This window comes from Phyllobacterium sp. P30BS-XVII (genome assembly GCF_014138335.1).
Classification (GTDB): Bacteria; Pseudomonadota; Alphaproteobacteria; order Rhizobiales; family Rhizobiaceae; genus Phyllobacterium; species Phyllobacterium meliloti.
Window position 1 is genome coordinate 284,400 of sequence record NZ_JACGXO010000001.1, and the last position, 57,671, is coordinate 342,070.

At 56.0% G+C, this 57,671-nt stretch carries 50 protein-coding genes and 1 pseudogene (2 of these 51 cut by a window edge); 31 read left to right on the forward strand and 20 right to left on the reverse strand.

What is annotated here, in order from left to right:
* The 7 genes from FHW17_RS01410 to FHW17_RS01440 all read left to right on the forward strand — a co-directional run.
* Positions 1–496: the 3' portion of a hypothetical protein gene (locus FHW17_RS01410; RefSeq protein ID WP_112528114.1), read on the forward strand. The gene continues 11 nt to the left of window position 1, outside the view; the window shows 496 of its 507 coding nt (coding positions 12–507); its start codon lies off the left edge, out of view; it ends in the stop codon at positions 494–496.
* A gap of 17 nt (positions 497–513) precedes the next feature.
* On the forward strand, positions 514–690 hold the full coding sequence (locus FHW17_RS01415) for a hypothetical protein (protein ID WP_162700209.1): 177 nt from the start codon (positions 514–516) through the stop codon (positions 688–690).
* A gap of 327 nt (positions 691–1,017) precedes the next feature.
* Positions 1,018–2,049 carry a sulfate ABC transporter substrate-binding protein gene (locus FHW17_RS01420; RefSeq protein WP_091878848.1) on the forward strand — a complete coding sequence of 344 codons (1,032 nt, stop codon included), beginning with the start codon at positions 1,018–1,020 and terminating at the stop codon, positions 2,047–2,049.
* 4 nt (positions 2,050–2,053) lie between these two features.
* Positions 2,054–2,914, forward strand: coding sequence for a sulfate ABC transporter permease subunit CysT (gene cysT, locus FHW17_RS01425; RefSeq protein WP_112528112.1), 861 nt, complete (start codon positions 2,054–2,056; stop codon positions 2,912–2,914).
* Positions 2,904–3,788, forward strand: coding sequence for a sulfate ABC transporter permease subunit CysW (cysW, locus tag FHW17_RS01430; protein ID WP_112528110.1), 885 nt, complete (start codon positions 2,904–2,906; stop codon positions 3,786–3,788). The genes cysT and cysW overlap by 11 nt, the downstream gene beginning before the upstream one ends.
* Positions 3,789–3,799: 11 nt before the next feature.
* Positions 3,800–4,837 carry a sulfate/molybdate ABC transporter ATP-binding protein gene (locus FHW17_RS01435; protein ID WP_113095130.1) on the forward strand — a complete coding sequence of 346 codons (1,038 nt, stop codon included), beginning with the start codon at positions 3,800–3,802 and terminating at the stop codon, positions 4,835–4,837.
* 355 nt (positions 4,838–5,192) lie between these two features.
* Positions 5,193–13,796 (forward strand): glucoamylase family protein, encoded by an 8,604-nt coding sequence (locus tag FHW17_RS01440; protein ID WP_182509058.1) that lies wholly within the window; start codon positions 5,193–5,195, stop codon positions 13,794–13,796.
* Between the two features lie 29 nt (positions 13,797–13,825).
* Here the strand turns inward: FHW17_RS01440 and FHW17_RS01445 are convergent, their stop codons facing one another.
* From FHW17_RS01445 to FHW17_RS01460, 4 genes are read right to left on the reverse strand one after another with little or no spacing between them, the layout of a single operon-like run.
* Complete coding sequence (locus FHW17_RS01445) at positions 13,826–14,677, reverse strand: metal ABC transporter permease (protein WP_112528104.1); 852 nt, start codon at positions 14,675–14,677, stop codon at positions 13,826–13,828.
* Positions 14,674–15,534: a metal ABC transporter permease gene (locus FHW17_RS01450; protein ID WP_112528102.1), complete on the reverse strand. Its 861-nt coding sequence runs from the start codon at positions 15,532–15,534 to the stop codon at positions 14,674–14,676. Before FHW17_RS01450 ends, FHW17_RS01445 begins: the two co-directional genes overlap by 4 nt.
* On the reverse strand, positions 15,531–16,430 hold the full coding sequence (locus tag FHW17_RS01455; protein ID WP_182509059.1) for a manganese/iron ABC transporter ATP-binding protein: 900 nt from the start codon (positions 16,428–16,430) through the stop codon (positions 15,531–15,533). The genes FHW17_RS01450 and FHW17_RS01455 overlap by 4 nt, the downstream gene beginning before the upstream one ends.
* Complete coding sequence (locus tag FHW17_RS01460) at positions 16,427–17,320, reverse strand: metal ABC transporter substrate-binding protein (RefSeq protein WP_182509060.1); 894 nt, start codon at positions 17,318–17,320, stop codon at positions 16,427–16,429. The genes FHW17_RS01455 and FHW17_RS01460 overlap by 4 nt, the downstream gene beginning before the upstream one ends.
* A gap of 236 nt (positions 17,321–17,556) precedes the next feature.
* Between FHW17_RS01460 and FHW17_RS01465 the strand changes: the two genes are divergently transcribed.
* From FHW17_RS01465 to FHW17_RS01475, 3 genes are all read left to right on the forward strand, one after another.
* Complete coding sequence (locus FHW17_RS01465) at positions 17,557–17,991, forward strand: Fur family transcriptional regulator (RefSeq protein WP_091878862.1); 435 nt, start codon at positions 17,557–17,559, stop codon at positions 17,989–17,991.
* A 30-nt stretch (positions 17,992–18,021) separates the two neighbouring features.
* The gene (locus FHW17_RS01470) at positions 18,022–18,933 is read left to right on the forward strand and encodes an agmatinase (RefSeq protein WP_182509061.1); all 912 of its coding nucleotides are present in this window, start codon (positions 18,022–18,024) and stop codon (positions 18,931–18,933) included.
* A gap of 162 nt (positions 18,934–19,095) precedes the next feature.
* Positions 19,096–19,479: a cupin domain-containing protein gene (locus tag FHW17_RS01475; RefSeq protein ID WP_112528096.1), complete on the forward strand. Its 384-nt coding sequence runs from the start codon at positions 19,096–19,098 to the stop codon at positions 19,477–19,479.
* A gap of 3 nt (positions 19,480–19,482) precedes the next feature.
* Here the strand turns inward: FHW17_RS01475 and FHW17_RS01480 are convergent, their stop codons facing one another.
* The gene (locus tag FHW17_RS01480) at positions 19,483–20,340 is read right to left on the reverse strand and encodes a LysR substrate-binding domain-containing protein (protein ID WP_112528094.1); all 858 of its coding nucleotides are present in this window, start codon (positions 20,338–20,340) and stop codon (positions 19,483–19,485) included.
* Positions 20,341–20,441: 101 nt separating this feature from the next.
* Here FHW17_RS01480 and FHW17_RS01485 point away from each other — a divergent pair, with 101 nt between their 5' ends.
* Positions 20,442–21,338 carry a DMT family transporter gene (locus tag FHW17_RS01485; protein WP_182509062.1) on the forward strand — a complete coding sequence of 299 codons (897 nt, stop codon included), beginning with the start codon at positions 20,442–20,444 and terminating at the stop codon, positions 21,336–21,338.
* A 58-nt stretch (positions 21,339–21,396) separates the two neighbouring features.
* Here the strand turns inward: FHW17_RS01485 and ptsN are convergent, their stop codons facing one another.
* The 6 genes and pseudogenes from ptsN to lptC form a co-directional block, all read right to left on the reverse strand.
* On the reverse strand, positions 21,397–21,861 hold the full coding sequence (gene ptsN / locus FHW17_RS01490; RefSeq protein ID WP_091878869.1) for a PTS IIA-like nitrogen regulatory protein PtsN: 465 nt from the start codon (positions 21,859–21,861) through the stop codon (positions 21,397–21,399).
* 63 nt (positions 21,862–21,924) lie between these two features.
* Positions 21,925–22,518, reverse strand: a complete 594-nt coding sequence (gene raiA, locus FHW17_RS01495) for a ribosome-associated translation inhibitor RaiA (protein WP_091878871.1) — start codon at positions 22,516–22,518, stop codon at positions 21,925–21,927.
* Between the two features lie 206 nt (positions 22,519–22,724).
* On the reverse strand, positions 22,725–24,389 hold the full coding sequence (rpoN, locus tag FHW17_RS01500; protein WP_182509063.1) for an RNA polymerase factor sigma-54: 1,665 nt from the start codon (positions 24,387–24,389) through the stop codon (positions 22,725–22,727).
* A 167-nt stretch (positions 24,390–24,556) separates the two neighbouring features.
* Positions 24,557–25,285 (reverse strand): annotated as a pseudogene (gene lptB, locus FHW17_RS01505) (LPS export ABC transporter ATP-binding protein); the annotation flags it as partial.
* A gap of 109 nt (positions 25,286–25,394) precedes the next feature.
* Positions 25,395–26,027 (reverse strand): LptA/OstA family protein, encoded by a 633-nt coding sequence (locus FHW17_RS01510; protein ID WP_112528090.1) that lies wholly within the window; start codon positions 26,025–26,027, stop codon positions 25,395–25,397.
* Positions 26,028–26,071: 44 nt separating this feature from the next.
* The gene (gene lptC, locus FHW17_RS01515) at positions 26,072–26,809 is read right to left on the reverse strand and encodes an LPS export ABC transporter periplasmic protein LptC (RefSeq protein ID WP_182509064.1); all 738 of its coding nucleotides are present in this window, start codon (positions 26,807–26,809) and stop codon (positions 26,072–26,074) included.
* A gap of 259 nt (positions 26,810–27,068) precedes the next feature.
* On the opposite strand from lptC, the gene sppA reads away from it, so the two are divergent.
* The 15 genes from sppA to FHW17_RS01590 all read left to right on the forward strand — a co-directional run bounded on the left by sppA (position 27,069) and on the right by FHW17_RS01590 (position 43,594).
* The gene (sppA, locus tag FHW17_RS01520; RefSeq protein WP_182509065.1) at positions 27,069–28,055 is read left to right on the forward strand and encodes a signal peptide peptidase SppA; all 987 of its coding nucleotides are present in this window, start codon (positions 27,069–27,071) and stop codon (positions 28,053–28,055) included.
* Between the two features lie 77 nt (positions 28,056–28,132).
* Entirely contained in the window at positions 28,133–28,414 is a 282-nt protein-coding gene (locus tag FHW17_RS01525; protein ID WP_091878879.1) for an integration host factor subunit beta, read from the forward strand.
* 69 nt (positions 28,415–28,483) lie between these two features.
* A complete protein-coding gene (locus tag FHW17_RS01530) occupies positions 28,484–28,813 on the forward strand; it encodes a LapA family protein (protein WP_091878881.1) in 330 nt (109 codons plus the stop codon).
* Between the two features lie 24 nt (positions 28,814–28,837).
* Positions 28,838–29,812: an ornithine cyclodeaminase family protein gene (locus FHW17_RS01535; protein ID WP_182509066.1), complete on the forward strand. Its 975-nt coding sequence runs from the start codon at positions 28,838–28,840 to the stop codon at positions 29,810–29,812.
* An 84-nt stretch (positions 29,813–29,896) separates the two neighbouring features.
* Positions 29,897–31,063, forward strand: a complete 1,167-nt coding sequence (locus FHW17_RS01540) for a class I SAM-dependent rRNA methyltransferase (protein ID WP_182509067.1) — start codon at positions 29,897–29,899, stop codon at positions 31,061–31,063.
* The gene (locus tag FHW17_RS01545) at positions 31,060–31,938 is read left to right on the forward strand and encodes an RNA methyltransferase (RefSeq protein ID WP_182509068.1); all 879 of its coding nucleotides are present in this window, start codon (positions 31,060–31,062) and stop codon (positions 31,936–31,938) included. The genes FHW17_RS01540 and FHW17_RS01545 overlap by 4 nt, the downstream gene beginning before the upstream one ends.
* 4 nt (positions 31,939–31,942) lie before the next feature.
* On the forward strand, positions 31,943–32,446 hold the full coding sequence (lspA, locus tag FHW17_RS01550; protein ID WP_112528082.1) for a signal peptidase II: 504 nt from the start codon (positions 31,943–31,945) through the stop codon (positions 32,444–32,446).
* A 157-nt stretch (positions 32,447–32,603) separates the two neighbouring features.
* A complete protein-coding gene (locus tag FHW17_RS01555; protein ID WP_112528080.1) occupies positions 32,604–33,443 on the forward strand; it encodes a GNAT family N-acetyltransferase in 840 nt (279 codons plus the stop codon).
* A gap of 147 nt (positions 33,444–33,590) precedes the next feature.
* A complete protein-coding gene (mutS, locus tag FHW17_RS01560; RefSeq protein WP_182509396.1) occupies positions 33,591–36,311 on the forward strand; it encodes a DNA mismatch repair protein MutS in 2,721 nt (906 codons plus the stop codon).
* A 71-nt stretch (positions 36,312–36,382) separates the two neighbouring features.
* On the forward strand, positions 36,383–39,193 hold the full coding sequence (locus FHW17_RS01565) for a [protein-PII] uridylyltransferase (protein WP_112528078.1): 2,811 nt from the start codon (positions 36,383–36,385) through the stop codon (positions 39,191–39,193).
* Between the two features lie 37 nt (positions 39,194–39,230).
* The gene (gene murJ / locus FHW17_RS01570; RefSeq protein ID WP_113095140.1) at positions 39,231–40,829 is read left to right on the forward strand and encodes a murein biosynthesis integral membrane protein MurJ; all 1,599 of its coding nucleotides are present in this window, start codon (positions 39,231–39,233) and stop codon (positions 40,827–40,829) included.
* Positions 40,826–41,212 carry a VOC family protein gene (locus tag FHW17_RS01575; RefSeq protein WP_112528074.1) on the forward strand — a complete coding sequence of 129 codons (387 nt, stop codon included), beginning with the start codon at positions 40,826–40,828 and terminating at the stop codon, positions 41,210–41,212. The genes murJ and FHW17_RS01575 overlap by 4 nt, the downstream gene beginning before the upstream one ends.
* 108 nt (positions 41,213–41,320) lie before the next feature.
* Positions 41,321–42,400 carry a tryptophan--tRNA ligase gene (gene trpS / locus FHW17_RS01580; RefSeq protein WP_112528072.1) on the forward strand — a complete coding sequence of 360 codons (1,080 nt, stop codon included), beginning with the start codon at positions 41,321–41,323 and terminating at the stop codon, positions 42,398–42,400.
* A 27-nt stretch (positions 42,401–42,427) separates the two neighbouring features.
* Positions 42,428–42,916 carry a universal stress protein gene (locus FHW17_RS01585; protein WP_091878892.1) on the forward strand — a complete coding sequence of 163 codons (489 nt, stop codon included), beginning with the start codon at positions 42,428–42,430 and terminating at the stop codon, positions 42,914–42,916.
* Between the two features lie 99 nt (positions 42,917–43,015).
* Positions 43,016–43,594, forward strand: coding sequence for a NifU family protein (locus FHW17_RS01590; RefSeq protein WP_091878894.1), 579 nt, complete (start codon positions 43,016–43,018; stop codon positions 43,592–43,594).
* A gap of 64 nt (positions 43,595–43,658) precedes the next feature.
* On the opposite strand, the gene FHW17_RS01595 is transcribed toward FHW17_RS01590, so the two are convergent.
* The 5 genes from FHW17_RS01595 to xylF all read right to left on the reverse strand — a co-directional run bounded on the left by FHW17_RS01595 (position 43,659) and on the right by xylF (position 47,684).
* Positions 43,659–44,075, reverse strand: coding sequence for a type II toxin-antitoxin system VapC family toxin (locus FHW17_RS01595; RefSeq protein ID WP_112528070.1), 417 nt, complete (start codon positions 44,073–44,075; stop codon positions 43,659–43,661).
* Positions 44,072–44,320: a plasmid stabilization protein gene (locus FHW17_RS01600; protein ID WP_112528164.1), complete on the reverse strand. Its 249-nt coding sequence runs from the start codon at positions 44,318–44,320 to the stop codon at positions 44,072–44,074. Before FHW17_RS01600 ends, FHW17_RS01595 begins: the two co-directional genes overlap by 4 nt.
* Positions 44,321–44,456: 136 nt before the next feature.
* Positions 44,457–45,236 carry an ATP-binding cassette domain-containing protein gene (locus FHW17_RS01605; protein ID WP_112528068.1) on the reverse strand — a complete coding sequence of 260 codons (780 nt, stop codon included), beginning with the start codon at positions 45,234–45,236 and terminating at the stop codon, positions 44,457–44,459.
* A gap of 13 nt (positions 45,237–45,249) precedes the next feature.
* A complete protein-coding gene (locus FHW17_RS01610; protein ID WP_112528066.1) occupies positions 45,250–46,557 on the reverse strand; it encodes a sugar ABC transporter permease in 1,308 nt (435 codons plus the stop codon).
* An 86-nt stretch (positions 46,558–46,643) separates the two neighbouring features.
* The gene (gene xylF / locus FHW17_RS01615) at positions 46,644–47,684 is read right to left on the reverse strand and encodes a D-xylose ABC transporter substrate-binding protein (RefSeq protein WP_182509069.1); all 1,041 of its coding nucleotides are present in this window, start codon (positions 47,682–47,684) and stop codon (positions 46,644–46,646) included.
* Between the two features lie 214 nt (positions 47,685–47,898).
* On the opposite strand from xylF, the gene FHW17_RS01620 reads away from it, so the two are divergent.
* From FHW17_RS01620 to xylA, 3 genes are read left to right on the forward strand one after another with little or no spacing between them, the layout of a single operon-like run.
* Complete coding sequence (locus tag FHW17_RS01620; protein WP_112528162.1) at positions 47,899–49,143, forward strand: ROK family transcriptional regulator; 1,245 nt, start codon at positions 47,899–47,901, stop codon at positions 49,141–49,143.
* Positions 49,144–49,167: 24 nt separating this feature from the next.
* Complete coding sequence (gene xylB / locus FHW17_RS01625; RefSeq protein ID WP_182509070.1) at positions 49,168–50,622, forward strand: xylulokinase; 1,455 nt, start codon at positions 49,168–49,170, stop codon at positions 50,620–50,622.
* Positions 50,619–51,929 (forward strand): xylose isomerase, encoded by a 1,311-nt coding sequence (gene xylA, locus FHW17_RS01630; protein ID WP_112528059.1) that lies wholly within the window; start codon positions 50,619–50,621, stop codon positions 51,927–51,929. Before xylB ends, xylA begins: the two co-directional genes overlap by 4 nt.
* Before the next feature lie 36 nt (positions 51,930–51,965).
* Here xylA and FHW17_RS01635 read toward each other — a convergent pair whose 3' ends face one another.
* The gene (locus FHW17_RS01635) at positions 51,966–52,715 is read right to left on the reverse strand and encodes an SDR family oxidoreductase (protein WP_112528057.1); all 750 of its coding nucleotides are present in this window, start codon (positions 52,713–52,715) and stop codon (positions 51,966–51,968) included.
* Between the two features lie 170 nt (positions 52,716–52,885).
* Between FHW17_RS01635 and glpK the strand changes: the two genes are divergently transcribed.
* Complete coding sequence (glpK, locus tag FHW17_RS01640; RefSeq protein ID WP_182509071.1) at positions 52,886–54,376, forward strand: glycerol kinase GlpK; 1,491 nt, start codon at positions 52,886–52,888, stop codon at positions 54,374–54,376.
* Here the strand turns inward: glpK and FHW17_RS01645 are convergent.
* Complete coding sequence (locus tag FHW17_RS01645) at positions 54,373–54,867, reverse strand: hypothetical protein (RefSeq protein WP_182509072.1); 495 nt, start codon at positions 54,865–54,867, stop codon at positions 54,373–54,375. The two genes, glpK and FHW17_RS01645, sit on opposite strands and share 4 nt — an antisense overlap.
* Before the next feature lie 105 nt (positions 54,868–54,972).
* Here FHW17_RS01645 and FHW17_RS01650 point away from each other — a divergent pair, with 105 nt between their 5' ends.
* Positions 54,973–55,299, forward strand: a complete 327-nt coding sequence (locus FHW17_RS01650) for a metalloregulator ArsR/SmtB family transcription factor (RefSeq protein ID WP_113095148.1) — start codon at positions 54,973–54,975, stop codon at positions 55,297–55,299.
* Between the two features lie 8 nt (positions 55,300–55,307).
* Here the strand turns inward: FHW17_RS01650 and FHW17_RS01655 are convergent, their stop codons facing one another.
* Both FHW17_RS01655 and FHW17_RS01660 read right to left on the reverse strand, forming a co-directional pair.
* Positions 55,308–57,500: a transglycosylase domain-containing protein gene (locus tag FHW17_RS01655; protein ID WP_182509073.1), complete on the reverse strand. Its 2,193-nt coding sequence runs from the start codon at positions 57,498–57,500 to the stop codon at positions 55,308–55,310.
* Positions 57,501–57,593: 93 nt separating this feature from the next.
* Positions 57,594–57,671: the end of a cupin domain-containing protein gene (locus tag FHW17_RS01660; protein ID WP_182509074.1), read on the reverse strand. 324 nt of this gene lie beyond the right edge of the window; 78 of the gene's 402 nt are visible here — the last part of the coding sequence; its start codon lies beyond the right edge, outside the window — the gene reads right to left on this strand; it ends in the stop codon at positions 57,594–57,596.

Here is a 57,671-nt window from a genome sequence, read left to right on the forward strand (position 1 = left end):
CACATCTGAAATCGGGAACGGTACGGGTTGTTATTTCGACCGCGCGCCGGAAAAGCTCGTGCTTGAAGGCTATCGCCGCTGGACTGCCGGGTTTGAAACCGGCTCGGTGATTGCCTGGGAAATGGCTTATGGACTTTACAGCGAAATTCTCGGCACCCGTGAAGGCAATCGCGCCCTGTCGGAACTGTCTTTCTTTATCCGCACGCTGCGCCATTGCGCCCTGTGCCCGCTGAAGACATTCCCGTTCGGCTCGCACCATGTGTGCAAGGAAGAATGCCTGACTTTGGGTCTGATCGCCGGACTTCAAAATTGCGACATGCTTGCAGCAAGAACCTGCCTCAATGCCATGGCATGTCCGTCCCGGCATGAGGAAGTCGAAAACGCAGCCATTGGTTTTGCCGAAACATTGGTGGAACTGGATCAGGTGCTTTTGCCGATCCCGAAATTTGCAATCGATGACATCATTTCTCGCCCGATGCGGGCGAAGTACCATTAAGAAGAAGGGGAAATATAATGATCATCAGCTCCCGCATGGAACGACGCCTCTCAATCGCCGCGACTGCCGTATTGACTCTGGCGATTTTTATCACGCCGCTCACGGTGCGTGCTTCCATCGAAGCCAAGGCCGTAACGAGCACTTTCACGGAAGTTGCGTCGGTGGAACCGGCCGACCTGCTGCTCAGAAAATAAGAGCCTCCAGTCCGGTACCGGCCTCGTGCCGGTACTGTTCTTCAACGCGGACAACACAAGCTGCCGATGAAATATTATTTCGCACGCAACCAGTTTTCTTCACCGCACTAAACCCAACCATCCATTTAATTGACGCTTGCGCTTGACAGCCGGGGAAGAATCCTGTCGCGGGCAAAATTCCGGGCCAACGGATAATAGACTACTGTTTCTGTAGACTTAGGTATTCAGGTAGAATTTTCTAATTTATCGATATAAAAGGAATTCTTTCCAACGCCCGCTATGCGGGTCGCTCTGCTACGCTTCAGGTCACACTACACGGAGGCAGGCATGAAACATTCCCGATTTTCGCTATCGCTGGCGGCAGCATTGTTCGCCGCAACAGTTTCCTTTCAATCGCTGTCTGCCGCCCATGCGGATACGACGCTTCTGAACGTCTCATACGATCCGACCCGCGAACTCTACAAGGACTACAACGCGGCTTTTGCAGCAAAGTGGAAGGCCGATACGGGCGAAACCCTGACGATCCAGACCTCGCATGGCGGCTCCGGTGCGCAGGCCCGCTCCGTCATCGATGGCCTTGATGCCGATGTGGTGACACTGGCTTTGGAGAGCGATATCTCAGCCATCGTAAAGGCGACCAAGAAGATCAATCCTGATTGGCGCACCAAATATCCGCACAATTCGGCTCCTTACACATCCACAATTGTTTTCCTCGTGCGCAAGGGCAATCCGAAAGGCATCAAGGACTGGGGCGATCTGGTCAAGGATGGTGTCGAAGTCATCACGCCAAATCCGAAAACATCGGGCGGCGCCCGCTGGAACTACCTTGCAGCATGGGCTTGGGCCTATGGCCAGTACGGCGGCGACGAAGCCAAGATCAAGGACTATATCGGCAATCTGTTCCAGCATGTTCCTGTGCTTGATTCCGGCGCACGCGGTTCGACCACAACCTTTGCCCAGCGCGAGCTTGGCGACGTTCTGCTCGCATGGGAAAATGAAGCCTATCTTGCTTCGGATGAATTCGGCGCTGACAAGTTCGACATCATTGTCCCGCCGCAATCCATTCTGGCTGAACCGCCCGTGGCTGTTGTCGACGGCAATGTCGATGCCAAGGGCACGCGCAAGGTAGCCGAAGCCTACCTGCAATATCTCTACTCCGCAGAGGGCCAGACCATCGCCGCCAAGCATTTTTATCGCCCGGCGGAGCCTAAACTGGTGCCTGCTGACATCTTGAAGAAATTGCCGGAGTTGAAACTGGTGACGATCGATGATCCAATCTTCGGTGGATGGGCTAAAGCACAGCCCTATCACTTCGGAGATGGCGGAACGTTTGACCAGATTTACAAGCCGAAAAAGTGACAGCATGATTTCCAACCTTGCCAAGGCAGGTTGGCGGTTTAAGAGGCCGAGTGTCATTCCAGGGTTCGGAATGACACTCGGCTTCACTCTTGCCTATCTGACCCTCATCGTTCTTATTCCACTGGCCGGTCTGGTCTGGCGTTCCGCCTCGCTCGGCTGGGGCGGCATGTGGCATGTCGCAACAGATCCGCGCACACTGAACGCGCTGAAAATCAGCTTTGGCACATCGTTCGTGGCCGCGCTTATCAATGTTGTGTTCGGCGTTATCGTTGCATGGGTGCTGGTGCGCTACCGCTTCCCGGGCCGCCGGATCATCGACGCCATTGTGGATTTGCCCTTTGCATTGCCAACGGCTGTTGCCGGTATTGCGCTGACGGCGCTCTATTCCAAAAATGGCTGGATCGGTAAATGGCTCGATCCGCTGGGGATCAAGGTCGCCTTTACACCGATTGGCATAACGATTGCCCTGATCTTTATCGGACTGCCTTTCGTCGTGCGCACCGTGCAGCCAGTGATGGAAGAAATCCGCAAGGAAGTGGAAGAGGCAGCCGCCACCCTCGGCGCTACGCGGTTCCAGACGATCACGCGTGTGCTGTTGCCCGGACTGACACCAGCGATCCTCACCGGTTTTGCCCTCGCCTTTGCCCGTGCTGTTGGCGAGTACGGATCGGTGATCTTTATTGCTGGCAATCTTCCCTATATCTCGGAAATTGCGCCGCTTCTGATCGTTATCAGGCTTGAAGAGTTTGACTATACGGGCGCCACGGCAATCGCGGCAATCATGCTGATCATTTCGTTCACGATGCTTTTTGTCATCAATCTCATTCAGGCCTGGAGCCGCAGGAGGTATGGCTATGCGACATGAATTGCCACAACCTCCCGAGCCTGCAACCAAAGCCTGGCACCCGGCAACCACGGAAAGCCGAACGGCGCGTTTCGTGCTGATTGGCGTGGCGCTGGCCTTTCTCGGGCTGTTCCTGCTTCTGCCGCTCATCTCGGTTTTCTTTGAGGCGTTTCGCAAAGGTCCCGCGGCTTACTTTGCAGCCTTTGCCGATGCGGATGCGCTTTCCGCCATTCGGTTGACCCTTTTGGTGGCGGTGATTGCTGTTCCGCTCAACCTCGTCTTTGGCGTGGTCGCAGCCTGGACCATTGCCAAGTTCGAATTCAAGGGAAAGGCGTTTCTGACGACGCTGATCGATCTGCCTTTCTCGGTTTCCCCGGTTATTTCGGGACTTGTCTATGTGCTGTTGTTCAGCAGTCACAGCGCGCTGGGGCCTTGGCTCAAATCGCAGGGGATCGAAATCCTGTTTGCTGTTCCGGGCATTGTTCTGGCAACGGTTTTCGTAACCTTCCCCTTCGTTGCGCGGGAACTGATCCCGTTGATGCAGGAACAGGGCACGACCGATGAGGAGGCCGCGCTTTCGCTTGGTGCCAATGGCTGGCAGACTTTCTGGCATGTCACCCTGCCGAACATCAAATGGGGCTTGCTCTATGGCGTGCTCTTGTGCAACGCCCGTGCCATGGGAGAGTTTGGCGCAGTGTCCGTCGTTTCAGGCCATATTCGTGGCCTGACCAACACAATGCCGCTGCAGGTCGAGATTCTCTATAACGAATTCAATACGGTCGCTGCCTTTGCAGTGGCTTCGCTTCTGGCGCTGCTGGCGCTGGTGACGCTCGTTCTCAAAACTCTTCTGGAGTTGAGATATGGTGCGGAACTGGCTGCCAATGGCGGACACTGAGAGGAATTAAGATGGACGTTCGCGTAAGTGGTGTACGCAAGGAATTTGATCGCTTTCCGGCGTTGCACGACGTATCGCTCGATATCAATTCGGGGGAACTGATAGCATTGCTCGGCCCATCGGGATCAGGCAAGACAACGCTCCTGCGCCTGATTGCTGGTCTGGAAACCCCGACCGAGGGCAAGGTGTTCTTCGGTGATGAAGATGCATCTCTGAAATCCGTGCAGGAACGCAATGTTGGCTTCGTGTTTCAGCACTATGCCCTGTTCCGGCATATGACTGTGATCGACAATGTTGGTTTCGGTCTCAAAGTACGCCCCTCTGCCAGCCGCCCGAGCAATGAGGAAATCCGCCGCCGCTCGTCAGAGCTGCTCGATTTCGTGCAGCTGAGCGGACTGGAAAAGCGCTACCCGGCCCAGCTTTCCGGTGGCCAGCGCCAGCGCGTCGCCCTTGCCCGCGCCATGGCGATTGAGCCGCGCGTATTGCTTCTTGACGAGCCATTCGGTGCGCTTGACGCCAAGGTGCGGAAAGAACTGCGCCGCTGGCTGCGGGAAATTCACGACAAGACCATGCACACGACGGTTTTTGTGACGCATGATCAGGACGAGGCACTGGAACTCGCCGACCGTGTGGTGGTGATGAGCCAGGGCAAGATCGAGCAGATTGGCACACCCGATCAGGTCTATGACACGCCCAATTCTCCGTTCGTCTATGGCTTTATTGGCGAATCAAGCTCGTTGTCGGTGCGGATAGAAAGCGGCGAGATCTGGCTGGCGGATCGCGCGCTCGGCCTCAAGAACGATGCTCCCGACGGCGAAGCAACACTTTATTTCCGCCCGCATGATGTCGAACTGGTCGATGGTTGCGGCGGCTGCATTGCCGGGACTGTCATCGCAAGCCGACGCGTGGGGGCGACAAGGCGTGTGGAACTTGAAATCGGCGGCGCGGCGGAACGCGTCGAGATTGAAATTCCCGCTGATCATCCGGCCAAGGAAAAGAGCCGCATCGCCTTTCGTCCCAAGCATTGGCGGGTTTTTCCGAAGGTTTAACCCTCCTTACGACCGACACGGAAAGCCGGAGTTCCCCTCCGGCTTTTTTGCATGTCCGCTATATTTGCTGTTACTGATCGGGAAACAGTCTGTTCACAAAGCCTATGGCATTCCGTGAACGGCTACAACGTGGTTTGCGCGCAATGCCCCTGTGCAGTCCGCTATGAATTGCCTAAGATAAACAGATGGAAATTTGACTCATTTTCATCAAAACTGATCGGCAAGGGTAAAAGTGATGGTAGCTTAGTTGCTCCGACCCGATTAGATCGTGACTCCTCTATGGGTCAATCGACCCGTTATTATCGTCTGTGTTGCAGCCCTGAAGATTTTTTCTTCACAACCGAAACGAAGGCAAATGGCCCTACTGTCTTTTTTTAAATCTTTCACACCACAGAAGAATGCCGTTGGTCAGATTTTTTCGGTCCAACCCAATCCAATCAGAGCACACTACAAATCCATCGATGATCTGCGAGATATGGGTGCGCGCGTGGCGCGCGGCGAAGACATCCGCTTGCCCGATTATGAACCGATGGTCTTTGAGCAACGCACCGTCGAGAATGCGCGGCTGATCCTGCACTCCTATCGTTCCTCCGACGCGGCTGCACGCAAGGGCGAAACGATTACACCGGCAGCGCAGTGGCTCCTCGACAACTACTATCTCGTTGATCAGAACATCCAGCAGGTCGAACGCGATCTTCCGAAAAAATTCTTCCGTCAATTGCCGCCATTGAAAGGCAAGCCTGAGATTCCGCGCGTCATGGCCCTCGCCTGGCTTTATGCGGCTCATACGGACAGCCAGTTCTCGCTCAGCAGCCTGACCGCCGTGGTCGAAGGCTTCCAGACCGTTTCGCCGCTGCATATTGGCGAGCTTTGGGCGCTGCCTTCAGCTGTGCGCTTCATCCTCATCGAGAATGCGCGCCGCCTGTCTTTGCGCGTCGAGCGTGCCCGGCGCATGCGCGCCTATGCCAATAGCGTTGCCGATGAAATCACGCTCAACGCCGACAAGGACACGCTGCCGCAGCTTCTGGCGCAGTACACCACGGCTGCGCGCGACAGCACATTTGCTACCCATTTGCTCTATCGCCTGCGTGGCGGCGCGATGCATTCCGGTGCTGCCGTTGCCTGGCTGGAAGAAGAGCTGGAGAAGAACGGCAGTGACGCGGAAGACGCCATTATCCAGGAACATACACGCCAGTCCACCGGCGGCGTTACCATGGGTAATCTTATCCGCAGCCTGAAAGCCATTGACGACGTTGACTGGATTACATGGTTCGAAACCGTCAGCGGCGTTGACGCGGTACTGCGCGAACATTCCAACTTTGACGCGCTCGATTTCCACTCCCGCAACGCCTATCGCGTCGCGATTGAAAAGATCGCGCGCCGCTCCGGCAAGAGCGAGCAGGATATCACACAGGCTGCACTTGATCTGGCCCATCACAGCGCCGAGACCAAAGGCGACGAGAAAAGCGTTACCGTGCAACGCAAGCGCGATGTCGGCTATTATCTCGCGGGTGATGGACGCTCCGAACTCGAGGAAACCTGTGGTTCCACGCCAACCGTGCTGCAACGCTGGGTGCGGTTCTACAAGATGCTTGGCCTTGCCGGTCTGTGGGTTCCTGCCTCCGTTATCTCCATCGGCATTCTGTTTCTGATCCATTATTGGCTGCGCCGCTATGGCCTGCCGAGCGATACGGTTCTTCTGCTGACGATACTGGCCGTCTTCCCGACGATGGAAACCGCCAATGGTTTCGTCAACTGGATCATTCCGATGTTCATGCCGCCAACACGGCTCATTGGTTTCGAGTACAAGAACGGCCTGCCGCCGGAAGCCAAAACCCTCGTGGCGGTGCCGACGCTGATCACCTCACGCGATTCCGTTGACGAGCACATCCGCAATCTCGAAGTGCATTATCTGACCAATCCGCGCGGCGAAATTTATTTCGCGCTGCTGACCGACTGGGCCGACAGCAAGGTCGAGCAGAACGAGAATGATCTCGATATTCTTGACTATGCCCGCGAGAAAGTAACCGCGCTCAACCAGCATTATACTCAGGGCGGAAATCCACGTTTCTTCCTCCTGCACCGCAAGCGTCTGTACAATGCACAGGAAGGCCGCTGGATGGGTTGGGAGCGCAAGCGCGGCAAGCTGCATGAACTCAACCTTCTGCTGCGCGGCGATAAGGATACAACCTATTTCCCCAGCAATGAGGAAGTGCCCACAGACATCAAGTTTGTGATGACACTCGACTCCGACACGCGTCTGACGCCGGATTCCGTCAATCGTCTTGCGGGCAAGCTCAGCCATCCGCTGAACCGTCCGATCTATAAGGAAAAATCAGGCCGTGTGACGAGTGGTTATGCCATTCTCCAGCCGCGCGTTACGCCGTCTTTGACGACGGGTGACGATGCGTCATTCCTGCAGCGTGTTTTCTCGGTCAATCGCGGTATCGACCCCTATGTCTTTGCCGTTTCAGACGTTTATCAGGACGTGTTGGGTGAAGGCACATTCACCGGCAAAGGCCTCTACGATATCGACTTCTTTGAACTGGCCCTTGACGGCAAGATCGATGAGAACACTGTTCTCAGCCACGACCTTCTCGAAGGTGGCTATGCCCGTGCGGCTCTCGTCAGCGATGTCGAGGTGGTTGAAGATTATCCTACCGGATATAATGTCGACATTTCCCGTCACCATCGCTGGACCCGTGGTGACTGGCAGCTTCTGCCTTACCTCTTCAGCACCAAGCCGGGTGTGACAGCTGTTACCCGCTGGAAAATGACCGACAATCTGCGTCGCTCGCTGACACCGGTTTTCTGGATTATCGCTTCGATTGCCGGCTGGACATTGCTGCCACCGGGTGTTGCCGCGCTATGGCAATTCTTCATGATCTTCAGCATGTTCATCGTCCCGACGATGATCCTGTTCACCAACCTTGTGCCGACAGATATGAACCTGTCGCTCAAGGGCCATTTTCAGGCGATCCTCACCGATATCTTCTCCGGTGCCGCCGATATTGCACTGCGCATTACATTCATCGCCAACATGGCCTGCCTGATGGCGGATGCCATTGCCCGCACGCTCTACCGCGTGTTCATCTCGCGCAAGAACCTGCTCGAATGGCGTGCTGCGGCACAGGCCAAGGCCAGCGCGCCGGATACGCTGCAATATTATGCCCGCCTGATGTGGCCAGCTGTTATCGTCGCCATTGTTGCCATTGCACTGCCGCTTGCCACCCATAACCGGGCATGGTTCCTTGCCGTGCCTTTTGCGCTGATCTGGTTCTTCTCACCTGTCATTGCATGGCTGGTCAGCCGTTCGGCCAAGCCGCTGGATGATCTGAATGTCCGCTCTTCTGATAAGAGCGAGCTGCGCCGGTTCGCCCGCCGCACCTGGCATTATTACGATACGTTCGTCACCAAAGAGCAGAATTTCATTCCGCCTGACAATTTTCAGGAAGACCCGCATCCGGTTATCGCGACACGCACATCGCCAACCAATATCGGCATGTATCTGCTGTCAACGGTGGCTGCACGCGACTTTGGCTGGATCGGTTTCAACGAGACGCTGACGCGTATCGATGACACGCTGACCACGCTAGAAAAGATGGAAAAATATCGCGGCCATCTTTACAACTGGTATGAGACGACCACTTTGCGGCCCCTTCTGCCACTTTACGTCTCGTCGGTGGATAGCGGCAATCTCGCCGGTCATCTGGTGGCGCTTTCCTCCGCTTTGGAAAAGTGGGCCGAAGCACCATCTGTCTATCTGCAAAGCGATCTCGACGGTATTCTCGATGTCAGCGATATCCTTGAAGAGGCGATCAACGATATTCCCGATGAACGCCGTGTGCTGCGGCCACTGCGCCGCCGTTTGGATGAGCGGGTGGCGAACTTCCGCCGTGCCATCACAACCATCAAGGAAGAGCCTGAAACCGCTTCCCTGCGCACTATCAATCTTTCGCTGTTTGCCGGTGATATTCAGCGGCTGACCGAGGAACTGCATGGCGAGCTTGAAAGCCCGCTGAGCACCGTTGCCAATGGCTGGGCGCTGCTTCTGGTCAAGACCTGTCAGGCCCATACGGACGATGCCATAGGAACACATGATGGTACGGACAGCCTGCGCGAACGTCTGGTTTCGCTGGCAACCCGGGCCCGGCAACTGGCCTTTGATACGGACTTCACCTTCCTTGAACGCAAGGAACGCCGTCTGCTCTCAATCGGTTTCCGTGTCGACACCAATGAGCTTGATGCCAGCTGCTACGATCTTCTGGCTTCGGAAGCCCGTCTTGCCAGCCTCTTTGCCATTGCCAAGGGCGATATCCCTGTTGATCACTGGTTCCGTCTTGGCCGTCTTCTGGTTCCGGTTGGCTGGCGCGGTGCGCTGATCTCATGGTCAGGCTCCATGTTCGAATATCTCATGCCGCCACTGGTCATGATCGAACCTTTGGGCTCCATGCTCGATCAGACCAACAAGCTGATCGTTCAGCGCCAGATCGAATATGGCGAGTCAAAGGGTCTGCCGTGGGGTATTTCGGAAGCCGCCTATAATGCGCGCGATCCGGAGATGAACTACCAGTACACCAACTTTGGTGTTCCAACGCTCGGCCTGAAGCGTGGCCTTTCCAAGAACTATGTGGTGGCGCCCTATGCCAGCATCATGGCGGCGCAGTATCGCCCGGCGGAAGCTGTGGTCAATCTGAAGCGCCTGCGCGAAATGGGTGCGCTGGGTCAGTACGGTTTCTATGATGCCGTCGACTTCACCCGCTCCCGCGTTCGCGAAGACGAGGAATATGCCGTCGTTCGCAATTACATGGCGCACCATCACGGCATGTCGATTGTTGCTGTCAACAATGTGGTGTTTGAAGGCCGCATGCGTGACCGCTTCCATTCGGACCCCGTGATTGAAGCTGCCGAACTGCTGCTGCAGGAAAAAGCCCCACGCGAAATTCCAGTTCTGCAGGCGAAGGCCGATAATCCCATGCGCAAGGCCGTGGAAAGCGGCGAAGAAACGGCGTCTATCCGTTTCATCAAGAACCCGCTTTCCGCCCCGCGCGCCACGCAGATCATGTCGAACGGCCATTACTCGGTCATGGTCACTGCCAATGGTGGCGGTTACAGCCGCTGGAATGGTCTTGCCATCACGCGCTTCCAGCCTGATCCGCTTGAAAGCGGCTATGGCACGTTCCTGTTCCTGCGCGATCTCGACAGCGGCGAATGGTGGTCGGCGACCGGTGATCCCGTTCGGGCTGCCGGCGAAAAAAGCACAACCATCTTTGCTGACTACAAGGCTGAATTCGTCAAGGAAAACGGCACCATCCAGACCACGGTGGAAACCATCGTCGCTTCGGATTCCGATGGCGAAGGCCGACGCATCATCATCACCAATACCGGAACAAAAGACCGGATCATTGAAGTGACGTCCTATGCGGAACTGGTTCTAACGGCTGACGATACGGATACTGCGCATCCGGCCTTTGCCAAGATGTTTGTGGAAACCGAGATCGACCCGCGCGGCGATACGATTTATGCGACGCGCCGCAAGCGGGGCAGCGGCGAGCCCGATATTCACGTGGCCCATGTGGTCACGGATGGTTCGGGCGCGATGCGCGAAATTCAGGCGGAAACGGACCGGCGGGCATTTATTGGCCGCGGCCGTAACCTGCGCAATCCGGCCGCCTTCGATGAGGGCGTCACCCTCAATGGCAGTCAGGGATTTGTGCTCGATCCCATCGCTTCGCTGCGTTGCCGCGTACGGGTTCCTGCGCACAAGCGTGTGACGCTGGTTTACTGGACCCTTGTCGGGCCAGACCGGCATGAGCTGGAAGAAGTCGTCTCGCGCTTCCGTCACCCGGATTGCTTTGCCCGCGAATTCTCGCTGTCTTGGACAAGTTCGCAGGTGCGGCTGCATCATATCGAGATCAATCCGGATGAGGCCGCGGACTTCCAGCGCGTCGCAACCAGCCTGATCTATACGGACAAGGCTCTGCGCCTGCCGTCCGAAAGCATCGCATCCGGCCTTGGCAGCCAGTCCGATCTCTGGCCCATGTCCATCTCAGGCGACTTCCCCATCCTTGCACTGCGCATCGACGATGAAGCCGATATGGAAACGCTGAAGAATGTGCTGAAGGCACAGGAATACTGGCGGGCGAAGGGGCTTGTGGTCGACGTTGTCGTCATCAATGAGCGCTCCTTCTCCTATGCTCAGGATTTCCAGCGCGGGCTCGAAGCGATCTGCGAAAACAGCCGCAACCGTGGCGGGCAATATGGACCGCGTGTCCATATCTTCACGGTGCGTAAGGACCAGATGAGCGATGCGAGCTATAATACCCTGCTCGCCTCCGCCCGTATCGTCATGCATGCCCAGAACGGTACGCTGGTCGAGCAGTTGAAGCGTACGGAAGAACTGGCGGCGGCAGACCTGCAACCAGCCATTACTGCTTCCGGCAAAACGCTCGCTACCGGTGACACCGGCCTTGATGACATGCGCGCCATTGCCCCAGCACCGACCCAGCTGGCAAGCAAGCGTCGCCAGAAAACAGATGGCGGCGATCTTGCCTTCTGGAATGGTTTTGGCGGTTTCGACATGAAGACCAATGAATATGTCATCCGTCTTGCCGACCGGGCCAACACACCGCAGCCCTGGATCAATGTGATTTCCAATGCGGGCTTTGGCTTCCACGTTTCGGCTGAGGGTGCAGGCTTCACATGGTCCAGCAACAGCCGCGACTATCAGTTGACGCAATGGTCGAACGATCCTGTGATCAACCGGTCGGGCGAAGCGATCTATGTCGTTGATCTCGACAAGGGCACGGCATTCTCGCCCACCGCTTCGGTGCTGCGTGATCCTTCGGTGCAGTATGAAACACGCCATGGCCAAGGCTATTCGACGTTCCTGTCGCGACATGGCAATGTTGGCTTGGAACTGACCCACACAATCGATACGGAAATGCCGGTGCGTGTGTCCAGTCTCAAGATCACCAATAATGGCGGAACAGCCAAGCAATTGCGTGTCTACGGTTTCGTGGAATGGATGCTTGGCAATTCGCGGGCGAAAACGGCGCCGTTCATTGTGCCATCGCATGATGTGGAAAGCGGCGCACTGTTCGCCCGCAATCCTTATGGTGCTGACCGCAAGGATCACGTCGCATTCTTTGCCTCAAACGTGAAACCGCAATCGGTGACATCGGACAGGACAGAGTTCTTCGGCCCATTGGGTTCGGTTGATCAACCCGTGGCTGTGCTACAGGCAAAAACCCTGTCGAATGTGGTTGAAGCGGGGGGCGATCCCTGCGCGGCAATGGCTGTCGATTTGGAAATCGCTGCCGGAGAAACCAAGGAAATCCTGTTCTATATCGGCGATACTGCCGGTGCCACCGAAGCTCGCCGTGTGCTTTCCGAACAGCTGAAAAAGCCGTTTGAGAAGACGCTTGCCGCTTCCAAGGCAATCTGGACCGGGTTCCTCGACGGGTTGCAGGTGGATACGCCTGATGACGCGTTCGACGTGATGGTCAATCGCTGGCTGCCGTATCAGAGCCTTGCCTGCCGCATCTGGGCACGCACGGCCTTCTATCAGGCCAGTGGTGCCTTTGGTTTCCGCGACCAGTTGCAGGATACACTGTCCATGCTGGTGCTTGATCCGTCTCTGGCCCGTCACCAGATCCTGAATGTCGCTGCCCGCCAGTTCAAGGAAGGCGATGTTCAACACTGGTGGTTGCCAACATCGGGCGCCGGTGTACGCACGATGATTTCCGACGATGTGGTCTGGCTTGGTTATGCCATTGCGCACTACACCTCGGTAACGGGCGATATGAGCATTCTGGATGAGCAGATCGCCTTCATCGAAGGTAAGGCTCTGGAAAATGGCGAACATGACGCCTTCTACCAGCCGACAATCGCTGCTGATAAAGTGACAGTCTACGAACATGCAGCGCGGGCACTTGATCTTGCCATCGCCCGCACGGGTTCGCATGGTCTGCCACTTATGCTCACCGGCGACTGGAATGACGGCATGAACCGTGTCGGCGAAGAGGGCAAGGGCGAGAGCATCTGGCTGGGCTGGTTCCTGATCAGCACCTTGCGCGATGTTCTGCCGATTGCCCGCCAGCGCAAGGACACTGACCGCGTCAAGCGATGGGAAGCCCATATTGAAAGCCTCAAGGCCGCGCTTGAAAAAGATGGCTGGGACGGCGAATGGTACCGTCGCGGCTATTTCGACGACGGCTCGCCTCTGGGCTCCAAGACAAGCGAAGAGTGCAAGATCGACTCGATTGCCCAGTCCTGGAGCGTGCTCTCGGGCTATGGCGATGCGGATCGTGCCAAGCAGGCGATGCAATCCGTCGCGACGCATCTGGTGGATGACGAAGTGGATATCATCAAGCTGTTCACACCGCCCTTCAACAAGTCGCGTCACGATCCGGGTTATATCAAGAGCTATCCGCCGGGCGTGCGTGAAAATGGCGGTCAATATACCCATGCGGCCACCTGGGCTGTGCTTGCCATGGCAAAGCTCGGCAATGCCGACGAAGCCTATCGCTGGTTCAGCAAGCTCAATCCTGTGAACCATTCGCTGGATGCCGATAAGGCCGAATCCTACCGGGTTGAGCCCTATGTTGTCGCCGCTGACGTTTATTCGGTTGATCCGATGCGCGGACGTGGCGGCTGGACCTGGTACACGGGTTCCGCTGGCTGGCTTTACCGGGTGGCGACGGAAGGCATTCTCGGTATCAGCCGCCAGAATGACCGGTTGTTCGTTGACCCTGCCCTGCCAACCGCGTGGACCGATGGCTTCAGTTTCGTCCTGCGCAACGGCAAGGCGCGCTATACGGTCGAGGTGAAACCAGCCGCCAAGGGCGGCAGGAAGATCACTGTGGATGGCAAGAAGCTGGCGAAGGCCGATGCGGGCATTCCGCTTGAGACATCAGGCGAGCACAAGGTGCTTGTGGAAGTTGTGCCGGGAAAATAGCCAGCGGCTTTCACCGCTGACTTCAATATTTACTCCGCCGCCTGCGCTTCGGTGCTGGCGGCGGTTCTGTTTCTGGAAACGAGAAACGCCAGAATGAAACTGGCTGTCAGCAGAAGCACGATGGTTGGTGCCGGAGCACTATCGAGAAAGAAGCTCAGATAGATACCGGCAAGCGACGTGACCACTGCAACCGCCGCTGATACGAGCAGCATCTGCTCGAAGCGTTTGGTCAGAAGAAAGGCAATCGATCCCGGCGCAATCAACATGGCAACGGCAAGGATGATACCAACAGCCTTGAGCGCGCCGACGATGGTGAGCGACAGGATACACAGCAAGCCGTAATGCAGGAATTTGACCGGTAGACCAATCGCCTGTGCGTGCTGCGGGTCAAAGGCGTGCAACAATAAATCCCGACGCCAGATACCGAGCGCCAGCAAAGTGACTGCTGCAATGACGCCTGTCTCGGCAATATCACTCCATGCCACGCCGAGCATATCGCCGAACAGGATATGATCGAGATGCACGTCGGACTGGATCTTGGTGTAAAGCACGATGCCAAGCCCGAACATGCCGGAGAATACCACGCCCATAACCGTGTCTTCCTTGACCCGGCTGTTCTGCTTGAGAAAGCCGGTTGCCAGCGCGCAGATCATCCCCGCTGCGAAGGCACCAATGGCAAGCGGTATGCCTGCAATATAAGCAAGAACAACACCGGGCAGCACCGCATGAGAGATGGCATCACCCATCAGCGACCAGCCTTTCAGAACAAGAAAAGGCGAGAGCAGGCCCATGGGGACGGCCACCAGAAGCGTGATGACAAAGGCCTGCTGCATGAAGCCGAAATTGAATGGCTGCAACAGAAGCTGGATTACATCGCTCATGCGCCCTCCTCCAGCGCCAGTTTCGCGCGGCGGCGTGCGGCAAGTGTTCCGTGTTTGGGAGCGAAAACAAAAGCGGTGAGAAAGACGAGCGTTTGCAGAACCACGATAATGCCGCCGGTGGCGCCGTCGAGAAAATAGCTCAGATAGGCTCCAACAAAACTGGTCAGCGCGCCAATCGCCACACTCGTCTGGATCAGACGCGGAAAACGATCATGCAGCAGATAGGCCGTCGCTCCGGGGGTGACGACCATGGCCACAACCAGAAACGCGCCCACCGTCTGCATGGCTGCAACCGTCGATGCGCTGAGCAGCGTGAAGAACAGAATTTTAAGCACAGGCGGATTAAGACCGATTGATCGGGCGTGGTTTTCATCGAAGAACGTCACCATCAAATCCTTCCATTTGACGAGAAGGACCGCCAGCGAGACGCCGCAAATGATGACCAGTTGTAACGTATCTTCAGGTGTGATCGCCAGAATATTGCCGAGCACGATGGTCTGGATGTTCACCGAGGCCGGTGACAGCGACATCATGAACAGGCCGAGACCAAAGAAGGAGGTAAAGATAAGGCCAATAATGGCATCCTCTTTCAGCTTGGTTCGCTGGTTCAGGAACAACATGGCGACGGCCGCAAGACCACCGGAGAAGAACGCCCCAATGGAAAAAGGCAGGCCGAGCATATAGGCACCGGCAACGCCCGGTACGATGGAATGGGAGAGCGCATCGCCAATCAGCGACCAGCCTTTCAGCATCAGATAGGCCGAAAGGAATGCGCAGACACCGCCAACCAGCGCGCTGACCCACATGGCATTGACCATGTAATTGTACGAGAACGGTTCAAGCAGAATTTGCATCATGGCTTCGACTTGCCTTTGCCACTCTTGGGCTCACCGTAGATGACGAATGGCCGCTCGTCATCGCTGAGCACCGTCACGCTGCGCGGGTCCGCATCATCGTGAAGATCGACACCGCCAAGAATGAAGTGCCGGAGCACACCGCCAAAAGTCATTTCCAGATTGGCCTGCGTGAACACTTTTTCGGTCGGACCAGAGGCAAGAACCGTGCGGTTGACCAGCACGGCCCGGTCGCAGAATTCGGGCACACTGCCGAGATTATGGGTGGAGACAAGCATAACCTTGCCATCATCGCGCAATGATCGAAGCAGGCCGATAATCGCCTCTTCGGTGCGCACATCGACACCGGTAAACGGCTCGTCCAGCAGAATGATATCCCCTTCCTGTGCCAGCGCGCGGGCCAGAAACACCCGCTTCTTCTGGCCGCCGGAGAGTTCGCCGATCTGCCGCTTACGGAAATCGGTCATACCGACCCGTTCCAGCGCTGCCGTCACCATGTGCTGGTCACGCTTTTTCGGCATACGCAGAACGTTCATATGGCCGTAGCGTCCCATCATCACGACGTCCTCAACCAGTACAGGAAAATTCCAGTCGACATCCTCGCTCTGCGGCACATAGGCAACGACATTGCGCTTCAGCGCCTGCCCTGCCTTTTCGCCAAGGATCGATACCGACCCTTTGGCAAGCGGGACAAAGCCCATGATTGCCTTGAACAGGGTGGACTTGCCGCTGCCATTCACACCCACCAGAGCGGTGATCGAACCGCGCGGAATGTCAAAACTGGCATTGCGCAGGGCCGTATGACCATTGCGATAGGTGACGGTGACGTCATGTACGGAAAGACCAGCCCCTCGCTTTGCAGCGGAGGGGCTGGCGAGCGCTTGGGAGGTTACGCTCACGGGGCAAATCCTTTGGCTACGGTTTGTGCGGTGGTTCGCAGCAGGTCGAGATAGGTCGGCACCGGTCCATCGGGATCGCTGAGCGAGTCGACATAGAGAACACCGCCATATTTGGCGCCGGTCTCGCGCGCCACCTGCTTGGCGGGCGATGCGGAAATCGTGCTCTCACTGAACACAACCGGGATTTTTTCGGCACGCACCTTGTCGATGACCTTACGAACCTGCTGGGGCGTACCCTGCTGATCCGCGTTGATCGGCCAGAGGTAAAGCTCTTTCATGTCGAAATCACGGGCGAGATAGCTGAAGGCACCTTCACTGGTCACAAGCCAGCGGCGCTCAAGAGGAACGGCAGCAAGGCTCTCGCGGATGGGCGCAACGGTGGCTTTGATCTTATCCGAATAGGCCGCAGCATTGCGGTCATAGATTGCCGCATTATCCGGGTCATATTTGCCAAGCGCCTTACGGATATTCTCCACATAGATCAGAGCAGCATTGGGCGACATCCACGCATGCGGATTTGGCTTGCCCTCATAGGGCCCCTCGGAAATACCCATGGGTTCAACGCCCTCGCTGACAACAGCACTCGGCACGTTTTTCACATTGCCAAAGAATTTTTCGAACCAGCGTTCAAGGCCAAGACCATTCCAGAGAACGAGATTGGCGTCCTGTGCTTTCAGAATATCACCGGGTGTCGGCTGGTAATCATGGATTTCCGCATTGGGCTTGGTGATTGAATCCACATCGGCCGCGTCACCCGCAACATTGCGTGCCATATCGGCAATGATCGTAAAGGTAGTAACCACCTTGAACTTTTTGCCATCAGCCGCGGATGCCGGGCCAAGAATCGTCAAAAGAGCAAAAACAGCAATCAACAGTCGGGAAAATCTCATATCGCCTCCAGCATACACGGGAAAATGACGCGGGTTTTCAGCGCCATTGTTACTCCATAACGTTCGCTTTTTCATTCGTCAATGCAAATGCAAATGATTTGCAAAAAGAAATTCTTACCGACGGGCTGACACACCGGTTGCTTCAATCACTGAAATTCTGTGCAACAATGCCGATATCTGGGTGAGCCAGTTGAGAATCTTTGCAACTGAGCGCGTTCTGGCGCATAATCGCGCTCATGAAACATGCACTCAATCAGAAGCCGGATTACGAGAAAGAACTGCGCAAGGCGGGCGTTCGCATCACCCGCCCCCGCCGAATCATTCTCGATATTCTGACCTCCACGGAAGACCATCCGGATGCGATGAAAATCTTCCATCGTGCCATCGAGATTGACGACAGCATTTCGCTCTCGACCGTGTATCGCACCATGAACCTCTTGGAGGAGATGGGGGCGATCCATCGCCATGCCTTCAATGGCGGTCCGTCGCGCTTTGAACAGGCGCATGGCGAGCATCATGACCACCTGATCGATGTCGATACGGGTGATGTGATCGAGTTCCAGTCTGACAAGATCGAGAAGTTGCAGGAAGAAATCGCCCGCGCCCTTGGCTATGACATCATCCATCACCGGCTTGAGCTTTACGGGCGGAAATCAAAACGGCCTGAATAAGTCTGCTTTGAGCAACGGATGGACAAAACAATGACCGCTCTTCCTCCCTTTCTCGGGCTTCCTGATCGACTCCCCGAGGGCCGCACGCCCCGCATGGTTATCTTCGGAGCCGGTCACGGCAGCACTTATCCCGGCAAGGACAGCAGCGGCTATCACTCGGCTGCCGGCGCGATCCGCGCTGCGAGCCAAAACGATACCGCCCTTATCGAGCACTGGGACTTTGATCTCGGCGGTCCACTTTTTGACGGTAAGCCGATCTGTTGCGTTGATACAGGTGACATTTCAACCACAATCCATGACAACGCTGGCAACCGGGCCCGGATCGAAGCGCGGACGCGCGAGGTTTTGGCATTGCCAGCCTTACCTATCCTGCTCGGCGGCGATTGCTCCGTGACAATACCCTTTCTCGCCGGCTTTGCAGATCACGGGCCTGTCTGGATTCTTCAGATAGACGCTCATATCGACTGGCGCGACGAAGTGCATGGCGAGCGCCACGGTTATTCCAGCCCGATGCGCCGGGCGAGCGAGATGCCGCACGTTGCCGGGATTGTGCAGATCGGTCTGCGCAGCGTTGGTAGCGCGCGCCTCGCCGACATTGAAGCAGCCCGGCACTATGGCAGCCATTTTGTGACCGCCCGCGAGATTCATACGCAGGGCGTCGAAGCTGCTCTCCGGCATATCCCTGAAGGAGCACGGGTTGTAGTCACCCTCGACTGCGATAGCCTTGATCCCAGCATCATGCCCGGTGTGGCGGCGCGTACGCCGGGTGGCCTTTCCTACACGCAGGTAATCGACCTGATCGCGGGTCTCAGCAAGCGCGCCCGCATCGCAGGATTCGACCTTGTCGAACTCTATCCTCCCGCCGATATTGACAGCCTTTCGGCCCTGACCGCCGCGCGCATTGTCGTCAATGTCATCGGCACCCTTGTCCGGCAGGTTTAACCTTGCGAGCTTTCGGCGCAGAAGAGCGTCAGACCTGTTCGTGGGCGTTTTAGCCAAAAGTGCAAAACGCTGGAACAAGACTGATCTTGCGCACAAACGTACAAGACCGCTGCTCCCGATTGGCTGATAACTCCCGCTTGCTGTTATCCAAGGGAGTCATGCATGCAAAGCGGTTCGTCAAAGCCTTATAATGCCATCAATTTTTCCGAGAAATTTGGCCTGTTCACCGAACAGTGGCAGCCCAAAGTGGTGGCCGAACTCAATGATTATCAGTTCAAGATTGCGCGGCTTGAAGGGGATTTTATCTGGCATGACCATCCGGAAACCGATGAGGCATTCATCGTGCTGGACGGCGAATTACGCATCGATTTTCGCGATGGGTCTGTGACAATCAAACCGGGTGAAATGTATGTGGTGCCCAAGGGCGTCGAGCATAAGCCCTATGCGGAAAGGGAAGTTCGCTTGATGCTGATTGAACCACGCGGCGTTGTGAACACCGGCAATGGGAGCAAAGAACGCACCGCCCAGAACGACGTCTGGGTCTGAAATTCACACTATCTGTGCGAGATTCCGCCGCAGGAAATCATCAAGCCGGTTAACGGCTGCATCCGTTGAATTGGGGTTACGCATGACCCCGACCTCAAGGTCATGCAGCGGTGGCAAGCCCTCATTCTCGCCAACTATGCGCAGTGAGGACGGCACACTGCAGGCGGCGAGACCCGCCACCGCCAGACCCGCCTGAACAACGGCAATCAGACCAAGCAGGCTGGCGCTGGAATAGGTGCAACGATAGCTGCGATCCGCATCACCCAGTGCCTGCAAGACATGGGTGCGTCCCGCACAGCCCGGTTCGAACAGGGCAATAGGCAGCGGGTCATTTTCCCAGGTAACGTGGGTTGGCGAGGCAACCCAGACGAAACGTTCGCGGCGGATAATTTCAAGCGGCTGCTTTTGAACGCGCGTCACAATAGCCAGATCGACCCGGTTATCCTCAATCGCCTTGACCAGCGATGTGGATTGTTCACAAACCAGTTCCACAGTAACCAGCGGATGGTCAGCGGCAAACCGCGACAGGATGGGTGGCAGGAGGAAGGCCGCATAATCATCCGGCACCCCCAGACGCACACTGCCGGTCTCCTCAGGGCGGGTGACATTGGCCCATGCCTCATCGGACAATCGCAACAGGCGGCGTGCATAATTCAGAAAACTTTCGCCGGCTAAATTTGGCTCGACGGAACGGGGATTGCGGATCAGAAGCTGCTTGCCAACTGCCTGCTCCAGCCGCTGCATCTGCATGCTGACAGCTGACTGGCTTCGGCCCACGCGCGGAGCAGCCGCCGAAAGACTGCCGCTTTCGACGACAGCAACAAAGGTTCGCAACAGATCAAGGTCGAGGGGTGCAGCCATAATACCATCAGCATAACGAATAGCTTCTTACAAATCTATTCGTTTGTTTGGATGAAAATATCGAGGCTAACTGGGCATCCAATTATTCAGGGATGCCCGTTATGGCCGAGCCGCTTTCAGAACGTTTTCCAGCTACCCAACTTGCCATTGCTATGGTTATCATTGGCACAGTGGGCGCATTTGCAACGGAAACACGGCTCGATCCGGTAACGATTGTGTTCTGGCGCTGTGTATTCGGCACGATCTTTCTCGGCGCATGGTGTTTTCTGCGCGGCTATCTGCCCGATCGAACGCTCTCCTGGTCGCGACTGGCGCGGGCAGCCCTCGGCGGTGTCTGCATGGTGCTGAGCTGGGTTTCATTCTTTGCCGGTTTCCGCATGACATCCATTGCGACCACCACAATCATCTATCATATCCAGCCGTTTTTCGTTGTCCTCATCGGCGCAACCGTGCTCAAGGAACGCATCACCCGTGACCAGATCATCTGGATGCTCGGCGCATTTCTTGGCGTCGTACTGGCGAGCGGCCTTGTTGGCACCACCGCACCCGTCAGCGCAATCTGGGTTCTTGGTATTGTCATGTCGCTCGGCGCGGCAATGCTTTATGCAGCGGCCACGATTCTTGCCAAGGGCCTTGGCGAACAACGGCCCGAGATCACCGTGCTTTGCCAGACAATTGTCGGCATTTTCATGCTCGCGCCGTTTGCCAATCTGACGGGACCTGTCCCGCTGGCTTCGTGGGGGTGGCTCGCCAGCATTGGCATTTTCCATACGGGCATTGCCTATATCCTGATCTATTCGGCCTATCCGCGCCTGCAAACACCTGTCATCGGCGTATTGACCTTCATCTATCCGATCGTCGCCATCATTGTTGACTGGGCAATTTACGGCCATCCATTGGGAATAGCGCAAGCCGCCGGAATGCTGCTGATTGCCTGCGGCACACTTGGTGTGCGGCTTGGCTGGCAGATCCCGTTCCGGCATGTTTCGGCTGCCTGATGGATAGAAACGAAAAAACCGCCCAAAGGCGGCTTTCTCTTCAAACACTATAAAATAATCAGGCGGCGTTGGATGCAGGCTGCGCCGTCAGCAATTCATAGATAAGGCTCGCATCATGGGCGGTGCGCAGTTTGGCAATTCTCTCGGGATCACGCAGCATGCGTGCAATGCGTGACAAAGCCTTCAGGTGATCAGCACCGGCATTTTCAGGGGCCAGCAGAAGGAAAACAATATCCACAGGCTGATCATCAAGCGCTTCAAAATCAACAGGTGTTTCGAGCTGCGCAAAGACCCCGGTAATTCGCTTCACGCTGTTGATCTTGCCATGCGGAATGGCAATGCCATTGCCAACACCGGTCGAACCAAGGCGCTCACGCTGCAGGACAGTGTCGAACACTTCCCGCTCCGTCAAACCGGTCAAGGCGGCGGCCTTTTCCGACATGATTTGCAAAAGCTGCTTTTTGGAATTGACTTTCAATGCGGGCAGGACAGCGTCGGGCTGAATGAGATCACCCAGATCCATTATTCTCTTCCTTCCTGATTACCGCCCGCGCTTTTAAGGCGCGGACGGTAGTTCAAATTTCGCCTATGAGCCGGCACCGTTCTGACCGGCCACGGCCGATGGATCGATCCAGCCGATGTTGCCGTCAGCGCGGCGGTATACGATATTCACCTGCGTACTTCCAGAGTTGCGGAAGACAACCACTGGACTATCTTTCAGATCAAGCTCGACCACAGCAGACGCGACACTCATGCTTCTGAGCGCCATGGACGTCTCAGCCACGATTGTCGGTGCGTAATCTTCCGGAATATCCTCATCCTCATCCGGTACAGGAGCTACGACCCGGTAGGAAATATCGTCGAAAACACCGTTGGAGCCCGGTGCCTGATGCGATTTCAGACGCCGCTTATAACGGCGAAGACGCTTGTCCACGCGTTCTCCGGCTGCATCGAAAGCAAGCTGAGGATCTTGTGCCTCGCCCGCTGCCTGCAACACCGTGCCGGTATCGAGACGGATCAGGCAGTCTGCGATAAAACGCGACCCCTGCTTCTCCACTGTGACGTGGCCTGTATATCCGCCATCGAAATATTTGGTAACCATCTCGCCGATCCGTTCGTCAATGCGAATGCGGAAAGCGTCACCAATGTCCATATGTTTCCCAGATACACGCAGACTCATGATACCTCACCTTCGTTGTGACTTTTCATTGCCCGAGCCAATCTACACTGTTGTTGTAAGACGAGCAAAGACATCCCGCACATTCCATGCGAGCGATTCATCACATTTCACTTTCTGATTCTTCATATCCAAAGGCGCGCTTTCGCTTCAATTGACGCAAATTACCGGCGCTTCACTCTCCCTTGACCAGACTTCTATGGTCCGGTTCATTTACCCACTCGCCGCGATTCTACACCTGTGTGGCGGATGAATCCAGAGTTTCCGTCACCCTTGCGCACAGAAGCCTGTGCTTTTTTCTCGCGGCGCCTTTGGACTGAGGAAGCGATGTTCATCGCCTCCCGGTATTTCGCAACGGTACGCCGTGCAATATCAACGCCCTGGCCCTTCAAAAGATCCACAATTGTATCGTCGGACAAAATATCCTCAGGCTTTTCATTGTCGATAAGAAGCTTGATTTGATGCCGGACAGATTGTGAAGAATGCTGCTCGCCGCCTTCGGTGGCCGAAATTCCGGCATTGAAAAAATAGCGCAACTCGAAAACACCACGCTTCGTCAGCATGTATTTATTGGCGGTTACGCGGCTCACGGTCGATTCGTGCATACCGATGGCGTCAGCCACATTTCGCAGGTTAAGCGGCTTCAGATGTGCCACACCAAATTGCAGAAACTCGGACTGCTGGCGTACAATTTCCGTCGCCACTTTCAAAATTGTCTGCGCACGCTGGTCCAGACTACGGGTCAACCAGTTTGCATTTTGCAGACATTCGCTCAAAAAACCCTTCTCCGCCGGGGATGCCGCGACTTTGGCAATCGTGGCATAATAGGTATTGTTGACGAGAACGCGCGGCAAAGCATCGGGATTGAGTTCGATGTTCCAGGTCCCACCCGGCGCCATAGCGACCTGAACGTCCGGAATGATGCTATCAGCCACGCCTGAGGAAAATGCCGTTCCGGGCTTCGGGTCCAGAAGCCTGATCTCCTTGAGCATATCGAGAAGGTCCGTATCGGTGACACGGCACAGTTTCCGCAAGCTGTGGAAATCCCGTTTGGCGAGCAGTTCCAGATTTTGCAGAAGCATCGTCATCGCCGGATCGAGCCGGTTTTTGGCACGCAGCTGAATGGCCAGACACTCGGCCAGATCGCGGGCAAAAAGGCCCGCAGGTTCGAATGTCTGCAGAATAGCAATGAGCCTGTTGATATGGGCCGCATCAACTCCCAATCTCTCGGCAATTTCATCCACATCGGCGCGCAGATAGCCCATTTCGTCAAGATGGTCTGCAAGCTCCGCCGCAATCAGCCGGTCCGCAGCATCAACAAAAGCAAAGATGATCTGTTCGCCCACATGGTCGCGCAAAGTCAGGGGCGAAGCCGTTACCTGTTCGAGGTTGAACCCTTCACCGCCCGTCGACACATACCCATCACCGGAGGACGATTTCCACTGCGTCGCCAGATCTCCCGCAATGAAATCATGGGTTCCGGGATCATCGGGAAAGATATTTTCCAGCGAACTGTCGAATGTATCGGACATGGAACCGGAGCTGGTGGTCTCGCCACTGACAAGCCAATGTTCGCTCTGCCCGTCCGCGTCGGCCCCATCCCCATGTTCAGCGGCGTCGCCACTATTGAGGTTGCGCGAGTAATCACCCGCTTCTTCGGGTCCCCGCTCGTCTGATATGGTCCGGCTTTCAAAGGAAAAAGGCTCGTTCGCCGCATCATCGCGTTCCAGCAGGGGATTTTTTTCAATCTCCTGTTCGATAAACTGCTCAAGCTCGACATAGGTCAATTGCAAAAGTCGAATCGACTGCATGAGCAGTGGCGTCATCACCAGCGACTGTGTTTGCCTCAAATCGAGTTTTGGCGACAATGCCATGGTGAACGCGAGGACCCCTGTACGAAATTCTTTTCAATGTACAGAACTGGCCCAATCCTTGCTTGTCAATTCCGACAAAGCAAAAAACGACTCTTTTCAGGAAAATTCGTCTGGATACACGGTTCAAGAAGCAATTTCCGGCGAAAAGTCACCAGAAATCGACAAAATCAAAGCTTGAACTGATCACCGAGATAAAGACGCCGAACATCAGGATTGGCAATAATTTCATCCGGACGACCATGGGTCAGAACCTGACCAGCATGAATAATATAAGCGCGGTCGATCAGCTTCAATGTCTCGCGCACATTGTGGTCAGTAATGAGCACACCGATGCCACGGCTGGTCAAATGGCGCACGAGTTGCTGGATATCCGCCACGGCAATCGGGTCAACACCGGCAAAGGGTTCGTCCAGCAGCATGAAATTGGGACGCGAAGCCAAAGCGCGCGCGATTTCGAGACGCCGCCGCTCACCACCCGACAGCGAAAGCGCCGGGGCCTTGCGCAAATGGGCAATGTGAAACTCTTCCAAAAGGGAATCCAGTTCCTGCGCCCGCGCCGAACGATCCTTCTCGACAACTTCGAGTACGGCCTTGATATTGTTTTCGACGGAGAGACCCCGAAAAATGGATGCTTCCTGCGGCAGATAGCCAATGCCAAGGCGTGACCGGCGATACATCGGCATCGTGGTGACATCAAAGCCATCGATCTCGATATTGCCCTTGTCAACAGGCACCAGCCCGGTGACCATGTAAAAACAGGTGGTCTTGCCAGCTCCGTTCGGACCCAGAATACCAACAGCTTCACCGGCGCGCACGCCAAAGGAAACGCCATTGACCACCTGACGGCCATTATAGCTCTTGGTGATGCCGCGCGCGACGAGCGTGCCCTTCATCCGATCCGTAGCAGTTGGATCAGCGGCCCGCATCTCCTGAGAAATGCGAGCGTCTGGCGATACGGGAGTCTGGGTGGATCGACGCGAGAACAGGGACACTTATACCGCCGGTCTAGTTTTTCGGAGCACTTTTCGGTGCAACAACGATGGAGACACGGCCAGTCTGGCCATTCTTGCAGCTTTCCAGCTGCGCCTGTCCGCTCTTCATCTGCACGGTCAGCTTGCAGCCGACGCCGACATTGTCACCCTGAGACAGAACAACCTTGCTACCGGTCAGGACCAGAACCTGCGTCTTCATGTCAAACGTGCCGTGATCGCCCGTGGCAACCTGATCCTCTGACTTGACGTAGACCTTGTCATTGACCTCGATATGATCAATGTCCTGAGCACCGGCTCCTGCTGGCGAAGCAGGGTTGGCTTCCGTCTTTTTTGCAGCTTTGTCGGCAGCTTTTTCCGCTTCGGTCTTTTCAGGCTTCTTCACGTAATAAACGACCATCGAGCCGGCCTTCATCAACGTGGTGCCCTGTACAACCGATACGTTGCCAGTAAAAGTTGCTGTACCGACGTCATTGTGAACGTCGAGGCGATCAGAATCGATCTGGATGGGCTGATCGCTCGAAAGCTTCATACCGTTTGGAGCAACGGTCTTGCTCGCATCCTGTGCTGCAACAGGACCAATCATGGAGGTTGCCAAAATACCCAATGCAACAGTCGATATGCTGATCAGTCTTGTCCCGCGCGACATTGTCTCAATCTCCTAAATCCGGGATATCCCCATGAGGCCCGCAATCACTGTTGTGATTTGGCTTCCTTACGACCTTCTTGCAGCTTTGCGGGCTGAATGACAAGCCTGACACCCTTTTCAAAGACCATTACTTTGCCGCTCTGAGTAATTTTCATGCTGTCTGCGACAATACTGGCACTGCTATTCTCGATCCTGACCGGTTGATCGGTCGACATCGTGTTCGCTTCTATATTGATATCGGCGGATTTCAACTGTGCTTTCATACCATCTGAAGTTGTCAGCGTTATGTCGTTGTCCAGCTTCAGCTGACGGTTGGCATTGTCATAAAGACCTGACTTGGCATGCACCTGCGCACGCAATTGCGAGCCAACAGGAATTTCGGCGTTGATGTTCTCAAGAGTGATCAGGGCGCTGTTACCGACATCCTGCAGGGCGCGTTCCGCACCCATCTTGTAGGGAAGCTTGTCCTTGGTGAAGCCATCAAGCTTCGGATTGGTCATGACAAGCTTGCCGTCCTGAATGCCGGCACTGTCCAACGAAATATTGCTTGGAATGTTGGTCGTGGAAAAGAAAGTGAACCAGGAAAACACACCGGCGCCAACCAATGCGATCGTCGGCAGCGCGAACTTCAGGAAGCGCACACGCCGGGAATGACGCTCCGCCGCACGAAAAACGTGCGATTCCTTTTCGGTGGCAGCAAATTGCCGCGCAACTTCCGCATGCTGCGCAGCAGCTGCTGTTGCATCACCGTTAGGATGCGTATGTTTAAGTTCAATGGACATAAGTTGGTTATACTACCGATTGAAATCTACTGGCGCTGCGTTAGTCGGACGCCAATGTGGTTATTTTTCGATGAAACGAACGAGCGCCCATAGCACAAGCCGCATCTGATCGAACAAGTATGCCGTCATCTGCCCATATACAAGGTGCGCGGCGAATTGCCTATATCGCTCAATACACTAGACTCAAGGCTCTGGACATCCTCAGAATGTTGCCGCAGAAGAATGCTTGCATTCAATTGGACAGGAAACGGACAAGACGATGGCAAACACCGCTGACGCAATTATCGACAGGCGTCGTCTCCGGCGCAAGCTGACATTCTGGCGCGTTCTTGCCCTGCTCGTGGTGGCACTTGCATTGATCGGGCTCTACGGTTTTCTGTCCGGCTCCGACCGTCTTTCGGGCAAAACTGCCCCGCACATCGCCAAAGTCCGCATCGAGGGAACCATCTTCGAAAATGACGAACTCATCAAACGCCTTGGTGAAGTTGCTGATTCTGCTGCGGTAAAAGGCGTCATCCTCTCGGTGGATTCGCCCGGCGGCACGACTGCTGGCGGGGAAGCCATTTACGAAGCCGTCCGCAAGATCGCAGCGAAAAAGCCCGTGGTCGCGCAGGTGGGTACTCTTGCCGCTTCGGCGGGTTACATGATTGCCAGCGGTTCGGATCATATCGTCGCACGCCAGTCTTCCATCGTCGGGTCTATCGGCGTACTTTTTCAATATCCTGACATTTCGGAATTGCTGACAAAGATCGGCGTCAAAGTCGAAACCATCAAATCCAGCCCGCTCAAGGCCGAGCCAAACTTTTTCAATCCAGCAAGCGATGAAGCCAAAGCGATGATCCATCGCATGATCATGGATTCCTATGACTGGTTTGTCGGAATTGTGCAGGAGCGGCGCAAATTTACCCGCGAGCAGACGCTTGCGCTCGCCGACGGCTCTGTTTTCACTGGCAGACAGGCTCTTGCCAACAAGCTTATCGATGAGCTTGGCGGTGAAGATAAGTCTGTTGCATGGCTGAAAACCAAGGGTGTGGACGAGAAACTGCCTGTGGTTGAATGGAAACCCGTTCAAAAAACCGCTTTTAGTTCGCTTTTGTCGCAATCAGCGTTGAAAATGCTGGCAGAATATCTCGGCATTCCGCAGGAAAGCGCCGGCTTGCTCAAGGATTTGACCGGTGATCGTATCTTCCTTGACGGGCTCGTTTCAGTTTGGCACGTTGACGGCAAGCCTGTCGGGGCGCAATAGGATATTTAAGCTTACAGGATCAGTGACATAGTCATAATGGCCGTGTCATCTGAACTTGAACCAGAAGGGATTATGCCGTGATCAAATCAGAGCTCGTCCAGATCATTGCCAACCGCAATCCGCACCTGTTTCAGCGTGATGTCGAAAATATCGTCGGCGCCATATTTGATGAGATCACCGATGCTCTGGCGGAGGGAAACCGGGTCGAGCTGCGGGGCTTCGGTGCGTTCTCGGTAAAAAACCGTCCCGCCCGCAGCGGCCGTAATCCCCGTACCGGCGACAGTGTCGAGGTCGAAGAAAAATGGGTGCCATTTTTCAAGACCGGCAAGGAATTGCGCGACAGGCTGAACGCCGACTGAGCGCAGTGACAAGCCGGGGCGGCTCGATTGCCTGACTATTTGTGAAGTGCCGTCACCCTGGAGAGAGAAATGATCAATCGCGTTGTTGTCGTCCTCATTCTTGTGCCGCTTGCCGTCATTCTGATTGCCTTGTCGGTGGCCAATCGCGGGCTGGTGACTTTCACGATTGATCCATTCAATCCGGGAAATCCCGGGCTTTCCTATTCGGCCCCTCTGTTCGTCTGGCTGTTTCTTGCACTCATCATCGGCTTGATCCTTGGCAGTTTTGCCACCTGGTTCAATCAGGGCAAGCATCGTAAGCTGGCTCGCCAGCGAAAACAGGAAGCGGAACTCCTGCGCATAGAAGCGCGGAAATCAGCCGCCACCCAGTCAACACCCAATCTCCCATCGCTGCATTAAACGGCATATTTTCAAGGATTTACGATGAAACTGGTCTCACCGGCTGAGGTTGACGGGCTGTTGAACTGGCCGGATATGATCAATGCCATCGAAACGGCGTTCCGTCAGGGTGTGATCCAGCCTGTCCGCCACCACCATACGGTTGATCGTCCTGACGGCGCTGCATCGACACTTTTGCTGATGCCCGCATGGTCGGATTTCGATGCACTTCGCGATTCCACGAAAGGCTATATGGGCGTCAAGATCGTCACCGTCTCGCCTGACAACGGTGCTATCGCCAAACCTGCCGTCATGGGTGTCTATCTCCTGCTGGATGGAAAAACAGGTGAACCCAAGGCCCTGATCGATGGCCAGCGATTGACCACATGGCGCACCGCGGGTGCTTCCGCCCTTGCCGCCCGCTATCTTGCCCGCGAAGACGCATCCAAACTCGTTATCCTTGGCGCAGGCGCGCTATCCGGCTTTCTTGCCCGTGCGCACAGCTCTGTCAGGCCAATCCGTGAGATTTCCATCTGGAACCGCAATTTTGACAATGCGCAGAAAGTGGCTACGGACCTTGTTGCCGACGGTTTCAATGCCAAAGCTGTCACCGATAAGGATGCAGCCATTGCCGATGCCGACATTATCGCGGCAGGAACGCTTTCTACCGAGCCACTCATTCTCGGCAAACATCTGAAAAAGGGCGCTCACGTCGATCTTATCGGTGCATTTACCCCTGCCATGCGCGAAAGCGATGATGAGTGCGTGAAGCTTGCGCGGGTGTTTGTCGACACGAAAGAAGGTGCGCTGAAAGAAGGCGGCGATATTGTCCAGCCGATCAAGGCGGGCGCAATCAGCGAAAGCCACGTCGTTGGCGACCTGTTCGATCTCACGCGCGGCAAGGTCAAAGGGCGCCAATCACCTGACGAAATCACCCTGTTCAAGTCAGTCGGTGCAGCCCTGGAAGACCTTGCGGCGGGTATTCTGGTCTATGAAAAGGCGATTGCTGCCTCGATTTGAGTGTTTTTGCTTTCGCCTTTCCTCGTCTTGGCATAGGAAACCACCATTGGATCAAAGGCCAAGGGAATACGAGGGCATAGTCGTTTGAAATCGTCTGGTGGAAAAATCAGGAAAGCCGGGGGTACCGGCGCCCGGGGTACTGACCCCCGGGGCGCAAGCCCCCGGGCCGCAAGCCCCAAGGGTGCGAGCCCGAAGAGTGCAGGACCAAAGGCCGCTCCCTACAAGCAGCAGGCCACCAAGCCGCGCCCGCAATTTGCCAAACCTGCCCCTGCGCCTGAGAATGACACCCGCGTCAAGGCCGCGCCGCGTTCTGAACCCCTGCCGAAGCGTGTCCTGACCCGTCGGACAGGTGCGCGGCCAACTGAAAAGACCGGCTTGATCCTCGAAACACTGCCATCCGATGATTATGCGCTGCTCGATAGCGGCAATGGCCTGAAGCTTGAACAATATGGGCCCTACCGGATCATCCGCCCAGAGGGGCAGGCGATCTGGCTCCCGGCATGGGACAAGGCCGAATGGGACAAGGCAGATGCTGTCTTCACGGGCAATACGGATGAAGAAGGCGTCGGACGCTGGCATTTTCCACACGTACCACTCGGCGAAACATGGCCTATGGCCTATGAAGGCATTCCGTTCTTCGGTCGCTTCACTTCATTTCGCCATGTCGGTGTGTTTCCTGAGCAGGGAACACACTGGTCGCACATGGACCAAACTATCCGCAACGCCAAGCGTCCGGTAAAGGTGCTCAATCTCTTTGGATATACCGGCGTTGCCTCGCTGGTTGCGGCGCGCGCCGGTGCGGAGGTAACGCATGTCGATGCCTCCAAGAAAGCAATCGTCTGGGCGCGGGAAAATCAGGAAATGGCTGGCCTTTCCAGCAAGCCTATTCGCTGGATTTGCGAAGATGCGATGAAGTTCGTCGCCCGCGAAGAGCGGCGCGGCAGCGGCTATGATATCATCCTGCTTGATCCCCCCGCCTATGGCCGTGGCCCGAATGGCGAGGTCTGGCAGCTTTTCGACAACCTGCCTGATATGGTCGACCTTTGCCGGTCGATCCTCACACCCAACGCCCTGGGCGTCGTTTTAACAGCCTATTCCATCCGGGCATCATTCTTTGCCATCCATGAATTGATGCGCGACGCCTTCACCGGGCTTGGCGGCGAAGTACAATCGGGCGAACTGATCCTGCGCGAACGCTCCTCCGGCCGCGCCCTTTCCACGTCCATGTTCAGCCGCTGGGGTGCCAAATGACAAGACATGATGATCGCTCCCACGGCAGTTCCATTTCGAGCCCCGGCAGGGTCAAGGAAGTCACCAGCCTGACCAATCCGATCGTCAAGGATTTGCGCTCACTGGCACTCAAAAAATTCCGCGACCAGCAAGGTGTATTCCTCGCGGAAGGGTTGAAACTGGTTATCGATGCGCTCGATCTCGGTTGGGTTATCAAGACGCTCGTCTATTCCAAAGCCGGTAAGGGAAATTCACTCGTCGAGCAGGTTGCAGCACGCACCGTTGCCAAGGGCGGCGATGTGCTTGAGGTCAATGAAAAGGTGATTTCCGCGATCACCCGCCGCGACAACCCGCAAATGGTTGTCGGTGTTTTCGAGCAGAAGTTGCAACCACTGCCGGCGATCAAACCGCAGGGCAACGAGGTTTATGTGGCACTCGACCGGGTGCGCGACCCCGGTAATCTCGGCACGATCATCCGTACTGCCGATGCGGCAGGCGCCAAGGGAATCATTCTGATCGGCGATACGACGGACCCGTTTTCACTGGAAACCGTGCGAGCCACCATGGGCTCGCTCTTTGCCGTGCCACTGGCGCGCGCGACGGAAGCCGAATTCCTTTCATGGCGCAAGGGGTTTTCCGGCCTGATCGTCGGCACGCATCTCAAGGGTGCCGTGGATTACCGGACGATCCCCTATAAGGGAAAGCCCGTCATATTGCTGATGGGTAATGAGCAGCAGGGCCTGCCCGATACGCTGGCATCGACTTGCGACAAGCTTGCCCGCATTCCACAGGAAGGCCGGGCGGATTCACTCAACCTTGCCATCGCCACCGGCGTCATGCTGTTCGAGATCCGCCGCGAGGCGTTGACGCTCGACGGCGACAAACAGGATAAATGACCCCATGAAGAGCAAATCCTTCTTCAGCCTGCTCGCCATCGTGGTTTTTGCCGTGGCCAGTGACCAGATCATCAAATACCTCGTCGAGACGGGTATGGACTATCAACAGCAGATCGATGTGCTGCCATTTCTTGCACTTTTCCGTGTTCACAATAATGGCATCGCTTTTTCGATGCTCAGCGGCATGCACGACCTTGCCCTTGTTGGCCTGACTGTCATTGTCATCGCCTTTGTCAGCTATCTCTGGTGGACCACTGCCGCGGCACGATGGATTTCGCGTATCGGCTTTGCGCTGATCATCGGTGGCGCTATCGGCAACCTGATTGACCGCAGCCTGCTTGGTTATGTCGTTGATTATATTCTTTTCCACCTGCCATCCTGGTCGTTTGCCGTCTTCAATCTGGCCGATGCCTATATTTCTGTCGGTGCAGCACTTGTCGTGCTTGAAGAAATATTTGTCTGGCTGCGCGATCGTAAAACGCCGAACGGCCAGACTGGGGAAAACTGAATAAAAGCCAGTGTTTGCAGCGTTCCGCGCGTCATGTGCTCGTCATCCAATTGTTGTATTCAGGCATCTAGTGATTGCCGATCAACCATGATGAGAGCGAATCGTTATGAGCTTCGCCTTGCTTGAACCTGCGTCTATCTCTAAAGATCAGCACACGATGTCGCAGGTTGATTCAACACGCTCGCCGTTTACGGCGCCACACCTGGTCTCGGTGCTTGGACGCATTGGGACGATGGAAGTGTGTCTTGCCCAGACCGAGGACGAAATTGTCTCGGCTCAGCAACTGCGTTTCAAAGTATTTTTCGATGAACTGGGTGCAAAAGGCTCCGCTTCGCTGGAACAGCGGGACGCAGATCGTTTCGACCCCGTATGCGACCATCTTCTGGTTTATGACACCTCGATTGTCGGACCAAAGCACAAGCAGATCGTCGGCACATATCGCCTGATGCGTTCGGAAGTTGCCCACAAAACAGGTGGCTTTTACACGACGAGCGAATACACCATCGACAATCTGGTGGCCGCCAAACCGCAAATGCACTTTCTTGAGCTGGGGCGTTCCTGCGTTTTGCCTGAGTACCGTTCGAAGCGCACGGTGGAACTGCTCTGGCAGGGTATCTGGAGCTATTGCCGCTATCACTCGATTGATGTGATGTTTGGCTGCGCATCCTTCCAGGGAACTGTCCCGGCGGCACATGCATTGCCACTGTCATTCCTCTATCATAATTGCCGCGCAACACCCGATTGGGACGTTCAGGCTTTGCCTTCGCTGTACCAGCCAATGGATCTCGTCCCAAGCGAAGCGGTTAATCCAAAGGTCGCATTGTTTGCCATGCCGCCATTGATCAAAGGCTATCTGCGTCTTGGTGCCATGATCGGTGACGGTGCGGTGGTTGACCATGATTTTGGCACGACTGATGTGCTGATTATTCTGCCAGTCAGCCGGATTTCCAGCCGCTACGTCAGCCATTACATCTCAAACGCCAAGCGTTTCGACTGAAATTTGCCCTTCCCTGTGTGTTTGAACAACATCATCTGTGGAGAAAACCACTGATGATGTTGCCGCACGGTGTGTAAAGTTTTCGATAGCGCATAGATTGGTCTTCTGATCGGAATCGGTCAAAATCAGGAGAACGTCTTGGCCGACATGCCATTCACAGCGGAAACACCATCCTATGAAGCTGACCTCTCGGCGCGCCCAACGCCGATGATGGAGCAATATATTGAGATCAAGGCAACAAACCCCGACAGCCTATTGTTTTACCGGATGGGGGATTTCTACGAGCTGTTCTTTGATGATGCCGTGCAGGCGTCGCGTGCGCTCGGAATTACGCTGACCAAACGCGGCAAACATCTGGGTGAAGACATTCCCATGTGCGGCGTTCCTGTGCATGCGGCGGATGATTATCTGCAAAAGCTGATCATGCGCGGTTTCCGCGTCGCGGTTTGCGAGCAGGTGGAAGACCCGGCTGAAGCACGCAAACGCGGCTCGAAATCCGTGGTGAAGCGCGATGTCGTGCGTCTGGTTACACCGGGCACCATCACCGAAGAAAAGCTGCTTGATCCCTCCGAAGCCAATTATCTAATGACGCTCGGGCGGGTCAAAGGTGCCGCACAGGGCCAGTTTGCCCTCGCATGGATTGATATTTCCACCGGAACGTTCCGCGTCAGTGAAACGGACCCATCCCGCCTGCTTGCCGATATTCTCCGGGTCGATCCGCGCGAGTTGATCGTTGCCGATCCGGTTTTCCATGATCCGGAACTGCGCCCGACATTTGATGTGATCGGCCGCTCCGTCAGTCCGCAGCCACCGAGCCTTTTTGACAGTGCCACGGCAGAAAACCGCATTCAGCGCTATTTCGATGTGGCAACACTCGACGGTTTCGGCAACTTCTCCCGTGCAGAACTGTCGGCGATATCAGGCGCTATCGCCTATGTGGAAAAAACCCAGATTGCCGAGCGCCCGCCGCTGATGCGGCCGGAACGGGAATCCGAAGGCGCCACGCTTTTCATCGATCCCGCCACCCGCGCCAATCTGGAAATGCTGCGCACATTATCAGGCCAACGCGATGGCAGCCTGCTGAAATCCATCGACAGGACAGTAACCGGCGGCGGCGCACGGCTTCTTGCGGAACGCCTGACCTTGCCGCTCACCAATCCCGATGCCATCGCCGAACGGCTTGATTCCGTATCCTGTTTTCTTGCTGGCCAGTCGCTTGCCGATCTGACACGCGAAGCCTTGAAGGGCGTTCCTGATATGCCGCGTGCCTTGTCGCGGCTTGCGGTTGGACGTGGCGGCCCGCGTGATCTGGGTGCGCTGGCGCGTGGGCTCGAAGCGGCAGCTGAGATCGCCTCGTTCCTTGGAAGAGAAGTACTTCCGGCGGAACTTTCTGCAGTTCGCAGCTGCCTTGGCGCTTTACCGGTAGATTTTGCCACCCATCTTGATCATGCGCTTGATGATGAGTTGCCTTTACTCAAGCGCGATGGCGGCTTTGTGCGATCCGGATACAATGCGGAACTCGATGAAATGCGCGCGCTGCGCGATCATTCGCGCCGCATCATTGCCGGCTTGCAAGCCGACTATATGGATCTGACCGGTATCCGCTCACTCAAGATCAAACACAATAATGTGCTCGGCTATTTCATCGAGGTAACCGCCAATAATTCATCTGTCATGACCGATACGGATGAAGCCAAGGGCAAATTCATTCACCGGCAGACCATCGCCAATGCCATGCGTTTCACCACAACGGAACTGGCTGAGCTTGAAACCAAGATCGCCAATGCAGCAGAGCGGGCGCTGGCGATCGAGCTTGGCATTTTCGAAACGCTCGTCACGGAAACGGTTGCCAATGCGGACGCAATCCGCGCCGGTGCTGCAGCGCTGGCGGCGCTCGATGTTTCCGTATCGCTTGCCGCGCTTGCCGAAGAACAGGGCTATTGCCGCCCGCTTGTTGATGACAGTCTTGCCTTCGAGATTGTCGCCGGTCGCCATCCTGTTGTTGAACAGTCCCTGCGCCGTCAGGCGGCCAATCCTTTTGTGGCCAATGACTGTAATCTCTCGCCCGAAGGAACCGCCAAAGGTGCCATCTGGCTTTTGACCGGACCGAATATGGGCGGTAAATCGACATTCCTGCGCCAGAATGCGTTGATTGCCATATTGGCGCAAATGGGTTCGTTTGTTCCAGCGGGCTCGGCTCATATCGGCATTGTCGACCGGCTGTTCTCGCGCGTCGGTGCCTCGGATGATCTGGCGCGCGGACGCTCCACTTTCATGGTGGAAATGGTGGAAACCGCCGCCATCCTCAATCAGGCGAGCGATCATTCGCTGGTTATTCTCGATGAGATTGGCCGTGGTACGGCAACGTTTGACGGTCTTTCCATTGCATGGGCGGCAGTGGAGTACCTCCACGAAAAGAACCAATGCCGGGCGATTTTTGCCACGCATTTCCATGAAATGACCGCGCTATCGGAAAAGCTGACGCGGCTGAGCAATGTCACCATGCGTGTCAAGGAATGGGACGGCGATGTCGTCTTCCTGCATGAGGTGGCCAAGGGTGCTGCTGACAGGTCCTATGGCGTGCAGGTGGCGCGGCTTGCGGGGCTGCCGGAGGCGGTGGTCAATCGCGCCCGCGACGTTCTGCATCAGCTTGAGGCTGGGGAGACGTCAGGAAAGGCGGACAAGCTGATTGATGATCTGCCCTTGTTCTCGGTTGAGGTGAAACGCGAGGTGAAAGCCCCCACCAAGGGCAAGGACAGCGCGCTGTTGGCGGCTCTTTCAACAGTAAACCCCGATGAAATGACACCGCGTGAAGCGCTCGACGCCCTCTACCGGTTGAAAGGCCTTGCCACAAACCCGACATCGTGAGCGCATAGGGGCATTTCGTTTATAGCAAATACACGCTATAGCGTGCGGCCATCATTCATAAAGTCGTGTTCATGAGCGCAGACCTGAAACTGGAACAGATCGTCAGTCCGGCCAAACTTCATCGTCAATTTGAAGATCTGGTCAAGGCGGCAAAGAAACAAGGCGCCGCTTCCGTCAATCGCAATGACGTGCTGCAGCTCCTGAAAGAAACACTCGGTTCGGGTCGCAAGACTGCTGAAGAGATGTTGAAAAAGGACGGCGGCGGCACACGCTGCTCCGTACGCCTGTCCTATCTGATGGATCAGATCATTTTGGCACTCTATGAGTTTGCCATCACGCACGTCTATCATTCGACCAATCCCTCCTCGGCTGAGCGTATGACCGTTGTTGCCGTGGGTGGCTATGGTCGCGGCGGTCTGGCTCCGGGTTCCGACATCGATCTTCTGTTTCTTCTTCCCTATAAGCAGACGCCGTGGGGCGAGCAGGTGGTCGAGTATATTCTCTATATGCTCTGGGATATGGGCCTGAAGGTCGGTCACGCCACCCGCAATATTGACGAATCCATTCGCCAGTCACTGGCCGATATGACCATCCGCACCAGTATTCTCGAAGCGCGCTATGTCTGCGGCAATGACGAGCTTTTCACCACATTGGTGCGCCGGTTTGATGCGGAAGTCGTCAAGGGTACGGGACCGGCTTTCATTGAGGCCAAACTCACCGAGCGCAACGAGCGCCATCGCAAGGCGGGTGCCACACGCTATCTGGTCGAGCCGAACGTCAAGGAAGGCAAAGGCGGTCAGCGCGACCTGCACACGCTTTTCTGGATTGCCAAATATTACTACCACGTCAAAACCAGTGATGAACTGGTCAAGCTTGGCGTGCTATCAAAGGCCGAACACAATATTTTCCGCAAGGCCGAGGACCTTCTCTGGGCCGTGCGTTGCCATATGCATTTCTATACGGGCAAGGCGGAAGAGCGGCTGTCTTTCGACATTCAGAGCGAGATTGCCCAGCGGCTTGGCTATACCGCCCATCCCGGCCAGCGCGATGTCGAGCGCTTCATGAAGCACTACTTCCTCGTGGCCAAGGAAGTGGGCGACCTGACCCGCATCATCTGCGCGGCGCTGGAAGAAGAGCAGGCAAAGCATGTTCCGGGTTTCAACCGGATTTTCCTCACCTTCTCCCGGCGCAAGCGCAAACTGCCGGGAACATCGGATTTTGTCGTCGACAACCACCGCATCACTATCGCCAATGACGGTGTTTTCCATAAAGACCCTGTCAATCTCATCCGCCTGTTTCATCTGGCAGATCTGCATGGCCTTGAGCTACACCCGGATGCGATGCAGCTCGTTACCCGTTCGCTCTCACTGATCAAGGCGGAGCTGCGCGAGAACCCCGAGGCCAACAGCCTGTTTCTCGAAATCCTGACTTCCGAGCGCAATCCGGAATTGATCCTGCGGCGCATGAATGAATCGGGCGTGCTGGGTAAATTCATCCCGGATTTCGGCAAGGTCGTCGCGATGATGCAGTTCAACATGTATCATCACTATACGGTTGACGAGCATTTGCTGCGCTGCATCGCCGTGCTTTCGGAAATCGAGCATGGCGATCTTGGGCAGGAACATCCGCTGGCCAACCAGATTATGCCTGGTATGAAGAAAGACCGGAAGCTGCTCTATGTCGCGCTATTGCTGCACGATATCGCCAAAGGCCGACCTGAAGATCACTCCCATGCGGGAGCCCGTATTGCCAAGCGCATCTGCCCGCGTCTGGGCCTGTCCAAATCCGATACGGAAACCGTATCATGGCTGGTGGAACAACACCTGACCATGAGCATGGTGGCACAGTCGCGTGATCTCAATGATCGCAAGACCATTGAAGACTTTGCCGAGATCGTGCAGACACTCGACCGGATGAAGCTGCTCCTGATCCTTACCGTTTGTGACATCAAGGCGGTTGGACCGGGCGTATGGAACGGCTGGAAAGGCCAGTTGCTGCGCACCCTGTTCTATGAAACGGAACTGATGCTGACCGGTGGCTTCTCGGAAGTGTCGCGCAAGGAACGCACCGACCACGCCCGTGCGCAGCTTGAGCATGCTCTGTCATCATGGCCACAGGTTGAACGCCAGTCCTATCTCGCCCAGCATTATCAGAACTACCTTTTGACAGTCAGCCTTGATGATCAGGTGCGCCACGCCAATTTCGTGCGCGAGTCCGACAACACCGAAAAGACGCTGGCAACCATGGTGAAAACCCATGATTTTGAGGGCGTAACCGAAATCACCGTGCTTTCGCCCGATCATCCGCGCCTGCTGTCGATCATCGCCGGAGCCTGCGCCGCAGCCGGTGCCAACATTGTCGATGCGCAGATCTTCACGACCAGCGATGGCCGGGCGCTTGATACGATCCTGATCAGCCGCGAGTTCCCGACCGATGATGATGAGCGCCGCCGTGCCATGCGGGTTGGCCGCCTGATCGAAGATGTGCTTTCGGGCAAATCCTATCTGCCTGAAATGCTGGCATCGCGAACCAAGCCGAAGCGCGCGGTCAAGGCATTCCGCATCACACCGCGCGTCGAAATCAACAACAAGCTGTCGAACAAGTTTACCGTTATCGAAGTGGAAGGTCTGGATCGTCCGGGTCTGCTCTCCGAGATCACAGGGGTCATTTCCGATCTGTCGCTCGATATTGCCTCGGCCCATGTGACGACATTCGGCGAAAAGGTCATCGACGTGTTCTATGTCACCGATCTCGTTGGCCATCAGATCACCAATGCAGCCCGGCAAAACCGCATCCGCAAAAAAATGCTCGCCTTGTTCGGCGAAGGCGATATCACCACGGCACAGCCGCAGCGGCACAATATCCTGATGTCGGCAGAATAGGTTCAGCACCCATGTTTATTCGAAAACTGGAACAGGTATGAGTCTGGTCAAAAAATTCGCGACGGTGGCCTCCGGCACCCTGATGAGCCGTGTTTTCGGGCTGACCCGCGAAATGCTGATGGCAGCGGCACTTGGTACAGGCCCCGTCGCCGATGCCTTCAATGCTGCGTTCCGGTTTCCCAACACGTTCCGCCGCCTGTTTGCCGAAGGCGCGTTCAATGCCGCTTTCGTGCCGCTGTTTGCCAAGGAGATCGAGGCGAACGGCATGGAGGGCGCCAAGCGCTTTTCCGAAGAGGTCTTTGGCGTTCTCTTTACTGTCCTGATGGCACTGACCATTCTGATGGAATTGTCGATGCCGCTGATCGTGCGCACCGTGATCGCACCGGGCTTTCTCGATGATCCGGTCAAGTTCGACAATACGGTGTCGATGGCGATCATCATGTTTCCCTATCTCGCCTGTATGTCGCTGGCGGCGATGATGAGCGGTATGCTGAATTCGCTGCATCGCTATTTTGCCGCCGCGGTCGCGCCGGTGTTTCTCAATGTCATTCTTATCGGTGTCCTCGCCTATGCCTGGTATAAGGGCCATGATGGTATCAAGATCGGCTATGGCCTGTCCTGGGGCGTCATGGCTGCCGGTCTGGTGCAACTGGCCATCGTCTGGTTTGCTGTGCGCAATGCAGGCATTTCCATTGGCTTCCGGCTACCGCATTTCACGCCGAATGTGCGGCGTCTGCTGGTGCTTGCACTCCCCGCCGCAATTACCGGCGGCATCACCCAGATCAATCTTCTGGTGAACACAAATATTGCGTCCGGCCGGGAAGGCGCTGTCACATCGCTCGCCAATGCGGACCGGGTTTATCAGTTGCCGCTTGGCGTTGTGGGTATTGCCGTTGCAACCGTGCTTCTGCCCGAACTTGCCCGCGCGCTGCGCTCCGGCAATCTGAAGGAAGCCGGAAACCTGCAAAACCGCTCCGTCGAATTCATCCTGTTCCTGACACTGCCAGCTGCCGCTGCGCTTCTTGTCATGTCCGAGCCAATTATCCGCCTCTTGCTGGAACGCGGTGAATTCACCGTCGAGTCGACGCGGCGCGTCTCCAATATCCTCGCGGTTTATGGCCTTGGCCTACCGGCCTTCGTTCTGATCAAGGCGTTCATTCCGGGTTTCTTTGCCCGCGAAGATACCAAGACACCGATGATCTTTGCGGCAGTTTCCGTGGTTATCAATGTTGCCATGGCTCTCACGCTGTTTCCGCTAATGGCGGAAACCGGCATTGCCACCGCAGAAGTAACGGCTGGTTGGGTCAATGCCATTCTGCTCTTTGCAACCTTGGTCTGGCGCGGTCATTGGGGCCGCGATATTCCGTTGCTCACGCGTATTCCGCGCCTGATCTTTTCGGCTGCGGCGATGGGATTTGCGCTTTATTATGCGATCCAATGGGCAGCACCTTATCTCGCTTCCCACACACCCGTTCATGTTCAGGCACCTGTTGTCTTTGGGTTGATCCTGCTTTCAATGATCATCTATTTCGCGCTGGCTTTTGCAACGGGCGGCGCGAGCTTCGGCATGATCCGCCGCAATGTAAAACGGGGCGCAAAGACACCTGTAGCGCCACCGGAGGACCCTGCCGCATGAGCCGCCATATCGGGATGATCACCCTTGTCGTGCGCGATTATGACGAGGCAATTGAATGGTACACCAAGGTGTTGGGATTTTCGCTTGTCAGCGATACCGCGCTCTCCCCAACGAAGCGCTGGGTTGTCGTCGCGCCTGAGAAGGATGGAGCAAAGCTCCTGTTGGCGCAGGCTGACACGGAAACGCAAATATCCAGCGTCGGCAATCAGACCGGCGGACGGGTAGCACTGTTTCTCTATACGGATGACTTCACGCGGGATCATTCGACAATGCTGAAATCAGGCGTGCGTTTTTTGGAAGACCCGCGTCACGAAGCCTATGGCAGCGTTGCCGTGTTTGAAGATCTCTATGGCAACACCTGGGACCTCCTCGAACTCAAATGAACCAGCACGTTTCGATAGGGCTTGAATAGAGCGCCCTGCTCTGCCAAAACCTCCTCTCCATTGCCATCGGGTCCGATGACCCGATCCCCGAACGATCAAGGACTGACCATGAGCACGTTTGAGCCGCTCGTCTTTTCCGGTGTCCAGCCAACCGGTAATCTGCATCTTGGCAATTATCTGGGAGCCGTGCGGCGTTGGGTTGCCCTGCAGGAAAATAACAACTGCATTTACTGCGTCGTTGACCAGCATGCGATCACACAGGCGGTTTCCGTCTGGGGTGGACCGGCCGAGTTGCAGCGCAATACACGCGAAGTCACCGCGGCTTTTCTGGCTGCCGGTATCGATGCCAAGAAGCACATTGTCTTCAACCAGAGCCGGGTGCGCCAGCATGCGGAACTCGCCTGGGTGTTCAATTGCGTCGCACGCATGGGCTGGCTGAACCGCATGACCCAGTTCAAGGACAAGGCGGGCAAGGACCGGGAAAACGCTTCCGTTGGCCTCTTTGCCTATCCCAACCTGATGGCCGCTGACATTCTCGTTTACCGGGCAACGCATGTGCCTGTCGGTGAAGACCAGAAGCAGCATCTGGAATTGACGCGCGACATCGCCCAGAAGTTCAACACGGATTTCTCCGATCGCATTGCCGAACTTGGTCTTGGCGTTGAAACCCAGTCCGGCGATGAAACCATCCAGAGCTTTTTCCCGCTGACGGAGCCTGTCATTGGCGGTCCAGCCGCGCGCGTGATGAGCTTGCGTGATGGTACGAAAAAAATGTCGAAATCCGATCCGTCCGATCTGTCCCGTATTAACCTGACGGATGACGAGGACACGATCTCGAAGAAAATCCGCAAGGCGAAGACCGATTCCGAGCCGTTGCCATCGGATCTTGAAGGTCTGAAGGAACGGCCGGAAGCGGATAATCTCGTCGGCATTTACGCGGCGCTCACCGATACGGACAAGGAAAATGTCATCCGCGATTTCGGCGGCCAGCAATTCTCCGTGTTTAAGCCCGCTTTGGCCGATCTGGCCGTGGCAAAGCTTGCACCGATTGCCAGCGAAATGCGCCGCCTTTCCGCCGATACTGCCTATATCGACTCCGTCCTTAAAAACGGCGGCGAACAGGCAAGTGTGTTGGCGGAGAAGACGATGCGCAATGTGCGTGATATTGTCGGATTTCTTCAGGATTAGGATCAACAGTTAGGGCAGGTTGAACAGATGGTATCAAGACGTCTCAGCCGCGAAGCTGGTCACCGCCGCAAGTTTCTGGCGGTTATTGACGAAACGCCTGAATGCGAGCGGGCAGTTGCCTATGCCTCGCGCCGCGCCAAGACCACCAATGGCGTGCTGGTTCTGCTGTTTGTCATCGATTCCGCTGACTTCCAGCAGTTTCTCGGTGTCGAGCAGATCATGCGTGCGGAAGCCGAAGAGCGGGCGCATTCGACGCTGAACAAGTTTGCCGCATCCGTGCGGGAAACCATCAACATTGAGTCCGAGCTTGTGGTGCGTGAGGGAATCACTTCCGAACAGATCCAGAAGCTCATCGAGGAAGATCAGGATATCGCCATTCTGGTTCTGGCTGCTGGTTCCGGCAAGGACGGCCCCGGCCCGCTGGTGCAGGCTCTGGCGGGACGTGAATCCTTTTCCATTCCCGTGACTGTCGTGCCTTATAATCTCTCAAACGAGGATATTGACGCAATCACATGATTGCATCTTGAAACCGTGATACAATCCGCCTTGAAGAGACCGGCCGAAAGGCCTATATGCTTTTGAACTGTTCTAAACTAGACACGCGAGACATCCGCCATGTTCATCCAGACTGAAGCCACGCCCAATCCGGCGACCTTGAAATTCCTGCCTGGCAAGGTTGTGCTTGAGGAAGGCACGGCTGATTTCCGCGATGCGGCGACCGCTTCCGAAGCATCGTTGCTTGCAGCCAAGATTTTTGCTGTTCCCGGCGTTACTGGCGTGTTCTTCGGTTATGATTTCGTGACTGTCACCAAGGCCGAAGGCCCCGAGTGGCAGCATCTGAAGCCAGCCATTCTCGGCGCGATCATGGAACACTTCATGTCCGGTGCCCCCGTCATGGCCAGCGCAACATCCGTTGCGGCCACGGCCCAGCTGGAAGGCGAAGGCGAGTTTTTCAATACGGCGGATACCGAGATCGTCGACACGATCAAGGAACTGCTGGAGACCCGCGTGCGCCCGGCTGTTGCACAGGATGGCGGCGATATCACTTTCCGCGGTTTTGAGAACGGCACCGTTTACCTGCACATGAAGGGCGCCTGCTCGGGCTGCCCGTCTTCAACGGCAACGTTGAAGCATGGCATCCAGAACCTTCTCAAGCATTTTGTGCCTGAAGTTCAGCAGGTCGAAGCCATCTGATTGCTTCTGCATAATCATGACAAAGGCCGCTCACTGCGGCCTTTTTGTTGTCCCTCGCCAAGGCTCACTGCCACGGATTGATGATATCCAATCCGCAATCGGCAAAATCCTTTCCATTCCGCGTCGCAAGCTTGGCACCTCTCGATTGGGTGATTGCCGCAATCTGCGCATCGAACTGGCTGATGGTTTTGCCTGCCCGGCGTCGCTCCAAAAAGATTTCGGGATAGGTTTCAGCAGCGGAACCGTCAAAAGGCAGGATACGACCGGCAAAATCTTCGCTGAACATTGACTGGGCAGTGCCCAACAATGCCGCTTTGCGCTTTCCATCTGAAAGCAGCGACAGGCCGTATAAGATTTCCGCCTGCGTGATTGTGGTTATGAACAGCGATGCAACGGGCTGTTCGCCAAGCCATTGCACAACCCGTGCATCCGGCTCCAGCTTCATCATTTCCGAGATGATATTAGTATCGAGGATAATCATTCGCTGAAATCAACCGGTTTGCGGGCGGCTTCGCGCGGGGCAATCGGCAGATCGACACCACCCAATGCCTTGAACCGCTCCTGAATTGCCTCGGCAAGGTTAGCGGGTGCAGCTGGCTCGCGTGAAAGAGCCGCACGCAGGATATCGCGTGCCTCATCCTCCATGGACTTGCCATGCTGTGCCGCCTGAATACGCAGCCGTGTCTTCAACTGGTCATCAAGATTGCGAATTGTCATGCTGGCCATCACAGCCTCCATTCCTCACTGATTGCATATTAAGCAATGATTGCATTACGTTCAATGATTAATCACTGCCCGCGATGTGCTGAAATGCAAACAGCCCCGCATGGCAGGGCTGTTCGAACGTTCAAATTGGCTGAAATCAGTTGACCGCGCCGGGACCGGGCGTAGCTCCGGGCGGGCATTTGCCCAGAATGATCATCCCGAGCACTTCATCCTCGGTGACATCCCCCACCTTGGCGGTGCCGACAACCTGACCGTTTTTCATCACAGCCACGCGATCAGCCAGATGGAATACGTCGTGAATGTCATGACTGATCAGGAAGATGCCAATGCCTTCACTCTTCAACTGCTTGATCAGTTCGCCGACCTGCGCGGTTTCCTGTGGTCCGAGTGCGGCTGTCGGCTCGTCCATGATCAGGATGCGGGCATTGAAGAGGATTGCACGGGCAATGGCCACCGACTGGCGCTGACCACCTGACAGGGCTTTCACCGGGTCCTTGAAGCGCTGGAAACGCGGATTGAGGCGGCCCATTACTTCGCGGGCACTGTGTTCCATGGCGACGTCATCAAGCGTACCCCACGGCGTCATCAATTCGCGCCCGAGATAAAGATTGGCAGCTGTATCAACATTGTCGGCCAGAGCCAGCGTCTGGTAAATCGTCTCGATACCATAGGCCTTGGCATCGCGCGGATTGCTGATTGATGCTTCCTCGCCATTGACCTTGATCGTGCCGCTGTCACGCTTGTAGGCACCGGACAGGATTTTGATCAGGGTCGATTTGCCCGCGCCATTGTGGCCGAGCAAAGCCACCACTTCGCCGGGAAAAAGATTGACGGAAGCACCATCGACCGCGCGGATACCACCGAACGCTATCGAAATATTGTCCATGTCGATGAGAGGCGTCTGTGTATTGGTCATGATTTTTCCTCCCTCAAGCCGTGCGGCGGCGATAGATCGTGTCGAGCCAGACAGCGACCACCAGAACAAGACCGACAACGATATTCTGCAAAGGCGTATCAAGCCCGAGCAACACCATGCCTGAACTCAGCGACTGCATCAGCAGCGCACCAATCATCGCACCGGCAATCGTGCCAACACCACCGGCGAGCGACGTGCCACCAATAACCGCCGCGGCGATAGTGAGAAGCTCGTCGAGCGTGCCTTGCGCATTGGTTGCCGCATTGAGGCGGGCTGTGGAAATCGCCCCTGCGATGGCGCAGAGGATGCCCATTATGATGAAAATCTTCATGGTGACCCAGCGCGTATTGATGCCCGCAAGGTCAGCGGCTTCCGGGTTGCCACCCATAGCAAAAACATAACGGCCAAAACGGGTACGCGTCGTCACGAAAGTCATGATGATGCCCGTCGCCACTGCAATCAGAACCGGAATGGCAATGCCATGTGAAATGAACAGGCCGCCATCGGGAATAGTGATACCATTGGTTTCGGCATATTTGCGCACGATGCCAATGGGCCAGTAATAGGCATTGGCAATGGCGATCGCCCCAAGCACCAGAGCGCAACTGATGGCCGCCATGAACACTTCCGCCCAGACAGGACGGCGCGGGAAATTAAAGCGCTTGCGCTGGCGGCGGCTGTTGACCACCATGATAATGATGGCAATGCAGGCAACAATGCCGACAATCCAGCTCCACATGGAACCGATCGAACCTTCAGGGCCACCACCCATCAGGCGGAAGGTGGAATCCATCGGTGCAACCGTGCGGCCTGAAGTGACCCACCACGCAGCGCCGCGCCAGACAAGCAGACCGCCAAGGGTGACGATAAAGGCGGGAACGCCGAGAAATGCGATGATAAAACCCTGAAAACCGCCGATGACAGCCCCGGTGATAATGCCGATGCCAAGCGCAATGATCCATGTGGCGGGATGCTCGAAGCCGATAAGCTTTGGCAGCATTTCCGTCTGCATCACACCCATGATCATGCCGACAAAGCCCAGCAGCGAACCCACCGACAGATCGATGTTACGCGTGACGATGATCAGCACCATACCCGTTGCCATGACGGCCACGGATGAGGTCTGCACGGACAGATTCCACAGATTGCGCGGCGTGAGGAACTGTCCGCCGGAGAGAACCTGAAACGCAATCCAGATAACGACCAGCGCACCGATCATACCAAGAAGACGGGTATCAAGCTCGGTCGCTTTGAAGAAACGAGCGACAAAGCCAAGTTCGGAGGCGCGGGCCCGGTCAATGCTGACTGCCGGATCACTCATTTTTCTCTCCCCATTCTAAGGTTCTTTTTAAAACGCCGCCGATCCTGTGGATCAGCGGCGCTCAATTTTAACAGATTATCTCAGGTTTACTTGCAGGCCGCGACAGCGCCAGCCTTGACGCCCTGGCAGACAACGTCCTTCTTCACCCAACCGGCGTCGATGATGACGTTAAGGTTGTCCTTGGTGATCGGAACCGGTGTCAGGAACACGGCATTGACTTCCACCTTGTTCGCGCCGCCAGCAAACTTCTGGACTTTCGGGATTTCAGTCATCTTCTTGCCATCGGCAAGCGCAGCAGCAATACCGGCGGCTTCCTTGCCGAGTTCACGCGAGTCTTTCCAGATCGAAACGGTCTGGGTGCCAAGCGCGATGCGGTTCAACGCGGCAAAATCAGCATCCTGCCCGGAGACAGGAACCGTACCGGCAAGACCCTGAGCCTGCAGGGCAGCGATAGCACCGCCAGCAGTGCCGTCATTGGCCGCAACAACAGCATCGATCTTGTTGTCGTTTTTGGTCAGGAACTGTTCCATGTTCTTCTGCGCATTGGCTGGCAGCCAGCCATCCGTATAGGCTTCACCAACATTCTTGATCTTGCCGGATGCAATGGCGTCCTTGAGGACTTCCTGTGCGCCCGAGAAGAGGAAATCGGCGTTCGGATCAGCGGAACTGCCCTTGATGAAGGCATAGTTGCCTTCCGGCTTCACGGCGAGAACGCCGCGTGCCTGCATACGGCCAACTTCCTTGTTGTCGAAGGTGATGTAGAACGCATCCTTGTTTTCGATCAGCCGGTCATAGCCAACGACCGGAATGCCTTCAGCAACAGCTTTTTCGACAGCTGGTCCAATCGCGCTCGAATCCTGAGCCAGAATGATCAGTGCGTTAGCGCCCTGTGAGATCAGGCTTTCAACATCGGTGAGCTGCTTGGAAGCTGATGACTGCGCATCGGCTGAAATGTACTTGTCGCCACTGACTTCCAGCGCCTTCTTGATGGCAGCTTCGTCAGTCTTCCAGCGCTCTTCTTGAAAGTTCGACCAGGACACGCCAATGATCTTGTCCTTCGCCAGCGCAGGGCCGGCCAAAGAGACAGCAAGAGCAACGCCCGCCAAAGCGGTTGCGTATTTTTTCATGATAATCCTCCCAGTGCGCATGGCACGTTAATCCCGTCAGATACCCAGCCTTTCACCTCCGGCCAGATATCCAAACCTCTTTATTTCGAGGCTCGAAAAAAATAGTGACTTAATTTGATTTCCATGTCAACATAGAATCTGATCTGCTAAGTTATTGCATTGCAACAATATTTTTGCATCGCATCAAAAAAAGATTTCGGGAGGAGATCCTTTGTTGATTGATGAGATAGCCAGACCCGATGATGTTCGGCGCCAGAATCGCAGGCTCGTGCTGGCCGCGTTGCGTGGCCACGACCTGTTGTCGCGAACCGATATTGTGGCGCAGACTGGCCTGAGTGCCTCAACCGTTTCAGCCATCACGACAGCCCTGATCGCCGAGGGAATCATCAATGAAAGCCGTGACGGGGATGTCACTGCCAACCGTCGAGGCCGACCACAGGTTGCGCTGACGCTCAATCCTGAGATTGCCACGATTGCGACCGTTGAATTGGCGCTTAATCTCGCCCACGCCGTGCTGTTCGACTACAAGGGACAGGTGATCGGCGAAGAAATCCGGCGCATTCCGACGCTGGATGCAACCACTGGCGATCTGACGCGGGCAATCTGCGAAATGCTTGACGGGCTGCTTTCGGCCATGCCTGACAGTGCAGGCAAGCTCATGCATATTTCGATGGGTGTGCAGGGTGTCACCGATGCTGCCAGCGCAACCATGCTGTGGTCGCCGATTACCCCGGATATCAACGTGGCTTTCGGCGAAGTCCTTTCGGCGCGATACGGTGTCAGTGTATCTGTTGCAAATGATTGCAGCATGATTGCCGAGGCATTGCGTTGGACCGACCCGAAACATTATGCGGAAGATTTCGCCGCTATCCTGCTTTCGCACGGTATCGGTATGGGCCTTTATCTCAAAGGCAAGCCCTTTCTTGGCGTGCAGTCTTCAGGGGCTGAATTTGGTCACATGCTGCATGTACCCAATGGCGCACTTTGCCGCTGCGGCCGGCACGGTTGCGTTGAGGCCTATGCCAGTGATTATGCCATTTTACGCAAGACGGCCGGTCTGGATGAAAAGTCCCAACCGGCGCAGGATGTGGATGCCGTTACGTTTGGCGACGTGGCAGATCGTGCCCGCGCCCGTGAGGGCGTAGAGCGCGAGGCGTTTCGCAAGGCGGGACAGGCTATTGGCTCCGGTTTGCGTAGTCTCTTCTCGTTGATTGATCCCATCCCCATTGCGCTGGTAGGACCGGGTGCGGGTGTTTTCGATCTCATTGAAGCTGATCTTCGCGAGATTGTATCCGGTACAACCGGTTGGGGCGGCAAGCCTGACCTGACCATCCGCTGCTATCCAGACGAACATCCTCTCATTCTGCAGGGTTGCATGATGACATCATTGCTGCATCTTGATACCCAGCTTTTCGCTCCCGGCGATCTGCGTGAGATGCCGCTTCGGCGCGTGATTTAATTTTCATATTTCAAAGGATTTTCCATGTATCTCGGTCTCGATTTAGGCACATCTGGCGTCAAGGCGCTGTTAATTGACGACAAGCAATTGGTCATTGGCTCCGGCACGGGAACGCTGGATGTTTCACGCCCGCATTCCGGCTGGTCGGAACAGGACCCAGCCCATTGGATACGCGCGACGGAAGAAGCGATTGCAGCGCTCAAGACCAGCCACCCCAAGGAACTTGCAGCGGTCAGGGGGATCGGCCTGTCCGGGCAAATGCATGGCGCAACGCTCCTCGGCGCCGATGACAGGGTTCTACGGCCCTGCATGTTGTGGAACGATAGCCGCAGTCACAAGGAAGCAGCGGAACTTGACGGCAACCCCATCTTCCGCGCGTTGAGCGGCAATATTGTTTTTCCCGGCTTCACCGCACCGAAAGTGGTGTGGGTCAAGAACAACGAGCCGGAGATCTTCGCCAAAACCCGGCGGATATTGTTGCCAAAGGATTATTTGCGGCTTTGGCTGACGGGCGAACACGTCTCTGAAATGTCCGATGCCGCGGGAACTTCGTGGCTCGATGTCGGCAAACGTGCATGGTCGGACGAACTGCTTGCCGCATCCGGGTTGGATAAGAGCCATATGCCATCGCTGGTCGAGGGAACGGAGACTTCGGGCACTTTGAAAGCGGATCTCGCGTCACGCTGGGGTATGAGCAATCAGGTGATTGTTGCCGGTGGCGCCGGTGACAATGCAGCCTCTGCCTGCGGCATGGGAACGGTTGCCGAAGGTCATGCCTTTGTCTCGCTTGGCACTTCAGGCGTGCTTTTTGCTGCCAACAACGCCTATCTGCCCAATCCGGAAAGCGCGGTTCACACCTTCTGCCATGCCCTCCCCGGCACATGGCATCAGATGGGCGTGATCTTGTCGGCGACCGATGCGCTCAACTGGTACGCGGGCATCACCGCGCGCAAAGCCGCTGAATTGACCGATGAGCTTGGCGACAAACTGCGCGCTCCATCGGGCGTTACCTTCCTGCCCTATCTCTCCGGTGAGCGCACGCCGCTTAACGACTCCGCCATTCGCGGCTCATTTCAGGGGCTTGAACACTCCAGCGACCGTGCAAGCCTGACACAGGCCGTTCTCGAAGGCGTCGCCTTTGCTTTCCGCGATTGCCTGCAAGCCCTTGCCAGCGCGGGCACGAAGCTTGATCGCGTCACCGCCGTTGGCGGCGGATCGCGTTCCGCCTATTGGCTGAAAACGATCGCGACAGCGCTCGACATACCTGTCGACGTTCCGGCTGACGGCGATTTCGGCGCGGCATTCGGCGCGGCAAGGCTTGGCCTGATCGCTGCGGAAAAGGCCGATCCGCGCAGCATTTGCGCTCAGCCCGCAACGGAAAAAACCATAGAGCCCGACAAGACGCTCACATCGGAATTTGACGCCGCCTACCGGCGCTATCACAGCCTCTATCCAGCATTAAAGGGAGTTCAATCATGAGCAGCGGATTTTTTGGTGATATCAAACCAGTCAAATATGAAGGGCCGGACAGCACCAATCCGCTTGCCTACCGCTTTTATAACCCCGAAGAACTGATCAATGGCAAGCGCATGGAAGATCACCTGCGCTTTGCCGTCGCCTATTGGCATTCCTTCACATGGCCGGGCGGCGATCCTTTCGGTGGCCAGACATTTGAACGCCCATGGTTCAATGACACGATGGAAGGTGCAAAGCTGAAGGCCGATGTTGCCTTCGAGATGTTCTCCCTGCTCGGCGCGCCCTATTTCTGCTTCCATGATGCGGATGTGCGTCCCGAAGGGGACACACTGGCCGAGAGTAACAAGCGGCTTTACGAGATTGCCGATTACTTCGCAGGCAAGATGGAAGCAACAGGCACGAAGCTTCTCTGGGGCACGGCAAATCTTTTCTCCAACCGCCGCTATATGGCGGGTGCTGCGACCAATCCGGACCCTGATGTCTTCGCCTATGCCGCAGCGACGGTTAAAACCTGTATTGACGTGACGCAGAAGCTCAAGGGCGAGAACTACGTGCTGTGGGGTGGCCGCGAAGGCTACGAGACTTTGCTCAACACCGATATGAAGCGTGAACTGGACCAGATGGGCCGATTCTTAAGCCTCGTTGTCGACTACAAGCACAAGATCGGCTTCAAGGGCGCGATCCTGATCGAGCCGAAGCCGCAGGAGCCAACAAAGCATCAGTATGATTATGATGCGGCAACTGTTTATGGCTTCCTCAAGCGTTTCGGCCTTGAAAATGAGGTGAAGGTCAATCTTGAACAGGGCCACGCCATTCTGGCGGGTCACTCGTTCGAACACGAGCTGGCAACCGCAGCAGCGCTTGGCATTTTTGGCTCCATCGATATGAACCGCAATGATTACCAGTCGGGCTGGGATACGGACCAGTTCCCCAATAATGTGCCTGAGGTAGCGCTGGCTTATTATGAAATTCTCAAAGCTGGCGGCTTTACCACTGGTGGCACGAATTTCGACTCCAAACTCCGCCGCCAGTCGCTTGATCCGCAGGACCTGCTCATTGCGCATATTGGCGGCATGGATACCTGCGCCCGCGGCCTGAAAGCAGCGGCCAAGATGGTCGAAGATAAGGCGCTGACTGGCTTTGTCGAAGAGCGTTATGCGGGTTGGTCAAAGCCCGATGCGCAGGCGATGCTGTCAGGCAAGCTATCGCTTGATGATATTGCTGCCCATGTGGAAGACAAGAAAATCCAGCCGCAGCCACGTTCCGGCCGGCAGGAATATCTGGAGAATGTCGTCAATCGTTATGTTTGATGGCTTGGGGGTGCTTTCACCCCCAGCCCCTCAAACCTAAACGTGCTGACCGCCATTGATGTGGATTTCCGAACCCGTGACATAGGAGGACGCCTCCGAGCACAGGAAGTAAATCGTCTCCGCAACCTCGGCGGTTCTGCCCAGACGACGCAGCGGCAGTTGCTCCACCAGTTTATCGGTTCCCGGCGACAGGATTGCCGTATCGATCTCTCCGGGTGCTATCGCATTGACGCGAATGCCATGCGGACCAAAATCCGATGCCATTTCGCGTGTGAGCGAGGCGAGGGCGGCTTTCGATGTTGCATAGGCGGTACCGGCGAACGGATGAACGCGGCTTCCGGCAATGGAGGTCACATTGACGACTGATCCCTGTCCTGCCTCCAACTCCTTGAACAGACCCCGCGCCAGCATGATGGGCGCGAAGAAGTTCACCTGAAACACCGTCGACCATGTCTGCATCGGTGTCTCAATGGAATCCAGCCTGTTTCCACCCGAATTCTTGGGTGAAATACCGGCATTGTTGATCAAAGCGTGCAGTTTGCCGCCTTCAACTTCAAGCCTTTTGCGAATTTCCAGAACCGCATGATCCACATCAGCAGGGTCAGCGAGATCGACCTTGATATGATCGTCAGGACCGGCGGGCCAGGGGCAATCATCGGAAAAATCCTGACGCGAGCAGGTGATGACACGCCAGCCGGCGCGGGAAAACCGCTTGACCGTCGCGTGGCCGATGCCACGGCTTGCGCCAGTCAAGACGAGGACTTTGCGTGCTTCATCGCTACTCATGGGAATTCTCCGTTTGCAAGAGCCATAGAGCAAGCGCCTGATAAAGGGAACTGCTGCCGTTTTCATTTTGGCGTGTGTGATCAGGCTCTGCGAAATTCGCGGATATTCCATTGCTGCTGTTGATCCACCGGAGCGAAGCAAATATCGTGACCGAAATTTGAGGGGGAAGCATGAACGGATATATCCTCGCGATCGATCAGGGCACCACATCGAGCCGCGCCATCATCTTTGACAAGAACCGCAAGGTGGTTGGAAAAAGCCAGCAGGAATTTACCCAGATCTACCCCCAATCAGGCTGGGTCGAGCATGATCCGGAAGAAATCTGGCAATCCGTGCTCAGCACCTGCGAGGTGGCCATAGAGAATGCCAAGATTCAGGCTGGCGATGTTGCTGCTATCGGCATTACCAACCAGCGGGAAACCGTCATTGTCTGGGACAAAGTAACAGGTAAGCCCATCCACAATGCCATTGTCTGGCAGGATCGGCGCACCGCATCTTTGTGCCAGAAACTGAAAAAGCAGGGCTTGGAAAAGAAGTTTACCAAAAAGACCGGCCTGCTGCTCGATCCCTATTTTTCCGGCACCAAGCTTGCGTGGATTCTCGACAAGGTGCCCGGCGCGCGCAAACGCGCGGTTAATGGTGAGTTGCTGTTCGGCACGGTTGATAGCTTCCTGATCTGGCGTCTTACCGGCGGCAAGGTCCATGCCACTGACGCCACCAACGCCTCACGCACTCTGCTGTTCAATATTGCGACCAATGAATGGGACGATGAACTGCTGGATATATTGCGCGTTCCTCGCGCCATGCTGCCCGATGTCAAGGATTGCGCGGCCAATTACGGTTTCGCCGAAGCATCGCTGCTGGGTGCCGATATTCCTATTCTCGGCGTTGCAGGCGACCAGCATGCGGCAACCATCGGTCAGGCATGTTTTGAGCCCGGCATGTTCAAGTCCACCTATGGTACCGGCTGCTTTGCCATCCTCAACACCGGCAGCGACATGGTGCTGTCAAAGAACCGGCTGCTCACGACGATTGCCTATCGGCTGAACGGCAAGACGACCTATGCGCTTGAAGGGTCGATTTTCATTGCCGGAGCGGCGGTGCAATGGCTGCGTGATGGATTGAAGATCATTGGTTCGGCACCTGAAACCGGCAAGCTCGCCGATCAGGCCGATCCCAGCCAGAATGTCTATCTCGTACCTGCCTTCGTTGGCCTCGGCGCTCCGCATTGGGATGCGGAAGCGCGCGGGGCGATCTATGGCCTCACGCGCAATTCCGGCCCGGCGGAATTTGCCCGTGCAGCACTGGAATCGGTCGCCTATCAGACCCGTGACCTGCTTGATGCCATGCGCAAGGACTGGAAATCATCAGATACGAAAACGGTGCTGCGCGTCGATGGCGGCATGGTCGCGTCAGACTGGACCATGCAACGCCTTGCGGACATTCTCGACGCACCTGTTGATCGTCCGACGATCCTCGAAACCACAGCACTCGGTGCGGCATGGCTTGCCGGGTCAAAGGCTGGAATCTGGCCAAACCGGCGTGAATTTTCAAAAACATGGGAGCGTGATATGCGCTTTACCCCCGAGATGGATGAGAAGACCCGTAAGGCAAAAATCGCCGGCTGGAAAATCGCGGTCAAACGGACCCTGACGCACTAGGCTGCAAGAGGTACGGCCGTCTCTTCTTTCCTTTGATAGGCAAGCCTGCGCCAGTTTCTGGAAGCATAGGCATGGGCTTGCCGCAAGGATATCCAGAGGCCCAGTTGCTTAAGCGGGCGCAGCGCTCCGGCGGCGGCAAATCGGGTTGTCCGTTCAACATGGGTTCTGCCATCGGGTAAAGGCGTCAGAGTGAACGTATCTTCGAGATATCCAACCCAGTCTCGACACCAGACAGTGCTTTCCTGCATTTTGTACTGCAACTGCCTGTTTTCATCGAAAATGAGAATGCGCTGATTAATCGTGCCACGGTCCGTCGTGCACTGCCGGGTATTGCCGACCGCCGCCCTGCCTTCCAGCACGCGGCAACTTATGGGCTTTGGAACACCGAACCGAAACAGGAGCGGACGCGTATTGTCCATCTTGGCATGAAGAAAATGCGGCCAGATATGCTGCGGCTCGCAATCGAATACCCATTCGGACTGGATCATCATCTCTGTTCTCCATCGGACAATTCATTTAGTTAATTACCTTATTGATTTATTGTTCTTCGTCAACAGTTAGTTGAAAAACTAATTAACTTATTGTATGAGGGGGATATGACCGTCCAACTCATCTTCGAAGCCCTCGCATCGCCCGTACGGCGAAAGATTCTTGCTTACGTGGCCCACACCGAGCTTAATGCCGGTGACATCGCCGCGCGCTTCAATATGACAAAGCCATCCATTTCGCAGCATTTGTCATTGCTGGAAAATGCCGGGCTTATATCCAGTGAGAAGCGCGGCAAATATGTCTATTATCGTCAGGTATCCGATACGCTGGCGAGCACATTGACCGGGTTTGTGCAGGATATCTGCCCAATTGGGCGACCGCTGCGCCGTGAAAGCGCAGAAATCGCCGAACGGAAGCAACCGGCTGAGGAGTAGAACTTTCCTCAATTCCCCATGATCAGGTCGAACAGCGTCGTCTTGCGACCTTTCTGGCCGTTGCCGCCGACATCGCCCGGTGGTGTAGGACGTGTCGAGCCTGTCTGGTCTTCCAGCCCTACCGATGGCACAGGCGCACCCGGATTAAGCTGAGCCGATGGAACACCTTCTGCAGCCGGGACGGAATCGGGCAGTGCATCATTGCCGTCAATGACGGTTTCATTCATGCGGTAACTGCCGGGCAATTCGGCAACCGGTACGCCCTTATGCGCGGCAACCATGAATTCCTTCCAGGCCAGTGCAGGCAAGCCGCCGCCGGTGACTTTCTTTGTTGGCTTGCCATCATCATTGCCGAACCACACACCGGTGGTCAGGTTCGACGTATAGCCAATGAACCATGCATCGCGGAAATTCTGGCTGGTGCCGGTCTTGCCAGCCGCTGGCCAACCAAATTTTGCTTTGGTGGCCGTACCGCTTTCGACAGTCTGGCGCAGCATCGCATTCATCATGCCGACATTGCGCTCGCTGATCACCTGATCCTGCTTGGGGCTTTTATATTCATAAAGCACCTTGCCTTCATTGGTGGTGATACGGCGGATGATATGAACCGGTGCCTTGTAGCCGCCATTGGCAAAGGGCACGAAAGAATCGGTGAGTTCCAGAAGGGTGACTTCCGAAGTTCCCAGCGCAAGTGAGGCATTGGCGTTAAGGTTCGAGACAATACCAAGCCGATGCGCCGTATCCACAACAGTGCTCGGCCCGACTTCCATAACCAGCTGCGCGGAAACCGAATTCAGCGAACGAGCCAACGCCTCCGCCAATGTGACCTTGCCGAAATATTTGCCGTTGTAATTGCCGGGCGTCCAGTTGCCGATGCGGATCGGTGCGTCGACACGCACGGATTCGGGCGTGCGTCCCTGCTCCAGTGCCGAGAGATAGACAAATGGTTTGAACGTGGAGCCCGGCTGGCGTTTGGCTTCACTGGCCCGGTCGAACTGGCTGTTGGCGTAGTCATAGCCGCCTACCAGTGCGCGAACAGCCCCTGTACCATCGACGGAAACAAGCGCGCCCTGTGAAACATTCAGCTTTTCGCCGTTTTTCTGGATGAGATCACGGATCGAGGCCTCACCGAGCTTTTGCAAGCCAAGATCCACCGTCGTGTCGATGACCACGTCGGCGCGCACATCCCCGATAAGGTCAGGCAGTTCTTCCATAACCCGGTCGGCGACATAGTGCTCCGAGCCGCTCCAATAGGCAGCGGCTCGGGTCGCGGGCTGCTTCATGGCAAAGGTCAATTCCTTGTCGCCAATCATGCCCTGATCGCGCATGGCAGCGAGCACAAGCTGCGAGCGCTCCGCCGCAGCTTTGGGATCGCGGGCTGGAGACAGGCGTGAGGGAGCCTTGAGGAGACCGGCGATGACAGCCGCTTCGGACAGGCTGACATCATGGGCCGATTTGTTGAAATAGCGCCGTGAGGCAGCGGCAACACCGTAGGAGCCGGAACCCAGATAAACCCGGTTCAGATACATCTCCAGAATCTGATCTTTCGAATATTTATGCTCAAGCCACAGCGCAAGCAACACTTCCTGCACCTTGCGCTCCAATGTGCGGTCCGGGGTCAGGAACAGGTTTTTTGCCAGCTGCTGCGTGATGGTCGAGCCGCCCTGAACCAACCGTCCGGAGACCAGATTTGTCGCCATGGCGCGCACGAAGCCGATGGGATCAACGCCGAAATGCGAATAGAAGCGCCGGTCTTCAATAGCAACCACGGCCTGCGGCAGATAAGGCGACATCTGGTGCAGTCCAATGGCTTCGCCGCCCGTAGCACCGCGATTGGCAATCAGATCGCCTTCAACCGAAACGATTTTCACATTGGGCGGACGATCAGGGATCGACCATGTGGTTGTCTGGGGCATTTTTGCAGCAAAATAGATGACAGTGCCTGCCACTGCGATACCGCCCCAGATACACAGAACAAACGACCAATAGACCAGACGCCGCAAAAGGCCGAAGAAGCCGCGACGCTGCCCCCGCCCGGAACGGCTGCGCTTTGATCTGGCGGATTTGCGCGGCGACGTCCTGCGCTTCTGGCTCCGCACGGGTCTGTCCTCGGGGTCAGCACGCATGTCATCGTCATCCGAACGGCGGTTCGAACTGAACCCCGGCTCGATGCGTTGTCTGCCCTTGTCGCGTGATGCCATTGACTGAAATACCCGCCCCAACCGGTGCCGCAAAATCCTTTGCGACCCGTTGCAGGGTAAATGCGGCGATTTAAGGTGGGGTTAAAACCGCGTTCACTTTTCCGGAACAACAACCGGCTCGCCTTTTCTGACGATATATGTTGCTAGCTCCGACGTTTTGCCGCTGCTGAC

Coding starts and splice junctions, on each gene's coding strand:
- FHW17_RS01415 (WP_162700209.1), top strand. CDS start 514: ATGATCATCAGCTCCCGCATGGAACGACGCCTCTCAATCGCCGCGACT.
- FHW17_RS01420 (WP_091878848.1), top strand. CDS start 1,018: ATGAAACATTCCCGATTTTCGCTATCGCTGGCGGCAGCATTGTTCGCC.
- cysT (WP_112528112.1), top strand. CDS start 2,054: ATGATTTCCAACCTTGCCAAGGCAGGTTGGCGGTTTAAGAGGCCGAGT.
- cysW (WP_112528110.1), top strand. CDS start 2,904: ATGCGACATGAATTGCCACAACCTCCCGAGCCTGCAACCAAAGCCTGG.
- FHW17_RS01435 (WP_113095130.1), top strand. CDS start 3,800: ATGGACGTTCGCGTAAGTGGTGTACGCAAGGAATTTGATCGCTTTCCG.
- FHW17_RS01440 (WP_182509058.1), top strand. CDS start 5,193: ATGGCCCTACTGTCTTTTTTTAAATCTTTCACACCACAGAAGAATGCC.
- FHW17_RS01445 (WP_112528104.1), bottom strand. CDS start 14,677: ATGAGCGATGTAATCCAGCTTCTGTTGCAGCCATTCAATTTCGGCTTC.
- FHW17_RS01450 (WP_112528102.1), bottom strand. CDS start 15,534: ATGATGCAAATTCTGCTTGAACCGTTCTCGTACAATTACATGGTCAAT.
- FHW17_RS01460 (WP_182509060.1), bottom strand. CDS start 17,320: ATGAGATTTTCCCGACTGTTGATTGCTGTTTTTGCTCTTTTGACGATT.
- FHW17_RS01465 (WP_091878862.1), top strand. CDS start 17,557: ATGAAACATGCACTCAATCAGAAGCCGGATTACGAGAAAGAACTGCGC.
- FHW17_RS01470 (WP_182509061.1), top strand. CDS start 18,022: ATGACCGCTCTTCCTCCCTTTCTCGGGCTTCCTGATCGACTCCCCGAG.
- FHW17_RS01475 (WP_112528096.1), top strand. CDS start 19,096: ATGCAAAGCGGTTCGTCAAAGCCTTATAATGCCATCAATTTTTCCGAG.
- FHW17_RS01480 (WP_112528094.1), bottom strand. CDS start 20,340: ATGGCTGCACCCCTCGACCTTGATCTGTTGCGAACCTTTGTTGCTGTC.
- FHW17_RS01485 (WP_182509062.1), top strand. CDS start 20,442: ATGGCCGAGCCGCTTTCAGAACGTTTTCCAGCTACCCAACTTGCCATT.
- ptsN (WP_091878869.1), bottom strand. CDS start 21,861: ATGGATCTGGGTGATCTCATTCAGCCCGACGCTGTCCTGCCCGCATTG.
- raiA (WP_091878871.1), bottom strand. CDS start 22,518: ATGAGTCTGCGTGTATCTGGGAAACATATGGACATTGGTGACGCTTTC.
- rpoN (WP_182509063.1), bottom strand. CDS start 24,389: ATGGCATTGTCGCCAAAACTCGATTTGAGGCAAACACAGTCGCTGGTG.
- FHW17_RS01510 (WP_112528090.1), bottom strand. CDS start 26,027: ATGTCGCGCGGGACAAGACTGATCAGCATATCGACTGTTGCATTGGGT.
- lptC (WP_182509064.1), bottom strand. CDS start 26,809: ATGTCCATTGAACTTAAACATACGCATCCTAACGGTGATGCAACAGCA.
- sppA (WP_182509065.1), top strand. CDS start 27,069: ATGGCAAACACCGCTGACGCAATTATCGACAGGCGTCGTCTCCGGCGC.
- FHW17_RS01530 (WP_091878881.1), top strand. CDS start 28,484: ATGATCAATCGCGTTGTTGTCGTCCTCATTCTTGTGCCGCTTGCCGTC.
- FHW17_RS01535 (WP_182509066.1), top strand. CDS start 28,838: ATGAAACTGGTCTCACCGGCTGAGGTTGACGGGCTGTTGAACTGGCCG.
- FHW17_RS01545 (WP_182509068.1), top strand. CDS start 31,060: ATGACAAGACATGATGATCGCTCCCACGGCAGTTCCATTTCGAGCCCC.
- lspA (WP_112528082.1), top strand. CDS start 31,943: ATGAAGAGCAAATCCTTCTTCAGCCTGCTCGCCATCGTGGTTTTTGCC.
- FHW17_RS01555 (WP_112528080.1), top strand. CDS start 32,604: ATGTCGCAGGTTGATTCAACACGCTCGCCGTTTACGGCGCCACACCTG.
- mutS (WP_182509396.1), top strand. CDS start 33,591: ATGCCATTCACAGCGGAAACACCATCCTATGAAGCTGACCTCTCGGCG.
- FHW17_RS01565 (WP_112528078.1), top strand. CDS start 36,383: ATGAGCGCAGACCTGAAACTGGAACAGATCGTCAGTCCGGCCAAACTT.
- murJ (WP_113095140.1), top strand. CDS start 39,231: ATGAGTCTGGTCAAAAAATTCGCGACGGTGGCCTCCGGCACCCTGATG.
- FHW17_RS01575 (WP_112528074.1), top strand. CDS start 40,826: ATGAGCCGCCATATCGGGATGATCACCCTTGTCGTGCGCGATTATGAC.
- trpS (WP_112528072.1), top strand. CDS start 41,321: ATGAGCACGTTTGAGCCGCTCGTCTTTTCCGGTGTCCAGCCAACCGGT.
- FHW17_RS01585 (WP_091878892.1), top strand. CDS start 42,428: ATGGTATCAAGACGTCTCAGCCGCGAAGCTGGTCACCGCCGCAAGTTT.
- FHW17_RS01590 (WP_091878894.1), top strand. CDS start 43,016: ATGTTCATCCAGACTGAAGCCACGCCCAATCCGGCGACCTTGAAATTC.
- FHW17_RS01595 (WP_112528070.1), bottom strand. CDS start 44,075: ATGATTATCCTCGATACTAATATCATCTCGGAAATGATGAAGCTGGAG.
- FHW17_RS01600 (WP_112528164.1), bottom strand. CDS start 44,320: ATGGCCAGCATGACAATTCGCAATCTTGATGACCAGTTGAAGACACGG.
- FHW17_RS01605 (WP_112528068.1), bottom strand. CDS start 45,236: ATGACCAATACACAGACGCCTCTCATCGACATGGACAATATTTCGATA.
- FHW17_RS01610 (WP_112528066.1), bottom strand. CDS start 46,557: ATGAGTGATCCGGCAGTCAGCATTGACCGGGCCCGCGCCTCCGAACTT.
- xylF (WP_182509069.1), bottom strand. CDS start 47,684: ATGAAAAAATACGCAACCGCTTTGGCGGGCGTTGCTCTTGCTGTCTCT.
- xylB (WP_182509070.1), top strand. CDS start 49,168: ATGTATCTCGGTCTCGATTTAGGCACATCTGGCGTCAAGGCGCTGTTA.
- xylA (WP_112528059.1), top strand. CDS start 50,619: ATGAGCAGCGGATTTTTTGGTGATATCAAACCAGTCAAATATGAAGGG.
- FHW17_RS01635 (WP_112528057.1), bottom strand. CDS start 52,715: ATGAGTAGCGATGAAGCACGCAAAGTCCTCGTCTTGACTGGCGCAAGC.
- glpK (WP_182509071.1), top strand. CDS start 52,886: ATGAACGGATATATCCTCGCGATCGATCAGGGCACCACATCGAGCCGC.
- FHW17_RS01645 (WP_182509072.1), bottom strand. CDS start 54,867: ATGATGATCCAGTCCGAATGGGTATTCGATTGCGAGCCGCAGCATATC.
- FHW17_RS01650 (WP_113095148.1), top strand. CDS start 54,973: ATGACCGTCCAACTCATCTTCGAAGCCCTCGCATCGCCCGTACGGCGA.
- FHW17_RS01655 (WP_182509073.1), bottom strand. CDS start 57,500: ATGGCATCACGCGACAAGGGCAGACAACGCATCGAGCCGGGGTTCAGT.